General features: G+C 74.2%; 53 protein-coding genes and 2 tRNA genes (1 of these 55 running past the window's edge). 29 read left to right on the forward strand and 26 right to left on the reverse strand.

Going from position 1 to position 57671, the window contains the following annotated elements; genetic code table 11:
* Nucleotides 1–320 precede the first annotated feature (320 nt).
* Nucleotides 321–1799, forward strand: coding sequence for an NAD-dependent succinate-semialdehyde dehydrogenase (locus ACI781_RS06550; protein WP_456565272.1), 1479 nt, complete (start codon nt 321–323; stop codon nt 1797–1799).
* A gap of 133 nt (nt 1800–1932) precedes the next feature.
* Complete coding sequence (locus ACI781_RS06555; RefSeq protein WP_456565273.1) at nt 1933–2409, forward strand: hypothetical protein; 477 nt, start codon at nt 1933–1935, stop codon at nt 2407–2409.
* Nucleotides 2410–2457: 48 nt separating this feature from the next.
* Here the strand turns inward: ACI781_RS06555 and ACI781_RS06560 are convergent, their stop codons facing one another.
* Complete coding sequence (locus tag ACI781_RS06560; RefSeq protein WP_456565274.1) at nt 2458–3648, reverse strand: glycosyltransferase; 1191 nt, start codon at nt 3646–3648, stop codon at nt 2458–2460.
* Between the two features lie 151 nt (nt 3649–3799).
* Between ACI781_RS06560 and ACI781_RS06565 the strand changes: the two genes are divergently transcribed.
* Nucleotides 3800–4213, forward strand: a complete 414-nt coding sequence (locus ACI781_RS06565; RefSeq protein WP_456565275.1) for a PaaI family thioesterase — start codon at nt 3800–3802, stop codon at nt 4211–4213.
* A 51-nt stretch (nt 4214–4264) separates the two neighbouring features.
* Here the strand turns inward: ACI781_RS06565 and ACI781_RS06570 are convergent, their stop codons facing one another.
* A complete protein-coding gene (locus ACI781_RS06570) occupies nt 4265–6493 on the reverse strand; it encodes an MMPL family transporter (RefSeq protein WP_456565276.1) in 2229 nt (742 codons plus the stop codon).
* Nucleotides 6494–6690: 197 nt separating this feature from the next.
* Nucleotides 6691–7122, reverse strand: a complete 432-nt coding sequence (locus tag ACI781_RS06575; RefSeq protein ID WP_456565277.1) for a MarR family winged helix-turn-helix transcriptional regulator — start codon at nt 7120–7122, stop codon at nt 6691–6693.
* Between the two features lie 71 nt (nt 7123–7193).
* On the opposite strand from ACI781_RS06575, the gene ACI781_RS06580 reads away from it, so the two are divergent.
* A complete protein-coding gene (locus ACI781_RS06580; protein WP_456565278.1) occupies nt 7194–7709 on the forward strand; it encodes a DUF2269 family protein in 516 nt (171 codons plus the stop codon).
* Between the two features lie 70 nt (nt 7710–7779).
* Here the strand turns inward: ACI781_RS06580 and ACI781_RS06585 are convergent.
* The 3 genes from ACI781_RS06585 to ACI781_RS06595 all read right to left on the reverse strand — a co-directional run bounded on the left by ACI781_RS06585 (nt 7780) and on the right by ACI781_RS06595 (nt 9258).
* Nucleotides 7780–7852, reverse strand: a tRNA-Arg gene (locus ACI781_RS06585).
* A gap of 20 nt (nt 7853–7872) precedes the next feature.
* Nucleotides 7873–7961: transfer RNA gene (locus ACI781_RS06590), tRNA-Ser, on the reverse strand.
* Between the two features lie 91 nt (nt 7962–8052).
* Nucleotides 8053–9258, reverse strand: a complete 1206-nt coding sequence (locus tag ACI781_RS06595) for an MFS transporter (RefSeq protein WP_456565279.1) — start codon at nt 9256–9258, stop codon at nt 8053–8055.
* 96 nt (nt 9259–9354) lie between these two features.
* Between ACI781_RS06595 and ACI781_RS06600 the strand changes: the two genes are divergently transcribed.
* The 5 genes from ACI781_RS06600 (at nt 9355) to ACI781_RS06620 (ending at nt 13683) form a co-directional block, all read left to right on the forward strand.
* Nucleotides 9355–9885, forward strand: coding sequence for a CGNR zinc finger domain-containing protein (locus tag ACI781_RS06600; protein WP_456565280.1), 531 nt, complete (start codon nt 9355–9357; stop codon nt 9883–9885).
* Nucleotides 9886–9928: 43 nt separating this feature from the next.
* Nucleotides 9929–11365: a phosphatase PAP2 family protein gene (locus ACI781_RS06605; protein WP_456565281.1), complete on the forward strand. Its 1437-nt coding sequence runs from the start codon at nt 9929–9931 to the stop codon at nt 11363–11365.
* A 510-nt stretch (nt 11366–11875) separates the two neighbouring features.
* Nucleotides 11876–12487, forward strand: a complete 612-nt coding sequence (locus tag ACI781_RS06610) for a DUF6318 family protein (RefSeq protein WP_456565282.1) — start codon at nt 11876–11878, stop codon at nt 12485–12487.
* A 295-nt stretch (nt 12488–12782) separates the two neighbouring features.
* Nucleotides 12783–13385 carry a hypothetical protein gene (locus ACI781_RS06615; protein WP_456565283.1) on the forward strand — a complete coding sequence of 201 codons (603 nt, stop codon included), beginning with the start codon at nt 12783–12785 and terminating at the stop codon, nt 13383–13385.
* A gap of 73 nt (nt 13386–13458) precedes the next feature.
* Entirely contained in the window at nt 13459–13683 is a 225-nt protein-coding gene (locus tag ACI781_RS06620; protein ID WP_456565284.1) for a helix-turn-helix domain-containing protein, read from the forward strand.
* A 14-nt stretch (nt 13684–13697) separates the two neighbouring features.
* Here ACI781_RS06620 and ACI781_RS06625 read toward each other — a convergent pair whose 3' ends face one another.
* Entirely contained in the window at nt 13698–13883 is a 186-nt protein-coding gene (locus ACI781_RS06625) for a hypothetical protein (protein ID WP_456565285.1), read from the reverse strand.
* 176 nt (nt 13884–14059) lie between these two features.
* Between ACI781_RS06625 and ACI781_RS06630 the strand changes: the two genes are divergently transcribed.
* Nucleotides 14060–14620 (forward strand): DoxX family protein, encoded by a 561-nt coding sequence (locus ACI781_RS06630; protein WP_456565286.1) that lies wholly within the window; start codon nt 14060–14062, stop codon nt 14618–14620.
* Nucleotides 14617–15663, forward strand: coding sequence for a PHP domain-containing protein (locus ACI781_RS06635; protein ID WP_456565413.1), 1047 nt, complete (start codon nt 14617–14619; stop codon nt 15661–15663). Before ACI781_RS06630 ends, ACI781_RS06635 begins: the two co-directional genes overlap by 4 nt.
* Nucleotides 15664–15706: 43 nt before the next feature.
* Here ACI781_RS06635 and ACI781_RS06640 read toward each other — a convergent pair whose 3' ends face one another.
* Nucleotides 15707–15940, reverse strand: a complete 234-nt coding sequence (locus ACI781_RS06640) for a hypothetical protein (protein ID WP_456565287.1) — start codon at nt 15938–15940, stop codon at nt 15707–15709.
* Between the two features lie 1962 nt (nt 15941–17902).
* On the opposite strand from ACI781_RS06640, the gene ACI781_RS06645 reads away from it, so the two are divergent.
* Together ACI781_RS06645 and ACI781_RS06650 are read left to right on the forward strand one after the other, a co-directional pair.
* Nucleotides 17903–19363 (forward strand): sugar transferase, encoded by a 1461-nt coding sequence (locus tag ACI781_RS06645; protein WP_456565288.1) that lies wholly within the window; start codon nt 17903–17905, stop codon nt 19361–19363.
* A 162-nt stretch (nt 19364–19525) separates the two neighbouring features.
* The gene (locus ACI781_RS06650) at nt 19526–20605 is read left to right on the forward strand and encodes a glycosyltransferase (RefSeq protein WP_456565414.1); all 1080 of its coding nucleotides are present in this window, start codon (nt 19526–19528) and stop codon (nt 20603–20605) included.
* Nucleotides 20606–20653: 48 nt separating this feature from the next.
* Here ACI781_RS06650 and ACI781_RS06655 read toward each other — a convergent pair whose 3' ends face one another.
* The 3 genes from ACI781_RS06655 to ACI781_RS06665 are packed head-to-tail and all read right to left on the reverse strand — an operon-like array spanning nt 20654 to nt 24572.
* A complete protein-coding gene (locus ACI781_RS06655; protein ID WP_456565289.1) occupies nt 20654–21781 on the reverse strand; it encodes an acyltransferase family protein in 1128 nt (375 codons plus the stop codon).
* Nucleotides 21782–21822: 41 nt separating this feature from the next.
* Nucleotides 21823–23385 (reverse strand): hypothetical protein, encoded by a 1563-nt coding sequence (locus ACI781_RS06660; protein WP_456565290.1) that lies wholly within the window; start codon nt 23383–23385, stop codon nt 21823–21825.
* On the reverse strand, nt 23382–24572 hold the full coding sequence (locus ACI781_RS06665) for a hypothetical protein (protein WP_456565291.1): 1191 nt from the start codon (nt 24570–24572) through the stop codon (nt 23382–23384). The genes ACI781_RS06660 and ACI781_RS06665 overlap by 4 nt, the downstream gene beginning before the upstream one ends.
* 346 nt (nt 24573–24918) lie before the next feature.
* On the opposite strand from ACI781_RS06665, the gene ACI781_RS06670 reads away from it, so the two are divergent.
* The 4 genes from ACI781_RS06670 to ACI781_RS06685 all read left to right on the forward strand — a co-directional run bounded on the left by ACI781_RS06670 (nt 24919) and on the right by ACI781_RS06685 (nt 29072).
* On the forward strand, nt 24919–26073 hold the full coding sequence (locus ACI781_RS06670) for a hypothetical protein (RefSeq protein WP_456565292.1): 1155 nt from the start codon (nt 24919–24921) through the stop codon (nt 26071–26073).
* 139 nt (nt 26074–26212) lie between these two features.
* The gene (locus ACI781_RS06675) at nt 26213–27088 is read left to right on the forward strand and encodes a glycosyltransferase family 2 protein (protein WP_456565293.1); all 876 of its coding nucleotides are present in this window, start codon (nt 26213–26215) and stop codon (nt 27086–27088) included.
* A complete protein-coding gene (locus ACI781_RS06680; RefSeq protein ID WP_456565294.1) occupies nt 27085–28026 on the forward strand; it encodes a glycosyltransferase in 942 nt (313 codons plus the stop codon). Before ACI781_RS06675 ends, ACI781_RS06680 begins: the two co-directional genes overlap by 4 nt.
* Nucleotides 28027–28124: 98 nt before the next feature.
* Nucleotides 28125–29072 carry a hypothetical protein gene (locus ACI781_RS06685; protein WP_456565295.1) on the forward strand — a complete coding sequence of 316 codons (948 nt, stop codon included), beginning with the start codon at nt 28125–28127 and terminating at the stop codon, nt 29070–29072.
* An 18-nt stretch (nt 29073–29090) separates the two neighbouring features.
* Here the strand turns inward: ACI781_RS06685 and ACI781_RS06690 are convergent, their stop codons facing one another.
* Nucleotides 29091–30011, reverse strand: a complete 921-nt coding sequence (locus ACI781_RS06690; protein ID WP_456565296.1) for an alpha/beta hydrolase family protein — start codon at nt 30009–30011, stop codon at nt 29091–29093.
* Nucleotides 30012–30092: 81 nt separating this feature from the next.
* Nucleotides 30093–31043, reverse strand: coding sequence for a hypothetical protein (locus ACI781_RS06695; protein WP_456565297.1), 951 nt, complete (start codon nt 31041–31043; stop codon nt 30093–30095).
* Nucleotides 31044–31317: 274 nt separating this feature from the next.
* On the opposite strand from ACI781_RS06695, the gene ACI781_RS06700 reads away from it, so the two are divergent.
* A complete protein-coding gene (locus ACI781_RS06700) occupies nt 31318–32925 on the forward strand; it encodes a lipopolysaccharide biosynthesis protein (RefSeq protein WP_456565298.1) in 1608 nt (535 codons plus the stop codon).
* 118 nt (nt 32926–33043) lie between these two features.
* Here ACI781_RS06700 and ACI781_RS06705 read toward each other — a convergent pair whose 3' ends face one another.
* The 4 genes from ACI781_RS06705 to ACI781_RS06720 all read right to left on the reverse strand — a co-directional run bounded on the left by ACI781_RS06705 (nt 33044) and on the right by ACI781_RS06720 (nt 36903).
* Nucleotides 33044–34375 (reverse strand): NAD(P)H-dependent oxidoreductase, encoded by a 1332-nt coding sequence (locus ACI781_RS06705; protein ID WP_456565299.1) that lies wholly within the window; start codon nt 34373–34375, stop codon nt 33044–33046.
* Entirely contained in the window at nt 34372–34941 is a 570-nt protein-coding gene (locus tag ACI781_RS06710; protein ID WP_456565300.1) for a dTDP-4-dehydrorhamnose 3,5-epimerase family protein, read from the reverse strand. The genes ACI781_RS06705 and ACI781_RS06710 overlap by 4 nt, the downstream gene beginning before the upstream one ends.
* Nucleotides 34938–35963: an NAD-dependent epimerase/dehydratase family protein gene (locus tag ACI781_RS06715; RefSeq protein ID WP_456565301.1), complete on the reverse strand. Its 1026-nt coding sequence runs from the start codon at nt 35961–35963 to the stop codon at nt 34938–34940. The genes ACI781_RS06710 and ACI781_RS06715 overlap by 4 nt, the downstream gene beginning before the upstream one ends.
* A 121-nt stretch (nt 35964–36084) precedes the next feature.
* Nucleotides 36085–36903 carry a sugar phosphate nucleotidyltransferase gene (locus tag ACI781_RS06720; protein WP_456565302.1) on the reverse strand — a complete coding sequence of 273 codons (819 nt, stop codon included), beginning with the start codon at nt 36901–36903 and terminating at the stop codon, nt 36085–36087.
* A 498-nt stretch (nt 36904–37401) separates the two neighbouring features.
* On the opposite strand from ACI781_RS06720, the gene ACI781_RS06725 reads away from it, so the two are divergent.
* Nucleotides 37402–38337: a glycosyltransferase family 2 protein gene (locus tag ACI781_RS06725; protein WP_456565415.1), complete on the forward strand. Its 936-nt coding sequence runs from the start codon at nt 37402–37404 to the stop codon at nt 38335–38337.
* A gap of 25 nt (nt 38338–38362) precedes the next feature.
* Here ACI781_RS06725 and ACI781_RS06730 read toward each other — a convergent pair whose 3' ends face one another.
* Nucleotides 38363–39418, reverse strand: a complete 1056-nt coding sequence (locus ACI781_RS06730) for an alpha-hydroxy acid oxidase (protein WP_456565303.1) — start codon at nt 39416–39418, stop codon at nt 38363–38365.
* Between the two features lie 114 nt (nt 39419–39532).
* Complete coding sequence (locus tag ACI781_RS06735) at nt 39533–40369, reverse strand: LpxL/LpxP family acyltransferase (protein ID WP_456565304.1); 837 nt, start codon at nt 40367–40369, stop codon at nt 39533–39535.
* 286 nt (nt 40370–40655) lie between these two features.
* Between ACI781_RS06735 and ACI781_RS06740 the strand changes: the two genes are divergently transcribed.
* On the forward strand, nt 40656–40814 hold the full coding sequence (locus tag ACI781_RS06740; protein WP_456565305.1) for a hypothetical protein: 159 nt from the start codon (nt 40656–40658) through the stop codon (nt 40812–40814).
* A 23-nt stretch (nt 40815–40837) separates the two neighbouring features.
* Here ACI781_RS06740 and ACI781_RS06745 read toward each other — a convergent pair whose 3' ends face one another.
* From ACI781_RS06745 to ACI781_RS06760, 4 genes are all read right to left on the reverse strand, one after another.
* Nucleotides 40838–42157, reverse strand: a complete 1320-nt coding sequence (locus ACI781_RS06745; RefSeq protein WP_456565306.1) for a UDP-glucose dehydrogenase family protein — start codon at nt 42155–42157, stop codon at nt 40838–40840.
* Nucleotides 42158–42289: 132 nt separating this feature from the next.
* The gene (locus tag ACI781_RS06750; protein WP_456565307.1) at nt 42290–43159 is read right to left on the reverse strand and encodes an SDR family oxidoreductase; all 870 of its coding nucleotides are present in this window, start codon (nt 43157–43159) and stop codon (nt 42290–42292) included.
* Nucleotides 43156–44151, reverse strand: coding sequence for a dTDP-glucose 4,6-dehydratase (rfbB, locus tag ACI781_RS06755; RefSeq protein ID WP_456565308.1), 996 nt, complete (start codon nt 44149–44151; stop codon nt 43156–43158). The genes ACI781_RS06750 and rfbB overlap by 4 nt, the downstream gene beginning before the upstream one ends.
* Before the next feature lie 122 nt (nt 44152–44273).
* Complete coding sequence (locus tag ACI781_RS06760; RefSeq protein ID WP_456565309.1) at nt 44274–45116, reverse strand: hypothetical protein; 843 nt, start codon at nt 45114–45116, stop codon at nt 44274–44276.
* A 258-nt stretch (nt 45117–45374) separates the two neighbouring features.
* Between ACI781_RS06760 and ACI781_RS06765 the strand changes: the two genes are divergently transcribed.
* The 3 genes from ACI781_RS06765 (at nt 45375) to ACI781_RS06775 (ending at nt 47393) form a co-directional block, all read left to right on the forward strand.
* Complete coding sequence (locus tag ACI781_RS06765; protein ID WP_456565310.1) at nt 45375–45548, forward strand: hypothetical protein; 174 nt, start codon at nt 45375–45377, stop codon at nt 45546–45548.
* A gap of 454 nt (nt 45549–46002) precedes the next feature.
* Nucleotides 46003–46191 carry a hypothetical protein gene (locus ACI781_RS06770; RefSeq protein WP_456565311.1) on the forward strand — a complete coding sequence of 63 codons (189 nt, stop codon included), beginning with the start codon at nt 46003–46005 and terminating at the stop codon, nt 46189–46191.
* Nucleotides 46192–46274: 83 nt separating this feature from the next.
* Nucleotides 46275–47393, forward strand: coding sequence for an LCP family protein (locus ACI781_RS06775; protein ID WP_456565312.1), 1119 nt, complete (start codon nt 46275–46277; stop codon nt 47391–47393).
* Between the two features lie 186 nt (nt 47394–47579).
* Here the strand turns inward: ACI781_RS06775 and ACI781_RS06780 are convergent, their stop codons facing one another.
* Both ACI781_RS06780 and ACI781_RS06785 read right to left on the reverse strand, forming a co-directional pair.
* A complete protein-coding gene (locus ACI781_RS06780; RefSeq protein ID WP_456565313.1) occupies nt 47580–48305 on the reverse strand; it encodes a PP2C family protein-serine/threonine phosphatase in 726 nt (241 codons plus the stop codon).
* Nucleotides 48306–48558: 253 nt separating this feature from the next.
* Complete coding sequence (locus ACI781_RS06785; RefSeq protein WP_456565314.1) at nt 48559–50115, reverse strand: streptophobe family protein; 1557 nt, start codon at nt 50113–50115, stop codon at nt 48559–48561.
* Nucleotides 50116–50376: 261 nt separating this feature from the next.
* Between ACI781_RS06785 and ACI781_RS06790 the strand changes: the two genes are divergently transcribed.
* From ACI781_RS06790 to cysN, 5 genes are all read left to right on the forward strand, one after another.
* Nucleotides 50377–50913: a hypothetical protein gene (locus tag ACI781_RS06790; RefSeq protein ID WP_456565315.1), complete on the forward strand. Its 537-nt coding sequence runs from the start codon at nt 50377–50379 to the stop codon at nt 50911–50913.
* A gap of 214 nt (nt 50914–51127) precedes the next feature.
* On the forward strand, nt 51128–52078 hold the full coding sequence (locus ACI781_RS06795) for a sulfite exporter TauE/SafE family protein (protein WP_456565316.1): 951 nt from the start codon (nt 51128–51130) through the stop codon (nt 52076–52078).
* Between the two features lie 124 nt (nt 52079–52202).
* Complete coding sequence (locus ACI781_RS06800) at nt 52203–53000, forward strand: 3'(2'),5'-bisphosphate nucleotidase CysQ (RefSeq protein ID WP_456565317.1); 798 nt, start codon at nt 52203–52205, stop codon at nt 52998–53000.
* Between the two features lie 25 nt (nt 53001–53025).
* Nucleotides 53026–53931, forward strand: coding sequence for a sulfate adenylyltransferase subunit CysD (cysD, locus tag ACI781_RS06805; RefSeq protein WP_456565318.1), 906 nt, complete (start codon nt 53026–53028; stop codon nt 53929–53931).
* The gene (gene cysN, locus ACI781_RS06810; RefSeq protein WP_456565319.1) at nt 53931–55868 is read left to right on the forward strand and encodes a sulfate adenylyltransferase subunit CysN; all 1938 of its coding nucleotides are present in this window, start codon (nt 53931–53933) and stop codon (nt 55866–55868) included. The genes cysD and cysN overlap by 1 nt, the downstream gene beginning before the upstream one ends.
* On the opposite strand, the gene ACI781_RS06815 is transcribed toward cysN, so the two are convergent.
* Complete coding sequence (locus ACI781_RS06815) at nt 55848–57263, reverse strand: SDR family NAD(P)-dependent oxidoreductase (protein WP_456565320.1); 1416 nt, start codon at nt 57261–57263, stop codon at nt 55848–55850. The genes cysN and ACI781_RS06815 overlap by 21 nt on opposite strands.
* 80 nt (nt 57264–57343) lie before the next feature.
* On the opposite strand from ACI781_RS06815, the gene ACI781_RS06820 reads away from it, so the two are divergent.
* Nucleotides 57344–57671, forward strand: the beginning of a protein-coding gene (locus ACI781_RS06820) for a hypothetical protein (RefSeq protein WP_456565321.1). 1121 nt of this gene lie beyond the right edge of the window; only the first 328 of its 1449 coding nucleotides appear in the window; its start codon is at nt 57344–57346; its stop codon lies off the right edge, out of view.

Raw genomic sequence — 57671 nt, forward strand, 5'->3', positions numbered from 1 at the left:
GCGGGACGGCGGGACGGCGGGACGGCGGGACGGCGGGACGGCGGGACGGCGGGACGGCGGGAGGGAGGGAGGGCGGGAGGGCGGGAGGGTGGGAGGCGCGGGAGGGCGACACGCCGCCCGGGGGTTGACCCGGGCTGTGGGCCGAGTCACAGTTGTCGTGGGCGGGGGCAGCCGGGAAACCACTGGCCATCCACCGCTGGATGGACCGACCAACGCGGCCAGACCGCCAGAGCCGGCCCCCCGCCCCACAACCTCTCCCCCAGTGACCGGTCGCCGGCCGCGCGGCGGCGGCGGAACGCCGACAGGCGCAGGATGGGCCCGTGACGAGCAGCGACACCCGCGCGACCATCGAGGGGCTCAGCCGCCCCGTCCCGACCCGGCTGTTCGTCGGCGGCACGTGGCGCGCCGCCGGCGGGGGCGCCGAGTTCGACGTCCACGACCCGGCCGACGGCTCGGTGCTCGCCCGCGTCGCCGACGCCACCCCCGACGACACGCGGGCCGCGATGGACGCCGCCGAGGCCGCCGCGGCGGGCTGGGCCGCGACCCCGCCCCGGCAGCGCGGCGAGGTCCTGCGCCGGACGTTCGAGGCGATGACCGGTCCGCGCGCCGACGACCTGGCCCTGCTGATGGTCCGGGAGAACGGCAAGACGCTGACCGACGCCCGCGGCGAGCTCACCTACGCCGCGGAGTTCTTCCGCTGGTTCAGCGAGGAGGCGGTGCGGATCGACGGCGACTACCGGATCGCTCCGGCCGGCGGCACGCGCACCGTCGTCCTCCGGCAGCCGGTGGGCATCTCGCTGGCGATCACGCCGTGGAACTTCCCGGCGGCCATGCTCACCCGCAAGCTCGGGCCTGCGTTCGCCGCGGGCTGCCCGGTGCTGGTCAAGCCCGCGGCGGAGACGCCGCTGACCGCCCTGGTGCTCGCCGAGATCCTTGCCGAGGCCGGGCTGCCCGACGGCGTGCTCAGCGTGCTGCCGACCACCAGCGCCAAGGACGTCGCCGGCGCGGCGATGGCCGACCCGCGGCTGCGCAAGGTCAGCTTCACCGGCTCCACCGAGGTGGGCCGCGGCCTGCTCAAGCAGGCCGCCGACCAGGTGCTGGTCAGCTCGATGGAGCTGGGCGGCAACGCGCCCTTCATCGTCTGCGCCGACGCCGACCTGGACGCGGCCGTGGACGGCGCGATGGTCGCCAAGCTGCGCAACGGCGGCGAGGCGTGCACCGCGGCCAACCGCTTCTACGTCGAGGACGCGGTCGCCGACGAGTTCGGGCGGAAGCTGGCCGAGCGGATGGGCGCGCTGACCCTCGGCCGCGGGGACGCCGACGGCGTGGGCATCGGCCCCCTGGTCAACGCCGACACCGTGGAGAAGGTCGAGCGGATCGTGCGGGAGACCATGGACGCCGGCGCGCGCGTGGTCGTCGGCGGCGAGCGTCCCGACGGCCCCGGCTACTTCTACCCGCCGACGGTGCTCGTGGACGTCCCGCCGGGCTCCCCGGCCACCGAGGAGGAGATCTTCGGGCCGGTGGCGCCGATCGTCCGGTTCACCTCCGACGAGGAGGTGCTGGCACTGGCCAACGGCACCGAGTACGGCCTGGTGTCCTACGTCTTCACCGGCGACCTGGCGCGCGGCCTGCGACTGGCCGAGGCGCTGGAGTCGGGGATGGTCGGGCTCAACCGCGGCGTCGTCAGCGACCCGGCCGCGCCGTTCGGCGGGGTGAAGCAGAGCGGGATCGGCCGCGAGGGCGGCCACGAGGGGCTGGCCGAGTACCTGCAGGCGAAGTACATCTCCTTCCCGCTCTGACCGGGACCGGCGGGCCGCCGGGCGCTTGCCTGGTGGCCCGCAAGGGCCGCGCAAGCGCGCGCACCGACGCTGCTCGGCGACAGGCGGACGGCCGACCGGCCACCCCGCCGCCCACCCGAGGAGCACCCGAACGATGCGCACCACCGCCCGGACCGCCACCACCCTGATCGCCCTCTCCGCCACCGCCCTCCTCCTGGGTGCCTGCGGCGACGACGAGCCCACCACCGGTGGCGCCGGCGGGGAGGCCGTGGACGCCGGGGCGGCCGGCACCGTCGAGGAGGACTCCGCCTCCCCCGGCGACGCCGACGCCTGCGCGCTGTACCTGGCCGACGGCGCGACCCTGTCGTCGGCCTACGACGAGTACGGCAGCGGCGCGACCAGCGACCCGTCGGGGCTGCTGGACGCGCTGACGGCGCTGGCCGGGGACATCGACGCGGTCGACCGGGACGGCGTCTCCGAGATCGTGCTGGGCACCGCCGAGGAGATCAGCCAGGCCGCGGGCGAGGCCGGCCCGGCGCTCGAGGGCGGGGCCGGCGTGGAGGAGCTGGACGCCACGCTCTCCGGGCTGCAGACCCTCGCCGACACCTGCGCGGAGATCGGCGCTGCTTGACCGCGGCGGATCCCGCCCGGTGCCGTCGACCGGCACCGGGCGGGCCGCTCAGGCCTGCGGGCGCCCGTCCTCGGCCGCGCGCGGCTCGTCGGCCCGGACGCCCTGCAGCGGGGCGATCGCCATGACGTCGATCTCCGCGCGGTCGTCCGCGGTCTCCGCCGGGGAGCGCCGCGGCCGGTAGACGACGGTCGACACGAAGAAGAAGCGCGCGAGGAACGCCACGGCGAGCGTGAGCCCCTGAGCCAGCACCGACGGGAAGGCCAGCACCTCGACCAGGAACGCCAGGACGGGCAGCCGCACCAGCGTGTCCACGTTGTTGTAGAGCAGCGAGTGCAGGAACCGCATCCACCACCGGTGGCGGTTGTCGTTCAGGTCGTTGAAGACCAGGCGCTCCTGCAGCACGAAGTTGTGGGCGATCGCGACCTCGGTGGCGATGACCGCCGCCGGCAGGTAGTGCAGGTCGGTCTCCCGCAGCAGCAGCCACATGAGCAGCAGGTTCACGACCGTGCCGAGCGCGCCGACCGCCGCGAAGCGGGCCATCCGCCCCATCCGCAGGGCCGCCATCTGGTAGAGGAACTGCGCCCCGTTGCGCCACGACGCCTTGCTCTCGCCGTCGTGCCGCTCGCCGAAGGCGAAGGGGACCTCGGCGACGGCCAGGTCGTGCCGCGCCAGGATCTCCAGCAGGATCTTGAACCCGCGGGGCCGCAGCCGGTCCAGGTGCACCGCGCTGCGCCGCACGCAGAAGAAGCCGGTCATCGGGTCGGTGCAGACCCGGCCGACGCGGCGGGGGAAGCAGGAGCGGGCCAGCAGCGTCGAGGTGCTGGACACCGCCCGCCGCCACGACGAGGACAGGCCGGAGGAGTCCCCGGCGCCGACGTAGCGGCTGGCCACGACCATGTCGACCGGCTCGGCGGTGTCGCGCAGCAGCGGCACGAGCTCCGGCGGGTGCTGCAGGTCGCCGTCCATCACGACGACGAACTCGCCCCGGGCGGCCGCGATGCCGGCGGCGACGGCACCGGCCAGCCCGCCGTCGCGGTCGCCGCGCGCGCGGTGCATGAGCCGGACCGGCACGGAGCTGCCCCCGGCCACCCCGCGGACGACGTCGGCGGTGCCGTCGTCGGAGTCGTCGACGAACAGCACCTCCGCGTCTCGGCCGGCGAGCGCCTCGTCCAGCCGGCGCACCAGCTCCGCGACGTTGCCCCGCTCGTTGAAGGTCGGCACCACGACGGTCGTGTCCACGGGCGACTGCCTCCAGGTCGGTCCGGTCGTCGGCGGGCAACGGCCGGCCCATCCGCACCCGAGGGTGCCATGACGACCTGGTCCGCTGCTCGTCTGCCCGCGTCGCGGGCCGTGCCCGTGTCCCCGGAGCGGCCGGGTGCCAGGCTGTGGCGTGCCCGACGACGTGCTCGCCGCCCGTGTCCGTGGAGTGCTGGACGTCCCGCTGCACCGGTGGCTCGGCCTCGAGCTGGCCGACCCGCACGACCCCCGCGCCGGCGTGGTCCTGCCGGTGGGACCGCAGGCGCTGAACAACGCCGCGGTCCTGCACGGCGGCCTGGTCGCCGCGCTGCTCGACGTCACCGCCTACCTGCGCCTGCTGCCGGAGCTGACCGCCGGGGAGAACGCCGTCACCCACGACGCGACGTCGTCCCTGCTGCGTCCGGTGGCCGAGGGCACGCGGGTGCTCCTGCGGGCCGAGCTCGTCCGGCGCGGCCGCACGCTGGCGTTCCTGCGCTCGGAGGCGTCGGTCGACGGGCGGGCGGTCGCCTTCGGCCAGGTCACGAAGTCCGTCGTCGCCACCGCGTGAACGCGCCGACCGCCCGGGGACGCGGTCGTCCCCGGGCGGCCCGCGGCGTCCTCAGTCGCGGGCGACCAGGACCGGCACGTCCTCGGCCGGCCGCGGCGCGGTCGAGGCGGAGGGGACGGCCTCCTCGTGGCGCAGCTGCGGCAGCCAGTGCAGCCACCGCGGCAGGTACCAGTTGCGGTCACCGAGCAGCTGCATGACCGCCGGCACCAGCACGGCGCGGACGACGGTCGCGTCGAGCAGCACCGCGATCGCCAGCCCGAGGCCGATCTGCTTCATCGACGTCATCGACAGCGTGACGAACGTCAGGAAGACGAACACCATGATCACCGCCGCGCTGGTGACCACCCCCGCCGAGGACGTGATCCCGTTGGCGACCGCCGCGCGGGTGGACAGGCCACGGTCGTGGCCCTCGCGGATCCGCCCGAGGATGAAGACGTGGTAGTCCATCGACAGGCCGAACAGGATCACGAAGAGGAACAGCGGGATCCAGTTCACGATGCCGCCGGTGCGGTCCAGGCCGATGAGGTCGGCGCCGACGCCCTCCTGGAAGACCAGCACCATCGCGCCGTAGGCGGCCGCCACGCTGAGCAGGTTGAGCACGATGGCGGTGAGCGCGATCGTCACCGAGCGGAACGACACCAGCAGCAGCCCGAACGCCAGCACGAGGACGAAGGCGAACACCCACGGCGTCCGGTCGGCCATGAGCTCGTCGAAGGCGACGGAGTCCGCGGTCCGGCCGCTCACCGCCGCCGTGACGCCGTCCACCGCGCCGACCGTCGCGGGCACCAGGTCGTCCTCGAGGGTGGCCAGCGCGTCGCGTGAGGCCTGCTCCTCGCCGTCCCCGACCAGCGGGACGCTGACGACGGCGACCGTCCCGGCGTCGTTGGTCTCGACGTCGATGGGGTCGTTCATCTCACCGCTGGCCAGCGCCCGCTCGCGCAGCTCGGCGATGGCCGCCTGCACCGCGGGGGCGTCGACGTCGTCGGCCTCGATCACCACCTGCGCCGGCGAGGGGCCGCCGGGGAACGCCTCGCTGATCCGGTTGTAGGTCTGCATGACGGGCAGGTCCTGCGGCAGGTCGGTGACGCTCTCGGTGCGCAGGTCCATCGACAGCGCCGGGACGGCGAGGGCCACCAGCGCCGAGCCGGCCACCAGCCCCGACACCAGCGGGCGGCGCAGCACCGCGCCGAGGACCGCGGGCCAGAACCGCCCGGGGCGGCCCTCGCGGCGGCGGCGCGCGAACGGCAGCCGGCCCTTCTCCACCCGGTCGCCGAGCCAGGCCATCATCGCCGGCAGCACGGTCAGCGACCCGGCCACGGAGATGGCGACGACGAGGATGGTCGCCGAGGCCACCCCGGTGAAGGCGGAGAAGCCGGTGAGGAACATGCCGGCCATCGCGACGACGACCGTGATGCCCGAGATGAGCACCGAGCGGCCCGAGGTGGCCGCGGCGATGTCCAGCGCGTCGACCGGGCCGGCGCCCCTCGCGCGCTCCTCCCGCTCGCGCTTGAGGTAGAAGAGCGAGTAGTCGACGCCGACGGCCAGGCCGATGAGCAGCATGACGATCTGCGCGCTCTGGTCGACGTGCCACACCTGGCTGGTCAGGCTGAGCAGCCCGAGCGCGCCGACGAAGGCCGTGAGGGCGAAGACCAGCGGCAGGACGGCGGCCACCAGCGCGCCGAACGCCAGCAGCAGCACGGCCAGCGTGATCGGGATGGACAGCAGCTCGGCCCGCTGGAAGTCGGCGTCCATCGTCTCGCCGAGGGCGACGTCGGCGCTGGTGCCGCCGAACTGCTCGACGCGGACGTCGCGGTGGTCGGCGGCGACGCCGGCGACCGCGTCCTGGATGGGCTCGATGCGCTCGTCGGCCGTCTCCGGGTCGCCGGCGACATCGAGGGTGACAAGGGCGGAGCGGCCGTCGGCGGAGGTCAGCGGCGCGCCGTCGAGCGGGCTCACGACATTGGTGGCCTCGGGGGTCGCCCGGAGCGCGGCGACCAGGTCGGCGAGGGCGGCGTCGGCGGCGGACCGCGGCACGTCGGCGTCGCGCTGCACCAGGACCATCTCCGACGCCGGCTCCTCCCAGCCGTTGTCCTCGAGGATCTGCCGGGCCTGGGCGGGGGCGCCGAGGCTCCGCTCGGCGGCGGTGAGCTCGCCCTTGGGCAGCAGCGCGCTGACCGCGAGCGCGGCGAGCACGAAGGCCAGCCAGCCCAGGACCGCCGTCCTGCGGTGCCGGGCGCTCCACCGCCCGACCCGCCCGGCGAGGTTGCCGGATCTCTGCATCGTCGATCTCCTGTCTGGGGTGCGGGTGTCGCCGCCGAATCTGCTGCTCAGGCGCTCGCGGCCCCATCCCGCCAGCTGGCGGAGCGGGTGTCGGGCCAGCCCGACAGGCGCGGACAGAGCGTGGCGGGGCAACCGGCCGCGGCCCATCGGGGAAGCCCCCCATCCGTCCCCGGTCCCGCGGTCCGGGGGTCCCCGGATCAGCCGGCGACGTTGCGGCGCATCCGCTCCAGGACGGCGGTGACCTGGGCGATCTCCTCCGCGCTCAGCCCCTCGCGCAGCAGCGCGTCGTGGGCGACGGCCGCCTCGCGCAGCCGGTCGAACAGCGCCAGGCCGGCGGCGGTGAGCTCCACCCCGCGCACCCGCCGGTTGCCCGGGTCGCCGATCCGCGCCACGAGGCCGGCGGCCTCCATCGCGTCCAGCTGCTGGGTCAGCGTGGCGGCGCGGACGTCGAGCGCCTCGGCCAGCTCGCGCTGGCTGGCGACCGGCCCGGGGCGCAGCGTGAGCAGCACCAGCCAGACCGCCCGCGAGCCCCCGGCGGCGGCCAGCCGGGCGTCGAAGGCGCGGCTGACGGCGCGCGCCACCCGGTCGAGGTGCAGGCCGACAGGGGTGCCGGTCGGGGGTCGGGGCACGACGGCATCCTCCCACAGATCGTCAGGTGCCTGACCTTTCGGTACCTAATGATCAGGCGTACGTTCGGGCCATGGCTCGGATCCACCTCGGCCGGGACACCCGCCGGGTCGTCCTGCTCGTGCACCTGGTGACCGCGCTCGGCTGGCTGGGCACCGACGCCGTGCTGGGCGTCCTGGCCGTCACCGGGTTCACCGCCCACGACCCGGCGCTGATCGCCGCCTGCTACACGGCCCTGCACACCTTCGCCGTCCCGGTGCTGCTGGTCGCGGGCCTCGGCGCCCTGGTCTCCGGCGTGGTGCTGGGCCTGGGCAGCCGGTGGGGCGTCGTCCGCACGCGGTGGGTGCTGGTCAAGCTGGTGATCAACCTGGTGCTGCTCGCGCTCGTGCCGCTGCTGCTGCACCCGCGGCTGGTGGAGGCGGCCCGGCAGGCGCGCGACGTGGACCCGGGCCTGGCCGACCGGCTCGGCCGGATCCCGCTGGACCTGCTGTTCCCCGCCGCGGTGTCGGGGACGGCCCTGGTGATCGCGTCGGTGCTGGCGATCTGGAAGCCGTGGGGCCCGACCCGGCGCCGGCCGGCGGTCTCCTGACCGGCGGGAAGACAGAACGGCACGCCTCCCCCGTCGGGGCGGCGCGCCGTTCCGGTGTCTCAACCAGACGTGCACCCGAAGGGACTCGAACCCCTAACCTTCTGATCCGTAGTCAGATGCTCTATCCGTTGAGCTACGGGTGCGTGTGTTCAGTTGTGGTGCGCGGAGGCTCCGGGATTTGAACCCGGGATGGGGATTAACCCAAACCGCATTAGCAGTGCGGCGCCATAGACCGGACTAGGCGAAGCCTCCCGGGGTCCGAGTCCCCCCGGAACCACCGCGGAAGAGACTACCAGCGCTCACCGACCCCCGACCCGGGGGGTCCCGGGCCGGGGCGCGGCGGTCAGGCGGCCAGCCGCTCGCGGGGCGCGACCGGGACGGCCGGACCGCGGCCGGGCAGCAGGGTCACCGCCACGGCAACGGCGGCACCGGCGGCCGCGAGCATGAGGGCGGCGGGGACGCCGTAGCGACCCTCGATCAGCGCACCGCCCACCGCCGCGCCGACCGCGGAGGCGCCGACGGTGACCGTGGACAGCCAGGTGAAGGCCTCGGTGGTGGCACGCGCCGGGGCGATCGAGCCGACGAGCGAGTTCTGCACGGTGAGCGTCGGGGCGATCGCCGAGCCGCCCAGGAACAGCAGGACGGCGAGCACCCACGGACTGGAGACGGCGGCCAGCGGGGCGAGGCCGATCGTCGTCCCGAGCAGGCCCCACCGGTACTGGCGCGGCAGCGAGACGCTCAGCACCCGGGCGCCGAACCAGAGCCCGCCGACGACCGACCCGAGCGACCAGACGGCGAGCAGGAGACCGGACATCCCCGGCGAGCCGGCGGCGTCGGCGAAGGCGGGGACGGCGACCTCGATCGCGCCGAAGCCGAGCATCAGGGCGGCGCCGCTGACGAGCACCCGGGGCATGCCCGGCGAGAGCACCGTGGACAGCACGCCGCCGGGGGCGCGCTCGCCCGGCTGCCAGGACCGCATCGCCCCGCACGTGGCGATCGACACCGCCCCGGCGACGGCGAGCAGGCCCGCCGTCCCCACGGCGACGGCGGGGGTGGCGAGGACGGCGAGCGCGGCCACGACCGCCGGGCCGGCGACGAAGGCGAGCTCGGTGGTGGTGGCGTCGAGCGCGAAGGCCGCGGGACGCACGCGGGGGTCGACCCGCGTCCACAGCGCCCGCACGGTGCCGCTGATCAGCGGGGTCGCGGCGCCCGCGGCCGCGGAGGCGGCGACGATCACGGCCGCCGGGGCGCCGGCGAGGACGACGCCGACCAGCACGGCCAGCAGCAGCGGGTAGGCGACCGACTGGGCGAGGAGGACCGGCCGCGGGGAGCGGCGGTCGGCGAGCCGGCCCAGGACCGGCGCCATGACCGCCATCGCGACGCCCAGCGTGGCCGAGGCGAGGCCGGCGATCGCGTAGGAGCCGGTCTGCTCCTGCACCATGAGCAGCAGCGCCAGCGGCACCATGGCCGAGGGCAGGCGGCCGGCGAAGCCGCCGACGAGGAGGGCGGGCGCCGAGGGCGACCGCCAGACGGAGACGTACGTGCGCATGGTGGAGCTCGATTCAGTACTACGGGGAATGTGTAGGTGGTCATCAACCGTTGACCGCCTACAGGCCACGGTAGGCAGGGAACGGTAGGGAGTCAAATGAACTACGACACCTACGCCTCGAACGCGGTGGAGCTGGCCATCGACCTCGCCAACGCCGACCGCGACGCCGGGTCGTGGCCGGCGGGCTTCCTCCGCGCGCACGACGAGTGGTTCTCCCCCGGGTCCGCTCGCGACCTGTCCGCGGAGGAGACGCGGCGCGCCGCCGAGATCGCCGACCTGGTGCGGGCCGTGGCCCTCGCCGAGACGCAGGCCGACGTGCTCGACCGGCTGAACGCGCTGCTCTCCCGGGCCCGGCCGCAGCCCTACGCCACCGACCACGACGGCGAGCTGCACCTGCACTACACGGCCGCCGAGGCCCCGGTGCTGGAGCAGCTGACGACCACCGTGGCCATGGGCCTGTCCCAGGTGGTCAGCCAGCACGGCTGGCAGCGGATCGGCGTCTGCTCGGCCGAGGGCTGCGCGGACGTCTACGTCGACACCTCGCGCAACGCCAGCCGCCGCTACTGCTCCAACACGTGCGCCAGCCGCTCGACGGTCGCCGCCTACCGCGCCCGCCGCAAGGCCTGAGCGGGCCGCGGGCTGCGCGTTCGCCCTCCACTACCGTCTCCACGTGAGGTCACCGCGGCACTGGGACGCCCGCCTGCACGCCGCCATCGGGGGGCTGCCCGCCTCGCCCGCCGACCGCTGGCTGCGCCGGCTGTCCACCGCCGCCGACCACAGCCGGCTCTGGTTCGGCATCGGCGCGCTCCTGGCGCTGCGCAAGGGCCCGCTGCGGCGGGGGGCGATCCGCGGGGCCGGGTCGCTGGTCGTCACCAGCACGGTGGTGAACGCCGTGCTCAAGCAGGTCTTCGGCCGTCGCCGTCCCGACCTCTCCGCCCACGGCGAGCACCGGCTGCTGCGCCGCACGCTGACCACGCACTCGTTCCCCAGCGGGCACTCCGCCTCGGCGGCGGCCTTCGCGACCGGCGTGGCGATGGAGAGCCCGCTGGCCGGCGCCGCGCTCGTGCCGCTGGCGCTCGGCGTGGGCTACTCCCGGGTGCACGTGGGCGTGCACTACCCCGGCGACGTGCTCGCCGGCTTCGCCGTGGGGACGGCGGTCGCCACCGCCGGGCGCCGGTGGTGGGCGGTGCGGCCGCGCACCCCCGCCAAGGTCCGCCCGGCATCCTCGGCTCCGGCACTGCCCGACGGCGAGGGACTCGTGGTCGCCGTCAACCCGCGGTCGGGATCGGAGTGGTACGACCCTGCTGCCGGCATCCGCGACCTGCTGCCGAAGGCGGAGGTGCTGGAGATGTCGGAGGGCTGCGGCGTCGCCGAGCTGCTCACCGAGCCGGCGCGGTCCGGGCGGGCCCGGGCGCTGGGCGTCGCCGGGGGCGACGGGTCGGTGGCCGCCGCCGCAGCCGTCGCCCTGGAGCACGGGCTGCCGCTGGCGGTCATCCCCGCCGGGACCCTGAACCACTTCGCCCGGGACGTCGGCGTGGACACCGTCGAGCAGGCCGCCGACGCGGTCGTCTCCGGGGCGGCGGTCCGGGTCGACGTCGCCACCCTCAACGGGACGCCGTTCCTCAACACCGCGGCGATCGGCAGCTACCCGGACATGGTGCGGCGACGCGACCGGCTCGCGGGCCGGATGGGCAAGTGGGCGGCGATGACCGTCGCGGCGGCGCGGACCCTGCGCGTCGGGACGCCGGTGGAGCTCTCGCTGGACGGCCGCCACCTCGAGGTCTGGATCCTCTTCATCGGCAACTGCCTGTACACGCCCCGCGGCCTCGCGCCGGCCTGGCGGCCGCGGCTGGAGGACGGGCTGCTCGACGTCCAGTACCTGCGCGCCGACATCCCGTTCAGCCGCACCCGCGCCGTCCTCGGCACGCTGTTCGGCGTCTCGCACAAGGTGTCGGGCTACGCCGAGACGCAGGGGACGTCGATCCGGGTGCACTCCCTGTCCGGACCGCAGCCGGTGGCCTACGACGGCGAGATGGGCGAGGCCGCGACCGAGTTCGAGTTCCGGAAGAGCGGGTCGCTGACGGTCTACTGCTGCCGGACGACCTGACACCGCTCCCGCTCTGCCCCGACGCCTCTCCCGCCCGGTGACCTCTCGCCCGCGGCGGGCCGGCCGGCGCGGGCGGGCTCGCAGAGTGCGCGCCGGACGAGCGGGCGACGGGCGAGCAGGCGGCGCGCGGGGCCTTCCGCCCACTCCTGCGGTGTTCCGCGTGCTCTTGCGGCGTTGCAGCACCGCAAGAGCACGGGAACGACCGCAAGAGCCACCCATCGCGGGTCTTCCTCGCCCTCTGCGGGTCCCGCCGGGCGGGCGACGCACTCGCCGGGTGCGCGCCGGGTGGCTGCCGCCCACTCCTGCGGTGCTCTGCGCGCTCTCGCGGCGTTGCAGCACCGCAAGAGCACGAGAACGACCGCAAGAGCCACCCATTGCGGGTCTTCCTCGCCCTTTGCGGGTCCTGCACGCCCGCCAACCCGCGAGTTCGACCCGCAATGGGCCCGATCGGGCGGTTGTCCACAGCAAGGGCTGCGCGAACGAGGTGCTCGTGGCTACTCTCCGCTACCCGTGAGGACCGAGAGGCAGCAGCGCACGGCGGTGAGGCTCGCCGGACGCGCGGTCGTGGCGCTCGCGCTGACCGTCGGCGCGGTGAGCGGCTGCTCCGACGAGCAGCAGGCGAGCCAGACGCTGCCGAGCGCGAGCACGTCGCCCAGCAGCTCGGCCGAGGCGCTCCCACCCCTCGGCCCGCCGGACTTCCCGGTGCCCGACGAGGCGCGAGAGCGAACGCCAGAAGGCGCCCTCGAATTCACCCGCTACTACATCTCGTTGCTCGAACACATCGGAAACGGGGACCTGAACCCTCAGCCACTCTTAGACCTAAGTCTCGACTGCTCGTACTGCAATCAGGTGGCGAGTAGTCTCGCAGAAGACCGAGCCGCCGGATACCGGTACGGCGACATTTCGGTCAGCTTCCACCCGTACGGCCCGGGCTTGCTCAACGGCAATGAGGCCGAAGTGGGATTCGTCTATTCGCAGAGTGCATTCACGGTCTACGACGGCAACGGCCAGGTCATCGAGACGCAGTCGGCCTCGGCAACAGGAGATCTGCAGTCGGGAGCACTCCTCGCTTGGCAGGCCGATCTTCATGTATGGCGCGTCACGAGCATGACCATTGGCTGACATGCGGAAGTGGGCAGCCGCTGCTGCTAGTGCGGTGCTTGTGCTGACGGGGGCTGGGCTTGCCCGTGCTGGTGATTGCGCACTTGGAACTTGCCCCGCACCAGACGTTGGAATTGGACACGGCGCGCTCACGGCCGCCTATATGGAGATGACTGCAGCGGGCACTTGGGTAGCAAGCAACGCGCCTCCCGTACCGCAGCCCTACACCTGGCGGTTGGTCCCGCCGTGCGACACGTGGACGAACAACGACTGCCCGGAGGACATGGACCGAGCGTGCGTCGCCGCGCCTGACCGAGTGGTCCGGTTCCTGACCATCCAGCAGAGGCGGCTCGTCCTCCCGGACGGCACCACCGCCGACGGCTTCGTCGTCGATCCCCCGCTACCGCCGGGGACGGCGGTAGGCAACTGGCTGACGTTCAACAACTCGTGCATCGACGTCACCGCGCTGAACCCGGCGCCCTCCCCCGACGAGGTGTTCCGCTACTTCCAGCGACTGCCGCTCCCACAGCTCCCGACCCACCAGCAGCCGCCGGGCGACGCCCTCGTCGGTCTCCCGGTCATCTTCTTCACCGACGGCCCGACCACCCAGACCCACAGCCTCGACATCCGCGGCTTCACCGTCGACATCGTGGCCACGGCCGACTCCTTCACCTGGCACACCGGCGACGGCGCCCACCTCACCACCACCGACCCCGGCGCCCCCTACCCGGCGCACACGATCACGCACGACTACGCGTCGGGCACCTACAGCGCCTCGCTCACGACCACCTGGAGCGGCACGTTCACCGTCGACGGCAGCGCCGCGGCGGCGGTCCCGGGCACGACGACGACGGAGGGACCACCGGTCACCTTCACCGTGGTCGAGGCGCACGCCGTCCTCACGAACCCCTACGACTGACCCGCCGGTGACGGGTCGGCCACACCCGGCCCTGGACGCCCCACGCGCGCACGCCACGTCCTACGGTTGCCGCGTGCAACTCTCCAGCGCGGTGGCCGGCGTCGTCCGGTCACTGCTGGCCGACCGGGGCTGGTCGGGGCGCCAGCTGGCCCGGGAGACCGGCATCAACCAGGCGACCGTCGCGCGGAAGCTGCGCGAGGAGAGCGCCTTCGACCTCGACGACCTCCAGGCCATCTCGCAGGCGCTCAGCGTCGACCTGCTCGACCTCGTGAGCGCGGCGACCCGCCTGCTGGGCTGAGCCCCGCGGGCGCGTCAGGCGCGCCGGCGGCTGGAGCGCCAGGTCAGGATCGCCGCGACCACGGCCACCAGCATCATCCCGAGGCCGATCAGCACGGTCTGCGTCGTCCCCACCAGCACCAGGACGACGCCGACGACCACCACCGCGATCATCTCGACGGCGACCACGAGCAGCAGCAGCCCGAGCAGAGCCTTCCCCATGCGGGTCAGCCTGCCGTCCCGGGCCGCGGGAGGACAACGCGCCTCACCCCTCCGGGACAGACGTCGCTGGAGGAGCGGACCGGCGCGGAGGTCACTACGGTCGCGGGGAGGGTGTCCCGCCTGCTCAGCCCGGGCACGAGGCACCGACACGGTCCCGTCACGGAAGAGGTCTGCCCATGTTGGTCCGCCGGATCGCCCGGCCCCTGCTCGCCGCTCCCTTCATCTACGGGGGCATCAGCACGTTGCGCAAGCCGCAGGACCGCGTGCCGGGCGCGGCTCCCGTGGTGGAGAAGATCGCCGGCGCCGCGGACAAGCAGCTGCCGGTCGAGGTCCCCCGGGACGTCGAGCAGTGGGTCAAGGTCGACGCCGCCGTCAAGGTCGCCGCCGGCACCCTCTTCGTGCTGAACAAGGCGCCCCGCCTGACCGCGCTGGTGCTCTCGGCCTCCATCGTGCCGACCACGCTGGCCGGCCACCGGTTCTGGGAGCACGAGGACCCCGAGGAGCGGTTCGGCCAGATCTCGAACTTCCTCAAGAACACCGGCCTGCTCGGCGGGCTGCTGCTGGCCGCCGTCGACACCGAGGGCCGCCCGTCCGTCGGCTACCGCGCCCGCCGCGCCGCGAAGCTCGCCGCGAAGGCCACCGAGGAGGGCTACGAGAAGGCCTCCAAGCGCGCCGGCAAGGCGCACGCGAAGGCCGAGAAGAAGGCGCGCAAGGCGGCGAAGAAGGCGAAGAGCTGACCGAGCCACTCGCCCCCGCGGCCGCGCTCCGGAGGATCGCCTTCCTCCTGGAGCGCGCCCGCGAGCCCTCGCACCGGGTCGCGGCCTTCCGCACCGCCGCCGCCGTCGTGGACGGGCTGGACGACGCCGAGCTCGACCGGCGCATCCGCACGAGGACGCTCACCGACCTCAAGGGCATCGGCCCCAAGACCGGCACCGCGATCGTGCAGGCCCACGGCGGCGAGGTGCCGGAGTACCTGGCGACGCTGGAGGAGGCCCACGCCGAACTCGTCCCGCTGGCCGACGACGTCGCCGCGTTCCGCGCCCTCCTGCGCGGCGACCTGCACAGCCACTCCGACTGGTCCGACGGCGGCAGCCCCATCCGGGAGATGGCCGAGGCCGCGATCGGCCTCGGCCACGAGTACCTGGCGCTCACCGACCACTCCCCCCGGCTCACCGTCGCCAACGGGCTGACGGCGGCACGGCTGGAGGAGCAGCTGGACGTCGTCGCGGCGCTCAACGAGGAGCTCGCGCCGTTCCGGCTCCTCACCGGCATCGAGTGCGACATCAACGTCGACGGCAGCCTCGACCAGACCGACGAGCTGCTGGCCCGGGTCGACGTCGTGGTCGCCAGCGTGCACTCCGACCTGCGGGCCGAGCGGTCGGCGATGACCGAGCGGATGCTCGCCGCCGTCGCCAACCCGCACACCGACGTCCTCGGGCACTGCACCGGCCGCCTGGTCATCGGACGCCGGCAGCGCAACGGCACCCAGCGGCCGCGACCGGAGAGCCAGTTCGACGCCGAGGCCGTGTTCTCGGCCTGCGTCGAGCACGGGACGGCGGTGGAGATCAACTCCCGCCCCGAACGGCTCGACCCACCGCTGCGGCTGCTGTCCCTCGCCGTGGATCTGGGCTGCGAGTTCGCCATCGACACCGACGCGCACGCGCCGGGTCAGCTGGACTGGCAGGCCAACGGCTGCGAGCGGGCGGTGGAGACCGGCGTGCCGCCCGAGCGCGTCGTCAACACCCGGACCGCCGACGAGCTGCTCGCCTGGACCGGCTGACCGCCCGGCGCGCCGTCCCGGGACGGCGTCCCGGGCCGGGCCCTCACTCGCCGGGGTCCTCGTCGAGCCAGGCGCGCGCCGCCTCGTAGTCCTCGGCCAGGCCGACCACGCGCGCGCCGTCGTGGTCGTGCTGGACGAGCAGCCAGGCGTCGTTGAAGGCCTCGTCGACCGTCTGGTCGGTCCGGTCGGGCAGGCCGAGCGGGAAGCGCGCCGACCGGACCTCCCGGTAGACCCGCGGCGAGAGGCTCGAGGGACGCGGGTGCCGACGGCGCCTCACGAGCGCGGCCCCCCGGTCGACTCGAGCATCGCCGTGACCGCGTGCGCGACGACGTGACCGGCGCTCCCTGCCACCAGCCGGGTCATCGGCGCAGGTTAGCTCCTCTCCGCGTCCCGGGGTCCCGCTCGGCGCACGAGCTCGCGGCAGTCCCCCCTGGTCGCTCTCGAGCCGTCCGACGGCGGCCGCCGTGGAGCTGGGCTGCGAGTTCGCCATCGACACCGACGCCCACGCCCGGGTCAGCTGGACCGGCAGGCCAACGGCTGCGAGCGGGCGGTGGAGACCGGCGTCCCGCCCGAGCGCGTCGTCGACACCCGGACCGCCGACGAGCTGCTCGCCTGGACGGCGCACTGACGCGTACCGCCGCACGGCGACCGCAGGAGACTCCCGCCCGCCGCTCCTCGGCTGCGGCGCAGGCTGATCGGTTCGCCTCGTCCGACCCTCCCATGCCGAGGCGATGATCTCCTCGACACGACCGATGTCCGCCGTCAACGCGCTCACCGATCCCGCCGGCGGCGCCCGCGCCCGCGCGATCGTCGGCACCAGGTCGGCCCCGCCCCCACGGGACCGCTCGGCGCTCGAGACTCGTCCGGTCCACCACCAACTCGTACCGCGGGCGTCACCCTCCGTGACAACGAGCCGAGGTGCGCGGACGAGCGCCCGCGCCGTGAGCCGAAGCGGGCCAACGGGGCGTCAAGTCCTGCGAAGGTCGGGATGCTCGCGACGAGGATCGGCACCGACGAACCGGGCTGACGACGAGGAAGGGGGCGCGCCGCCATCGACGAGACGAGTGCCCTCGCCACGGCCGTACGTCGCCTCCTCCTGCTCCTCGGCCTCGGTGCAGCCGCCTGGCTGCTGCTCACCCTGGCTGCCGGGCACGCGTCCGCCGCCCCGGGAGACGCCGCGGACGCGGGCTCCGTGCCGGCCTCCTCCGCCGATGTCCCCGGCCCACCGGCCCCGGCTCCGACGGCTGGGGCGTCCTCCACCGAGCTGGAGCCGACGCCCGACCAGCCGCAGCAGGAACCGCAGACGCCGCCCGTCACCCCCGACCTCTCGCCCTCCTCCGATCCGGCCGTCCCGACGGCCGGATCGGAGGAGCCGGCCGCGGGTCCGACGGCCGGTCCGCCATCGCCCGAACCTGCCGCGCCCCCACTCGCCGTAGACACGCCCGCCGTAGACACGCCCGCCGTTCCGGCGGTGGAGGCCCCAACCGCGGCGCCCCCTCCAGCCCCGGCCCCGTCCGCCGTGGAGACCCCGGCCGGGTCCCCGTCACCCGAGATCCCCGCCGCAGAGTCCCCGGCTGACGAGGTGACGAGCCTTGACACGCCCGTCGGGGATCCGGGGGCCCAGGGGCCGCCCGCCGTCGGGACCACACCGGCGGACGCCCTCGGGACGTCCGCCCTCGACGGGTCCGCCGGCGTGCCGCCGGCCCTCCTCGGGACGGGGTCCGGGGGCATGACGGTCACGAGAGCGCCCGCCGACGGCACCCGGTCCGCCGTCCCGCCCACGACGCGCGCCGCCGCACCCGCTGCCGACGGAGCTGCCCCACCGGTCCTCGCCGCCGCGGCGCCGGAGTCGGCTCCGCTGTCACCGCCGGCGCCGACACCGGCACCCGCGCCTGCCGTTCCGCCCGCACCCGCGGCGCCCGGCTGCGCGACGGGCGGCAGCAGCACCGGCTCGGGCAGCGGGCAGACGGACGACCACAGCCTGCCGCCGGGCGTGACCGTCGACGAGGTCACCGCCCTCGCCTCAGCGGCGGAGGTCCGCCGGATCGAGCAGGCCGCCGAGCAGGCCGCCGACCGCGCGGGTGAGCACGGGTCGCGACCGGACTGATCCGGCGGCCGCACGTCCAGCCCAGCCCGCTGCGCCGAAGCCCGTCGTCCCGACCCGGGCGCTCCACCACGCCCCCCTTCACGCACCCCGCCGACGACGCGTACACGTCGTCACCCCGGAGGACACCCCGCCATGAGGCCGGTCAAGAGCAAGCCCATCCCCACCATCTCCCCCTCGCAGGTGCGCGGCGCGGGCACCGTCGCGCGCCGCGCCTGGCGCACGGACTACGTCCGCAGGCTGGTCGCCGGTGACGCCGCGTGCGCGCTCGTGGCCGCCGTGCTGACGGCCTGGCTCGGCCCGGGCGCAGGCCCCGGCGTGCAGGGAGTGTCGGTCCCCGTCCTCCCCGTGCTGGTGCCGCTGATCTGGATCGGGGTCATGTCCCTGGCCCGCAGCTACGAGCCGCGCTTCCTGTGGGACGGTCCGGAGGAGTTCCGCCGGGTCTTCTTCGCGACGGCGATGCTGCTCGCGGCCGTCGGCACGGTGTCCTGGGCACTGCGCCTGGAGGTGGCCCGGGGATTCGTCGTCGCGACGGTCCCCCTGGCATGCCTGCTGACGCTCCTCCAGCGCTACGGCCAGCGGAAGTGGCTGCACCGGCAGCGCCGCCTCGGCCGGGCCCTCCAGACGACGCTGCTGGTCGGCCACCGCAACGGCGTCGCCGCGCTGCACGAGCAGCTCCGGCGCGAGGTCTATCACGGCTACCGAGTCGTGGGGTGCTGCTTGCCCGACACCACGGACCGCGCCTTCGACGGCCTCCCCGTGCTCGGCTCGCTCCGCGAGGTCGTGGACGTCGTCGGCTTCTACGAGGTGGACACCGTGGCCGTGCTCCCGACGCCGGAGCTCGACGGCAGCGCCCTCCGCCGGCTCGGCTGGGAACTGGAACGGACGCAGGCGGAGCTCCTGCTGGCACCCGCCGTGACCGAGCTGGCCGGTCCCCGGGTCCGTATCCGGCCCTCGTGCGGACTGCCGCTGCTGCACGTCGAACGCCCCGAGCTCCGCGGCGTCCGCCGGCTCGCCAAGGACGCGTTCGACCGGAGCGCCGCGCTGCTGGGCCTGCTCGTCACCCTGCCGGTGTTCCTCGCGATCGCCGTCGCGGTCCGCGTCACCAGCTCCGGACCGGTGTTCTTCCGCCAGATGCGGGTCGGCCGCGGCGGCGAGCTCTTCCCGATGCTGAAGTTCCGCAGCATGGTCCAGGACGCCGAGCAGATCGTGCTCGACGGCGCGGACGACGGCAACGGCGTCCTGTTCAAGCTGCGCGAGGACCCGCGGGTGACCCGCGTCGGCCGGCTCCTGCGCAAGTACTCCCTCGACGAGCTGCCGCAGTTGATCAACGTCCTCCGCGGCGAGATGTCGCTCGTGGGCCCACGTCCGCCGCTGCCCCGCGAGGTGGAGCGCTACGGCACGGACATGCGGCGCCGCTTCCTGGTCAAGCCCGGGATCACGGGCCTGTGGCAGGTCAGCGGACGGTCGAACCTCTCCTGGGACGACTCCGTGCGGATGGACGTCCGGTACGTGGAGAACTGGTCGTTGACCTACGACCTGATGATCCTCGGCAAGACGCTGCGCGCGGTGGTGCGTGGGGAGGGCGCCTTCTGATCCCCCCGCGGACCGTCGGCGCTCCTCCGGCCCCGGACGCGGGCCCCGGGGGCTTCCCGGGGTCTCGATGACGCCACGCGACCGGTTCGAGGTCCTCCTGGCGGGTGATCGGCGGCACGAGGTGCCGACGGCCTGGCCAGACGGGCCTGTGCGGGCCGAGGAATCCGTTACGTTCGGGCGACGCCCGCCGACCGCGGCGCCGCCCGGTCGTGGAGTCCCGGTGCGGATGGGCGCCCGTGGGAGGAGCAGCACGCGATGGGACGGCGCACGTCGGTCATCACCTGGCAGCGTCACGCCGGCCGGGCCGAGGAGATGGCCGCGGCCCTGGACGGTCGCGTGGTGCACATCCACCCGGGCGGGCTCCGGGGGAGCGTGCCACGGACGCTGGCCCGCTACGCCTTGTCGGCCGTCCTGACCCTCGCCCACTTGCTGCGGGTGCGCCCGCACGCCGTCGTCGTCACCAACCCGCCGATCGTGCCGGGGCTCATCGTGACGGCGTACGCCTGGCTGGCACGGCGGGTGTTCGTCCTCGACAGCCATCCGACGTCGTTCGGCGCCAAGGACCACGCGGTGTCCCAGCGCCTGCTGCCGCTGCACCGCGCGATGGCCCGGCGCGCTGCCGCGGTCATGGTGACCACGGACTCGTGGGCCGACGTCGTCGACGAGTGGGGCGGTCACGGGCTGGTCGTCCACGAGGCGCCGCCCACCCTGGCCGTTCCACCGCGGGAGCCGCACGAGCGCCGGCCGCAGGTGCTCTACGTCGGGGTGTTCGGGGACGACGAGCCGGTCGAGGTCGTGTTCGACGCCGCCCGTCTGCTGCCGGACGTCGACGTGGCCGTGACCGGTGACGCGGCCCGCTGCCCGGCGCACCTGCTCGCCGACCGCTCGTCGAACGTGCACCTGACCGGCTTCCTCGGTCCCGAGGCCTACCGCGACGCCATGGCCGCCGCCGATGTCGTCGTCGTGCTGACGACCGAGCCGACGTCGGTCGTCCGGGCTGGGTACGAGGCGGTCTACGCGCGGCGCGCGCTGGTGCTCACCGACACGGCCGCGCTCCGGCAGTACTTCCCGCAGGCCGTCTTCACCGAGAACGAGGGGGCCTCGCTGGCCGCGGCCGTGCGTTCGGCGGTGGCGATGGCCGGCGACCGCGCACGAGCGGACGCCGCGCACGCGACGCAGACCGCCCGGTGGGAGCAGCAGCGGGCAGCCCTGCGCTCGGCGCTGGAGGCACCGCTCGGCTGATCGGGCGGCCGACCCGCGCGGCTGATCGGGCGGCCACCCGGCGCCGGCTCAGGGCCCGGACGCGGCGGGGTCCCCGCCTGCGGCCGTCGACCTCGGCGACCGGGGGGGCGCGGGCAGCGGCTTCTCGCCGAGCAGGAGGACCCGCACGTACCCGTTGCGCCCGAGGGTGCGCTCGAAGAGCACGGGGAGCAGGATCGCCGCCGCGAACCCGGCCAGGAACAGGACCGGGACGAGGTCCACGCCGAGCAGGCGGAGCGTGATCTTCACGCCGGCGTTCGCGATCGTGTGCAGCAGGTAGATGGTGAACGCGAAGGTGCCGATCCAGGCCAGGACGCGGGAGCGGAACGCACCTCGGACACGGAACAGGCAGACCAGCCCGGCCGTCCCGGTCGCCAGCCCGATCGCGCGCCAGAGCACGGACGGGTGGACCTCCCCGGAGAACAGACCGATCTGCTCCACGGTCGCCGAGCACAGGAACACCGCGACGGCGGCGACGACGACCCTGCGGTCGGTCAGCCACCGGGAGTGCCGGTTCAACGCGTAGCCGAGCAGGAAGAAGGGGAACAGCCGCAGCGCGCTGCCCACGGCCAGCACGTCGTAGCCGTCGGCGACGGGGATGACGACGTACGTCAGCGCGCCGACCGCCCAGGCGACGGCCCACGTCCGTGGACGGGAGAGCACGCCGACGGCGTCGAGGACCCCCGCCGCGAGGAACACCCAGAAGATCGCGTACAGGAACCAGAGGTGGGAGTACCCGAAGACGTAGCCCCACCCGATGTCGGCGATCGAGACGTCACCGCCGCCCCGGTCGGAGACGATCTGCAGGATCGCGACGATCGCCGTCAGCGGGACGAGGGGGACCAGCAGTCTCCGCGACTTCCCCCGGACCAGCCGCGGCAGACCGCTGGTGGCGAGCACCGGCCGCAACGCGTACACGTAGCCGGAGATGACGGTGAACAGCGGCATCCGCAGCGGCTCGATGGAGTTGGTCAGGTGGTGCCAGAAGGTGTCGGCAGGTTGCCGCAGCCCCTCCGAGGGTGACAGACCGTAGACGTGGGACGCGACCAGGAGCACCACGGCGAGGCCGCGGAGGTTCTGGATCGCGACGTCCTTGGTCGTCGCCGGCCCGGGCTGCTCGCCGACGCTCGGCGCCCCCCGTGGACCACGTTCTGTCATGTCTCCGCCTCCTGCGGTGTCGCGTCCCCGTCAGGCCACGGTCAGCGCGCCGCCGGGACGAGGCCGGAGGTGGTGACCGGCGATGCGGCCTGCAGCGGTGGTGCCGAGGGCGCCGGCCCGCGCGCCCGCCGGGGCGCCGGCTCGAGCGCGAGGACCGAGCCGGCGAGCCCGAACAAGAGGTAGGACAGGCCGGCGTTGCTGAGGTACGGCCACACCATGAGAGCGACCGGCATGAAGGCCAGCACGCCGACCAGCCCCTGGACGACGGTGCGGGCGGGCGCCCGCGGGTTCCGCGCGTGCCGCAGGGCTCGGACGGTCAGGGCGCCCAGGGCCAGGAGGGAGACCAGGACCTGGACGAGCCCGCCGCGCAGCAGGTACGTCAGGTACTGGTTCTCCGTGGAGGTGAACAGGACGCTCGGGGGCGAGTCGGTGCCCAGCCCGAGGGCCGCCGCGCGTCCCACCACCGGCAGGTAGTCGCGCTGCCAGACGAGGAAGCGGTACTGCAGGGTCTGCAGGCCCCCGGGCAGCTCCGAGCTCACGGCGGCGGTGTCGTCGGACGCCGCCGTCTGCTGCTCGAGCCGGTCGCCGAGTGCGCTGCCGAAGGCCAGCGCCGCGACGGCCCCGAGCACCACCAGCAGCAGCAGCGCCCGGCGCAGGACCTTGGCCAGGGCTGCGCCGACGAGGATCGCCACGGGCAGCCAGATGAACAGGGTCACCGTGACGGTGAGCACCAGCGCGGAAACGTCGACGGCGAGCACGGCCAGCAGCCACCCGCGGGACAGGACCGAACGGTCCCCGCGCACCAGGAGCAGCGCGGCGATCACCGTCGGCAGGAGGAGGTAGCCGCCCAGCGAGTGCCAGATCGAGAACGGACCGCTGACGCGCAGCGCGGTGTCCACGACCGCTCCGGAGGACTCGAACGCGGCCAGCGCCTGGGCGGCAGCCGCCTGGTCCGCTGCCTGACCGGTGATGCCCTGCAGGACCTCCGCGACACCGAACAGCTGGGAGTACTGCGCGAGCGCGAGCGCCGCCGGCACGACGCTGACCAGCAGGACCCAGCGCACGACGGTCAGCACGTCCGCCCGGCTCGACGTCCCCCGGGACGCCGCCCACCAGCCCAGGAGCAGGAAGGTCGGCTGGACGGCGACCAGCGCCTGGTCCCCGAGGCCGATGTCCCCGCGGGCCAGGTGGTAGGCGGCGAGTGCGAGGGTCCCGCCGGCGAAGACACCGAGCGCCACGTCGACCCCGGTCAGGGCGCGCCAGCGGTTCGGACGGCGGAACAGCAGGACGCCGACCACCAGGATCACCAGGACCTCGGAGATCTTGAGTCCGGGCAGACCCACGCCCCGGCTGAGACCGGCCACGGCCGGCGCCACGGCCGCCACGAGCACGGCCCCCACGACCGGCCGGGCGTAGACGGCCAGCACCAGCAGCGCCCCGACCGCGACGGCCAGCGGGCCGAGGGGCGTGACCACGCTCGACAGGCCTGCGATCGCGGCCACCACGGCGAGCGCCGCGAGGACCGCCGCGGTCGCCGCGGCCGGCCTGGCGTCGAACCGGCTCTGTCGTGCCGCGGCTCTGCGGGAGCCGACGGCCACGGTCACCGCTGCAGCGACCCGGCGCCGGCCTCGGCAGGAGCGACCGGGGTGGCGGGCAGGGCGCCCTCGGCCGGCGGCGCCGCGGGGGCGGGCCGGGTCGCCTGCGACGGCTGCGGGGCGGGGCCAAGGAGCACGATGACCGGGCCGGCGTCGAGGTCGGCCAGCCGGTCGACGGCGGCCGCCGCGGGCTGGGTGGGCGCGTGGCGGGGCAGGACGAGCACCACGGCGTCGGCGTCCTGGACCCGGCGCTCGGCGGTTCCGTCATCGGGGACGCGGCCCGCGTCGTGCCACGTGATCGAGGTGCCCTGCTCGGGCAGCCGGCCGGAGGCGCGCAGGCGCAGCTCGGCCGCCCGCAGCTGGTCCGCGACCGTCGCGCGGTTGCGGGGCGCGAAGCGACCGGCTGAGACGACCGCGACCTCCCGCACGGAGGGCGCGGTCGCCAGCACGCGCAGGACGGCGGTCTCGTAACGGCTGGCGCCGCTGGTGCGGGAGAAGGTGAGGACGGGCCAGGACGTCAGTGCGTGGACGTCGGCGGCGGTGCGCAGCTGCGGGAGGCTGCGCTCGAGGAAGACCGCCGCTCCGAGACCGAGGAGCAGCCCCGCGGCGACGCCGAGCAACGGTGCGAGCGGGGAGACGCCCTCCTGCTCGATGACCTCGGTGGGCAGGCGGAGCGGGACGAGCGTCGTCACCGCGATGTTGGGAGAGATGGCCGTCGGCGCCGACAGCAGGTCACGCAGACCGTCGAAGTAGCCGAGGACCTCGGCCTCGGACTCGCCGGTGTAGGTGATCCGGATGATCGCGGTGCCCGGGAGGTTCACGGGCGCGGCCTCGGTCCGCAGGTCGTCGACCGGGATCTGCGTGCGGTCGGACATGGCCTGCAGCACCGCCGGGTCCTCCACCAGGACGCCCGCGTAGTTCTTCGCCAACCGCTCGGCCTCGTAGGCGTTGGTGGGCCGCGGGTCGGTCGGCACCGAGATCGTGGGGTCCACCGGTTGGGCCTGGGTCACCGCTGGCGCCAGAGGGACCAGGACGGTGCCCTCCGCGACGTAGGACGGTGATGACAGGCGGGACGCCAGCAGCGCGGCACCGAGACCGGCGAGGACGCCGACGACGAGTGCGACCGCACCGAAACGGCGCAGGGCAGTCCACAGCAGGAAGCGCTTGGGAGACGCGTTGGGCACGTTGGTCCTCACTCGACGACGGTCGGGCGCGGAAGGCAGCGTCGACCCCCGCCTGCCCATAGTGACCCGGGAACGGTGCCTTCCGGCAGGTTTGCGCCGCAGTTTCCACCGTCTGCCTGACATCGCGTCGCCTGGACGTGACGCACGGCATCCTCCCGGCGCCCGCCCACCCCGGTGGACGAAGATCACCGCTCGAATGGGTAACGGAGCGGAGTGAACACTTGACGGAGTGACACTTTGCACCTTGTGCGATGGGGTCTCACCCCTGTTGACTGTGCGCGCTCCCCCGTTCACGCTCCGCAAGCGCAGCTGCGCTGGAGCGCTCGGCAGGCCCTTCCCCGGCCGCGAGAGGTGTCCCGTGTCCCGCCATGCCCATCGCCGACGCACGCCCGCTGCCGCTCCGCTGTACCGGCGCCTGCTCCTCGGCTTCCTCGCCTTCCTGACCGCTGCGACGGTCCTCGTCGTCGCGGAGCCGTTCCCAGCCGAGCCGGACAGCGGCGGGGTGGCGACGGAGCCGGCGGGTCGCTGGTCCCACGTCTCGCAGTGGCCCGAGCTGCGTGGGCGGTTGTCCGCCAGCCTGACCCGCCTGGCGCGGACCCGGGCCGCGGCGCCGCCGCCGGCCGCCGCGAGTCCCTCCGCCGGCACCCCGCCGGCCGCCACGCCCCCGCCGACCCGGCCCGAGACGTCGGCCGCTCCGGTTCCTGCCGCCGACACCCCGCCGGCGCCCACCCCGGCGCCGGTCGACGCCCCCAGGGGCGGCGCGCTGAGCTGGGCCCCGCCCCAGCTGCAGTCCCCCGAGACCATCACCCTGTCGTCGTCCCGGACCTCGGTCACGCTCGACGACCGGCGCGACTACGTCATCGACCTCCCCGACACGCCCCTGGACGCCCCCAACGGGGTGTCGGTGACCGGCGGTCGCAACGTCGTCATCATCGGCGGCGAGATCCGCACGTCCGTGCGCGACGGTGAGGCCCGCGGCCTCTACCTGAAGAACCAGCGCGGGACCGTCCACGTCGAGGGACTGCGGCTGAGCGGTGCGCAGGCCATGGAGGGGATCAACCTCGCGCAGCCGTACGGGGCGACCGTCCAGCTGCAGAACATCCGCGTCGACGCGGTGCACGGGTCCAACGGCGGCCACCACGCCGACGTGCTCCAGACCTGGTCCGGCCCGGCACGGCTGCGCATCGACCGGTTGGAGGGCTGGACGACCTACCAGGGCTTCTTCCTCGACCCGCTGAAGTTCGGCGCACCGGCTCCCGAGCTGTTCGACCTGCGCAACGTCGTCCTGCGGGACGTCGGCGGGGTCAGCGCGTACCTGCTGTGGGACTCCGGCACCTACCCGATCACCACCCGGGACGTCACAGTGGTCCCCGCGGGTCGCTCGTTCCCCGGCCAGGTGCTGTGGTCGCAGACCGGCGCCTGGGGCTCGGTGCGCTCGGGCACGTCGGCCACGCCGAGCCCGCTGACCGGGAACCCAGGCGTGGGTTACGTCTCCCCCGGCTACGGCGGCTGACCTCACGGATCCGCACCCCGGGGCGGGGCGGTCACGCGAACAGGTGACCGTCCCGCCCCGCACGGTGGTCGTGCGCTCCGGGCACGGGAGGCGGACCGTAGATTGACGCCCCGGAAGAGCCCATCGACCAGGGAGCCCCATGCCGGAGAGCCCGGACACCGCCGGACCGTCCGTCGCGATCGTGGTGACGCACTACAAGTCGGTGCCCGCCCTGGAGGCCTCCCTCCGGGCCGTCGCCGAGCACGCCGACCTGGCCGCGACCGAGGTGGTCGTCGCCGACTCCGAGGAGCAGCCGGGTACCCGGGAGCTGGTCGCCTCGATCATCCCCTCGGCGCGGTTCGTCGGCTTCGCCGACGACGTCGGCTACGCCGTCTCGGTGCGAGCCGCGCTCGAGGTCACCACGGCGCCCTACCTGCTGGTGCTCAACGCCGACGTCCGGGTGTCGGCGGGGACGATCGAGACGCTCCGCGACGCGCTGGCCCGGGACCCCGGACTCGGCCTGGTCGGTCCGGTCCTCCGGTACGACGACGGCGCCCTGCAGGACTCCGCCTTCCGCTTCTACCGGCCACAGACCATCGCGTACCGGCGCACGCCGCTGGGCACGCGGACGCCGTTCGGACGTCGCGCCCTGGCGCGGTTCAGCGAGCCGTCGCGTGAGGTCGAGCGAGCGCTGGCCGCGGGGAGCGCGGAGGTCGTGGAGGCCGACTGGGTGCTCGGCGCGGCCCTCATGGTCCGTCGGGACGCCGTCGAGCGGGTCGGCCCCCCCGACACCCGGTACTGGATGTACTTCGAGGACGTCGACTGGTGCCTGCGGATGTGGCACGCGGGCCTGCGGGTCGGCGTGGTCACCGGGACGACGGCGCACCACACCTACGGGCGGGCGAGCCGCGCCAAGGGCCCTCTGGCGCTGTACAAGAGCCAGATGGCGCGGGTGCACCTGAAGTCCGGTGTGAAGTTCTTCCGGGCCCACGGGGTGACCCCCACCCGTCGGCCGCGGGGCCGCGCGGCCCGATGACGGTCCTGCTGGTCTGCTCGGGCGGCGGCCACCTCAAGCAGATGCACGAACTCGCACCCCGGCTGGGGCTCGGTGACCGGCCCCGGCTGTGGGTCACCTTCGACGGCGGCCTCAGCCGCAGCCTCCTGGCGGGCGAGGAGGTCCTCTACGCACGGCACGCGGTGCCGCGCGACGCCCGCAACATCCTGCTCAACGCCCTGCACGGGCTGCGCGCGCTGAGGGGGCGCCCGATCGAGCTGGCCGTCAGCACGGGGGCCAGTCCCGCGGTCTCCTACCTGACCCAGACGGCGCTGCGGGGGGTGCCGACCCACTACATCGAGAGCGCCACCCGCGTGGCCGGCCCCTCGCTGACCGGCCGGATCATGCGCCGGGTACCCCGCGTGCACACTTACACGCAGTACGAGAGCTGGGCCCGGGACGGCTGGCGCTACGGCGGGTCGGTGTTCGACGCCTACCGCGCCGAGGGGGACGACCGGCCCCGGGCGGCCGTCCGCCGCGTCGTGGTGAGCCTCGGCACCGCCGAGACGCTCGGCTTCCGTCGCCTGGTCGAGGCACTGGTCCCCCTGCTCCACGGTTGCGAGGTCCTCTGGCAGACCGGGGCCACCGACGTGTCGGGCCTCCCCGTCGACGGCCGCGACAAGGTCCCCTACGCCGAGTTGTCGACCGCCATCGCCGAGGCCGACGTGGTCGTCTCCCACGCGGGCACGGGCGCCGCGCTGACGGCCTTCGAGCACGGCAAGGTGCCGGTCCTGGTACCGCGCCGCGCCAGCCACGGCGAGCACGTCGACGACCACCAGCTGCAGACGGCCGCGGAGCTGTCCCGCCGGGGCCTGGCGGTGTCCCGCGAGGTCGACGACCTCGATGCAGCCGCGCTCGAGACGGCCGCGGCCGGCGTCGTGCACCGGCTGTCCGAGCTGCCGCCGTTCCGGCTCGCCTGATCCCCTCCGAAGGGGTGGAGGGCACGCCCGTTCCCGTCCGGACCGGTGTCGCAGCCCCTAGCCTGACCGCCAGGTTCCGGCAGGTGCGGGAGGTAGCGGTGGACGTGGCGCAGACGACGACGGCGGGGAACGGTCTCCCCGCGTACAAGCAGCCGGTCGAGTGGGACGGCGTGCTCGCGCGGGTGCGGGGCAGCAGCCTGGCCCGGCGTCTCGTGCCCTACCCCGTGGCCCTGTTCATGATCCGGACGGCCACCCGGTTGAAGTTCCGGCTGCGACCCGACCGGCTCGCCGCGGCTCGCGCCACCATGGACGCCATCGTGGGCAACACCCCGCTCGAGTCCCGCCTCGACGAGCTGGCCGCGCGGCACGTCGCCGCGCGGGCCGAGACGATCGAGTACAGCTGGCGGATGTGGCTCGTGCGGCGAGAGCCCGTGGAGGGCGTGGAGAACCTGCAGCGGCGGGCACCGGGCCAGGGGGTGGTGGTGAGCACCACCCACTTCGGCCCGCTCTTCGCCGGCCGGAACATCGGCGCGCACGTCGACCGGTCCGCATACGTGTCGGTGGCCGGGGACTGGGCCTACACCGAGCTGCCGAAGGGCTACCTGGGCTACTGGTTCCGGTACACCAAGCGGCCCGACCCCCTGTGGCCGCGGTCGCTGCTCGCGAGCGGGTCCCGCGCGAGGCTCGAGCAGGTGCTGCGCGACGGCGGCACCGTGTCGATCGCGATGGACCTCCCCGGCAGCCAGGAGACGCGGTTCCTCGGCAAGACGGTGTACATGGCCAGCGGCACCGCCCGGCTCGCAGCCGCCACGGGCAGCCTCGTGGTCCCGTCGTTCCCGACCCCCGTGGGGCGCGGCCGGTGGCGCACCGTGCTGGGCGAGCCGCTCGACCCCGCCGACCACGCCTCGTGGCAGGACCTCCACCAGGCCCTCGCGGACCGGCACACCGCGCACATCCTCACCGCTCCCGAGTACCTCGAGGACCCGGTGCGGGGCGGGGCGTGGGCACAGGCGGACCGCGACGTCTGGCCGAATCCCCGCGGCTGAGCCGGGACCGACCGGGACTCAGAGCCCCTGGGCGCTCCAGCGGGCCAGGGCGTTGGAGTCCTCGACCGACGTCCGGAGGTCCGCCAGCGCCGCCTCGTCGCCGCCGGTGCTGAAGCGGAGGAACTCGCTGCTCACCTCGTCGACCAGGGGGTGGCGCGCGTCGCGCGGCGAGTCGTAGGGCGCCGAGTGGCCACCGCCCAGCAGCTGCAGGAACGCCTTGGGCCCCGTCGCGCCGGCGTAGAGCGCCTCACCGTCGGCGAAGGCGACGACGTTGTCGTCGACGGCATGGATGATGAGCAGCGGCACCGGCGGGTCGGCCAGCACCGTCCCGAACCCCTCGACCGGGACGGCGAAGACCATGGCCGCGGTGACCCGCGGGTCCCGGGCGAGCGGCGTGATCAGGCCGAGCGTCGTGCTCGCCCCGAGCGAGTGCCCGGCCGCCAGCACGTGCGAGGGGTCGACACGCCCCGCCAGGTCGTCCTCGCCGGCGTCCCCGAGCGCGGCCACGGCTCCGATCACGAACGAGATGTCGGCCGGCTGGCTCCGGACGTCGTCGACGACCATCGGCGACCCCTCCGAGGTGAGGGGGAACGCCGGCGCGGCCACCACGAAGCCCTGGGAGGCCCACGACTCCAGCAGCTCGGCGTATGCCTCCGGCGTCGAACCGAAGCCGTGGCTGAACACCACGAGGGGGAACGGGCCGTCCCCGGTGGCGGGGTACCACAGCGTCGTCGGCAGCGCCCTGCCGTCCTGCTCGGGGACCCCGGGGTACGGGCCGGTCGGCCGCGCCGGGTCCCTCAGGTCCAGCACCCGCGACGTGACCTCGACCGTGGCCGCCGAGCTCGGCCCGGGCTCGGACGAGCCCTGCGGCGAGGAGCAGGACGACACGGTCACCAGGGCGGCGACCAACCCGGCGAGGGCACGAAGACGCTGACGCACGCAGGGCATCCTGGCAGCAACCCGCCGCCCGGTGGCAAACACCACCCGCGAGAGGCGGGCGCGCGCGGGGTGCATCTCCCGTCAGCTGCCGACGTAGCCGGGGGACCGGTAGCCCACACCGGGCGTGCCGGCAGGCAGCCGGACGTCGGCGACGTCCCCGACGGTGACGCCGTCCCACTGCCCCCAGAGCACCTGGTCGCGCCTCCGCTCCTCCGCCGTCTGGACCACGACGTCACTGGTGCGGATCCACGGCGCATCGGGCTCGGTCCACAGCAGGTAGGCCGCGTTCTCGTCCCCCCGGATCGCCACGCGTCGGAAGTCCCACTCCACCGGCGGCTCGGCGGGGAACTGGTAGGGGAGCAGGAAGAAGCCCTGATAGCCCGTCGTCCCGCTGAAGCCGTCGATCAGCAGTCGCCCCGGGCCGGCCCAGCTCTGGATCAGGTCAGCGTGGTGGCCGTCCTCCTCACCGGTGACCATGTCGATCGAGATGTTCTGCAGCTGGACGGTGGCGCCGTAGGGCTGCGAGAGGTTGATGCCCTCCTGCAGGCCGTCACCCCCGATCGACAGGCCCTCCACGTGGACCGTGCCACGCTGGTCCACCAGGTACAGGCCGCGCTCCTCCGCCTCGATGCGGCCGCCCACGAGCACCACGTTGCGGCCACCGGAGAGGGTCAGACCACCGGGCGCCACCAGCGGCTCGTCGGGCAGGACGATCTGGTAGTCCCTGTCGGGGTCGAGCTCGAAGCCGGTGTCGGCGGACGAGACGCGGATGGTCTCCGGGGCCTCCAGCTCCGGCGGCGCGAAGGAGAGCTTCTGGGCCGCCACGGACGGGTCCGGGCCCTGCGACCCGTCAGGCTCGTCGTCGCCTCCCGTGACCAGGACGACGGCGACGACGACGAGCAGGGCGACCAGCACGACGGCGACACCCGCCCACAGCGGGGCGTGCGCCAGCCGGTGGACGCGCGACGACTCGTCGTCCTCGGACGCGGAGGATCCGCTGGGACCCCGCCCCGTGCCCACCTCGGTGTCCACACACCCTCCGCAGCCTGCCGTGGGTCCGCTTCAGTGGCGACCCGGCGGAGCCGACCACGACACGCGCGAGACCGGCACTGACGCCGACCTGCGTCCCCTCGCCGGCGCCTCCCAGGGTACGGGTTCGCCGAGGGAGCGGTGACCCCCTTCTCGGTGAACCGTCCCCCGCCGGGACGGGAACGACGGGCAGGGGCGATACATTCGCGCAGTTGCGTGCCCACCGGCCGCCGCGGTCGACGCCGGCCACGGGGTCACCGTCGCCCGAGGAGCCCTCGTGGACCCCGCCCCCACCACGCCCCAGGCCGGGCTGCGGGAGCGCGCCACGACGAGCGTTCTCTGGGCCATCGCCCAGCGCTGGTCGGTCCAGCTGAGCACCCTCGTCGGGTTCATCGTCCTCGGCCGCCTTCTCGATCCGGACGACTTCGGCGTCGTCGCGCTCGCCATGACGTTCGTGGCCGTGCTCACGGCGGTGGCCGACGCGGGTTACGCCGCCTACCTGATCCGCGTCAAGGAGCTGACCGACCGCCTCGCCGCGACGGCCTTCACCATCTCCACCGTCGTCGGCGCCGTCCTGATGCTGGTGGTCATGGCCCTCAGCGGACCGCTGAGCGACGCGCTCGGGGCGCCGAGACTGCACCTGGTCCTGCTGTTCCTGGCCGTCCCGCTCTTCGTGACCGGGCTGTCCAGCGTCCCGGCGGCACTGCTGGAGCGGGACCTGCAGTTCCGGGCCCTGACGATCCGCCAGACGCTGGCCACCGGGGTGTCGATCGTCGTCGCCATCGTGGCCGCCGCCCTCGGTGCGGGCCTGTGGGCGCTGGTCGCCCAGCACCTCACGCGGTCCGTGGTGGCGGCCGTCGCGTTGTGGACGGCCACCACCTTCCGGCCGCGGCGGGAGTTCTCCCGGTCCGAGGCGCGGGAGCTGACCACCTTCGGCCTGAAGTCCATGGGGCTGGCGGTGTCCAGCCAGCTGCGCGACCAGGGCGAGCTGTTCCTCATCGGTGCGCTCGCCGGCACCACGGCGCTGGGCTACTGGACCGTCGCCGGCCGGCTGGTCGACGCGATCTTCGGCCTGACCACGGCCGCCTTCTTCATGGTCGGCGTCCCGCTGTTCGCCAAGCTGCAGGACGACCCCGAGCGGCTCACCCGCGGACTGCGGACCACCATGGCGACCGGCGGCATGGTGCTGGTGCCGCCGCTGGTCTTCCTGGCCCTGACCTCCGGCACGCTCGTCCCGCTCGTCTTCGGGGAGCAGTGGACCGCGTCGGCGGGGATCGCGGCACTGCTGGCCCTGAGGGCGCTGGCCAGCTCCTGCTCGGGCTTCCTGTCCGTCGCGCTCGCCTCGGTCGGCCACCCGGGCACCGAGCTGCTCGTCAGCCTCGGGCTGCTCTCGGTGCAGGTGGGCCTGGTGCTGACCCTGGCCTCGCACGACCTCGAGCTGCTGGCGCTGCTGCTGGCGCTGCTCTCCCTCGTCAGCTGGCCCGTGCGCGCCGTCGTCGTCCGGCGGCTCATGGGCGTCACCTGGCGGGCGTACACCGACGTCCTCGTGGTGCTGCTGTGCGGCGGCCTCGCGGCGGCGGTGGTCTTCGCGCTGCAGGAGCTGACCGGCATCACCGGGTGGGCCGAGCTGATCGTGCTCGGCGCGGTCGGCGGGGTGGTCTACGTGGTCGCGCTGTGGTTCCTCCGGCGCCCGCTGCTCCAGCAGGTGCTCGACGTGGCGCGGCGCCGCGGCAGCACGCCCCGGGTCGAGGACGAGCCGACGCCCGGGGGGACGACCGCGGCCGCGGTGGAGGTCGCCGAGGCGTCGGTCGCCCCGGACTCGCCGGCGCCCCCGGCCGCCGACGGCGTCCCGGTGCGACGCGCGCCCGACCCCACCGGGCGCTGAGCCCGGGTCGTCCCACGGGAGCCCCTCGGGCTCCCCGGAGCGTCACGGCCCGGCGCAGGGGCCCCGGACAGCACGGAGGCCTGGCCCCCTCACGGGGGACCAGGCCTCGGTGCGTCGTTCAGCGAACGGCAGACGCCGCGCCGGCCGAACCCACCGCGGCGGGGTGGCCGAAGAACCGCTCGTCCTGCTCCGCGCGCAGCCGGTCGACCGGCCGGTCGGCGGGGAGCTCCACGTCGGCGTAACCGATGACCTCGTCCTTGGCGACGTCACGCAGGAGGCGGCAGCCCTCTGCCAGGCCCACCGGCAGCAGCCGGTCGGAGTGGGTGACGTCGGCCCGCTCGGCCTCGCCGTAGTAGTGGTACCCACCGGGCCGGTCGAGGACGGTGCCGGCCGCGAGGTCGGTCTTGGCCAGCGTGACGACGTCGACCTGCGGGGCGCCCGCCGGGCGGATGGCCGGGTCCCCGAGGAGGGCGACCCGCGCGACCGTCGTCGGCACCTCGAAGTGGCACAGGTGGTAGGGCGTGTAGAAGCTGTACAGCGGCCCGGTGCCGAGCTTGTACAGCTCCAGGTAGTGCCGCTGCTTCGGGTCGTCGTGCTCGGCCATGACGTACACGCCCGGGCCGGGCTTGGCGCCCACGACGTAGTCGACGACGCCGCCGAGCGAGCGCAGCTCCTCGACGTCGTAGCGGGTCGTGAGCTCGTCGACGTGACCGGTGTGGTCCAGGGCGTACAACCCGCGGCGCGGCACGGTGAGGCCGGCCGCGTTGGCCACCAGGGCCTGCTCGACGCTGACCTTGGTGCCGTCGGCGAAGCTGGTCACCATCCACGGGTCCTGCCCCCACCGCTTCGCGAACCCCTCCTGGGTGGTGGGGTTGCGGTACGGGTCCTGCAGGCCCTTGATGTTGCCCGACACGAGCGGGCGCAGGCCGATCTGCCGGACGAACCGGATCAGGTTCATCTGGACCGCCGGCTGGTCGCCGTCCGCACCCGAGTAGACGACGCCCGCCGCGTCGGCCTTCGTGGCCAGCAGCGGGCCGAGCGTCGCGTCGACCTCGGCGTTGAGCAGCACCAGGTGCTTGCCGCCCGCGAAGCACGCCAGGGCCAGTTCGGCGCCGAAGTCGACCGCGCCCGTGGCGTCGACGACGACGTCGACGACGTCGCTGCCGGCGACCAGGGCGATGTCGTCGGTGACGGCGACGTCCCCGGCGGCCGCGATGCGCTCGACGTCGTGCAGGGACTCGGCTGCGACCGCCGTGCCCCCCGCCTCACCGACGGCGGTGGCGGCCTTGGCCGGCGTGCGGTTGCAGACGACGGTCAGCTGCATGCCGGGGGTGCTGTTGAGGACCTGGTTGACCAGGCCGCGCGCCATGAAGCCGGCGCCGACGAGCCCGAGCCGGACCGGCCGGCCCTCCGTGTGCCGCTGACGCAGCAGGGTGTCGACGGAGATCACGCCGGGACCCCGGCAGCGAAGCGGGCGGCGTTCTCGTCGGCGTCGAAGGCCGGCCAGGAGGCGTCCTTGTCCGAGATGACCTCGACCGACCGCGGCCACTCGATGCCGAAGGCCGGGTCGTCGTACCGGTAGCCGACCTCCGCGCCGGCGGCGTACGGGACGCTGACCATGTACAGCACCTCGGCGTCGTCGGTCAGCGTGATGTAGGCGTGGGCCAGGTGTGCCGGCAGGAACAGGCCGTGCCGGTTCTCGGCGGTGAGCTCGACCTTGACGTGCTCCATGTAGGTCGGCGAGTCCGGGCGCACGTCGACGGCGACGTCGACGATCGCCCCGCGGGTGCAGCGGATGAACTTGGACTCCGGGTGCCCGGGCAGCGAGAGGTGCATCCCCCGCAGCGTGCCGGCGCGGTGGTTCCACGAGACGTTGCACTGCGCCACGGCCGGCTGCATGCCGCGCGCCTCGAACTCCGCGGCGTCGAAGGACCGGGCGAACGCGCCGCGGTCGTCGGTGAACGGCTCCATCTCCACCAGGTGGACGCCGGCCACCCCCAGCTCGGTGTACCTCACGGGGCGGCCCAGTACAGCTGCTCGTCGACCTGCGCGGTCCTCATCAGGTGCTCGATCTGCTTGAGGCGGGTGTGCCCGCGGCCGGTGAAGGTGGCCGCGTCCATGTCGATGGACTGGAAGACCCGGTGCAGCTGGGCGGCGCCGGCCTTGGCGTCCCAGTCCGTGTCGTAGCCGGGCAGGACGGCGCGGATGCGGTCGAAGGCGACGCGGTAGCTGCGGTTGTCCGCGCTCGGGTCGCCGAAGACCAGTTCGCAGCCGGGGAACTCGGCGGCGACGATCTCGGCGATGTCGCGGACGCGGTAGTTGTTGGCCTCGCTGCCGACGTTGAAGACCTCGCCGTGCACCCGCTCGCGGGGGCTCTCGAGGGTCATCCGGATGGCCTTGGCGATGTCCAGCGCGTGCACCAGCGGGCGCCACGGCGACCCGTCGCTGGTCATCTCGATCCTGCCCGTGGTCCAGGCCAGACCGGAGAGGTTGTTCAGCACGATGTCGAAGCGCATCCGCGGGCTGGCGCCGAACGCGGTGGCGTTGCGCAGGAAGGTCGGCGAGAAGTCGTCGGTCGTCATCGCCGAGACGTCGCGCTCGACGAGCGCCTTGCAGCGCGCGTAGGAGGTCTGCGGAGAGACCGGGCTGGACTCGTCGACGGTCCCCTCGGCGACGCCGTACACGCTGCACGAGGACATGTAGACGAACCGGGCGACGCCGGACGCCTTCGCGACCTCGGCCAGGTGCACCGACCCGACGTGGTTGATGTCGTAGGTGACCTCACCGATCAGGTCGCCGATGGGGTCGTTGGAGAGCTCCGCCATGTGGACGACGGCGTCGATCCCCTCGAGGTGCTCGGGACCGAGGCGGCGGATGTCGAGCGCGAGGGTCAGCGGCACCCGGTCGAGGCCGGGGTAGAGCCAGCCGTTCTTGTAGTAGCCGGTGTCGACGCCCACGACGTCGTGACCGGCGCGCAGCAGCTCCTGCGCCGTCAGGCAGCCCAGGTATCCCTCGGTGCCGGTGACCAGAACTCGCACGTGTCGCCTCGCCTTACCGTGTTGGCTTCACCCGGGCGTTGTGCCCGGGCGGTCGTTCGATGCTGGGCCGGGTCGGCCCGCGGAGGAGACCACGCGAGGGGTCCTCCGCGACGTGGGGAGGTCAGTCCTCCCAGACCTTCCACTCCGCCTTGCCGTCGTCCCAGAGCCCGTTGAGCTCCTTCCAGTCGCGGAAGGTGTCCATGCCCATCCAGAAGCCCTCGTGCCGGGCGACGCCGAGCTTCCCGTCGCGCGCCAGTCGCTGCAGCGGTGCGTGCTCGAGCATCTCCTCGGTGGCCTCGGCGTCGAGGTACTCGTCGACGAACGCGCGCTCGAAGAAGAAGAAGCCACCGTTCACGTAGCCGGTCTGCGGCTGCTTCTCGTTGAAGGCCACGACGTCGTCCCCGTCGATGACCATCTCGCCGTAGCGGCCGCTCGGGTGCACGCCGGTCAGGGTGCCGAGCTTGCCGGACTCCACGTGGGCACGCAGGGTCGCCGGCAGGTCGACCGCGCCGATGCCGTCGCCGTAGGTCAGCGCGAACCGGGGAGCGTCCAGGTACTGCTCGACGCGGGCGATGCGGGCGCCGGTCGCGGTGGTGAGCCCGGTCTCGGCGAAGGTGATCTCCCAGTCCTCGTCGGCGAGGTTGGTGTGGTACTCGATCTCGTGCTCGCCGCGCAGGTGCAGGGTGAAGTCGTTCATGCGCGCCCGGTGCTCGAGGAAGTAGTCCTTGATCATGTCGCCCTTGTAGCCGAGGCACAGCACGAAGCGGCGGAAGCCGTAGTGGCTGTAGGTCTTCATGATGTGCCAGAGCACCGGTCGGCCACCGATGTCGACCAGGCCCTTGGGCAGCGACTCGCTCGCCTCCCGGAGCCGGGTCCCCATCCCCCCGCAGAGGATGACGACCGGGATGTCGCTGGTCGGCACGTCCTGGATCTCGCGCAAGTACCTCTCCTGCCGCTCGTCCCCGGCAGCTGCCGGTGCGGGAGAGGACACGGTGCCACGGCGCCGAAGCCGGCCTCCGGGCATGCCACTCCCCCTGCTCGTGGTCAATCCTGCTGTGGTCCCCCCTGCGCGCCCGGCCGGAGGAGGAACCCCCGTGCCCTGCCGCGTCGCAGGAGTCGCCCGTCCGCGAATCGAGGAGAACGGTATCGAGCACGGACAGTGAGCCGGTACGACTTTCACCCTGCAGGCCCAGGATCACCCCCGTGGAGGGACGACCGGCCCGCAGAGTTCACTCTTGCGCCACCGGACGATCACTGACCGTCAGCAGCCGGATAGCCCGACCGGGTTACCTCACTGCCCGCGGTCACCCGGTTGCTGCCCGGCGACGGACGCAGCGACCGGGGGCTCCGCGGGAGATGGCGTACGGTCCGCACCCGAGCACGACGGGTACCGGACGGAGGGGTGGGCGTGGGGGGCGCAGTGACCGTGGGTGTCGTGATGCCCACGTACAACCGGCGCGATCGGCTCCGGGAGGTCCTGGGGCCGCTGCTCGCCGACGACGCGGTCAGCGAACTCGTCGTCGTGGTCGACGGATCCGGCGACGGCTCGCTGGAGCTCCTCCGGGAGCTCGCGAGCAGGCACCCGCGGCTGGTCCCGGTCTGGCGGGAGAACGGTGGGGAGAACCGCGCTCGGCAGACGGGGCTGGAGCGGCTGACCACCGACGTCGCGCTCTTCCTCGACGACGACGTGCTGGCCGGTCCCGGCCTCGCCGCCGGGCACGCGGCCCACCACGAGCGGGCCGAGGACCTCGTCGTGCTGGGGTCGATGCCCACGCGGCTGCCGCAGCCGCGGCGCCCCGGACAGTTCGCCACCCACCTGTACGCCCGCGAGTACGAGGGGATGTGCCGGAACTACGAGAGCGGCGACGTCGCCGTCCTCGACCGGTTCTGGGCCGGCAACTTCTCGGTGCGGCGCACGGCCGCCCTGCGGGTCGGCTTCGTCGCCGACGAGTTCTCCGGCCGTTACCACGCCGACAACGACCTGGGCCGGCGCTTCGCCCAGGCCGGTCTCACCGGTGTCTTCGACCGTGCCCTGCACGCTCAGCACACCCACGCCCGGCCGCTCGAGGCGTTCGTGCGCGACGCGCGGGCCCAGGGTGCCGGACGGGTCCTGCTGGAGCAGCGGTACGGCACCACGACCCTGGCCGCGGACGAGACGGCGCTGCTGCGGCCGCTGCCCCCGGCGCTGGCACGCCGGGTGCTCGGGCGCCCGGGCCTGCTGACCGGCGTGGCGGCAGCGGCCCGGTGGGGGGTGCGTGGAGCCGGCGCGCTGCACCTGTGGCCGGTCGAGGACGCGGCGGCGAAGCTGCTGCGCCGCGTGGAGCAGGTCCGGGGCGCGCAGGAGCAGCGCGCCGAGGCGGCTCCGGCCTCCTGAGCCACCGGCCGGCAGGGCGACCGCCTCAGCCGCCCACCGGCCCGGTCACCATGGTCGCGTCCAGGTCGGCCAGCCGCGCCGCGCCCACGAGTGCCATCACGTGCGCGAGGTCCTCGGTCAGGCCGGTGAGCGCCGCCTGCACCGCGTCGGCACCGCCGGCAGCCAGGGCCCACAGCAGCGGCCGGCCGACGAGCACGGCGCGCGCGCCCAGCGCCAGCGCGACCAGGGCGTCCAGACCGCTGCGGATGCCGCCGTCGACCAGCACGGGGACCCGGCCGGCCACGCCGGCCAGCACGTCGGGCAGCGCGAACGGCGCGGCGAGCGCCCGGTCCAGCTGCCGGCCGCCGTGGTTGGAGACGATCACGGCGGCGGCACCGGCGTCCACGCAGCGCGCGGCCTCGTCGCCGCGCAGCACGCCCTTGACCACCACGGGCAAGCCGCTGTCCTCGGCCAGCCGGGCGATGACGTCGGGCGTCATCGAGGGGTCCTGCTCGGCGGACTCGCGGCCGCTGCTGCCCGGCAGCAGGTGCTGCGCCAGGTTGACGAGGTACTCGTCGTCGGGGACGGCGATCCGGACCCCGCTCACCTTGTTCTTGCGGCCGACGTAGGGGGTGTCCACGGTCAGGACGACGGCCCGGGCGCCGAGGGCGGCGGCCCGCTGGACCAGCGCCGTGGTCAGCCCCCGGTCGCGCATCAGGTAGGCCTGGAACCACCACGGCCCGCCGGCCGCCGGGCCGATGTCCTCCAGCCGCCGGGAGGCTCGGGTGGAGACCACCGGCAGGCTCCCGGCACGGGCGGCGCCCGCCACGGTGGCGCACTCCCCGTCGGGGTGGGCGAGGGCGTGGAACGCCATCGGCGCGACGAGGAACGGCGAAGCGACCGGCGTGCCGAGCAGGTCGAGGGAGAGGTCGACGGCCGAGACGTCTCGCAGCACCCGCGGCCGCAGCCGGTGCGCCCGCCAGGCGGCCTCGGACTCACCGAGGGTCGTCTCCTCCCCCGAACCGGCCGAGTAGTAGTCGAGCACCTCGGGCGGGAGGGCGGCGCGGGCCGTCTCGTACTGGGCGGCGAGCAGGGGCAGCACGGCGAGCGCTGTTCCTTCCGGTCGGTGGCGCGGTCGATCGAGCCTAGGGCGCCGCGTGGCAGGGCGGTGTCCCCCGCACGGGCGGCGGTCGGCTACCGGTCCCGCATGCCCGAGTCAGGAGGCGACAGGTGCAACGGCCCGCGACCAGCCCTCCGGAGTGGCCCGGGCCCACGCCCCGGACCGCCCCGGGTCCTCGAGGTACTCGGGGCTGGCGAGCACGGCGTCGCTGTGCCAGTCCGCCAGCGCCTGGTGCAGTTCCTGCCACGTGTCCCACTCGGCCGGGTCCATGGGCTGCCCCAGGCGGATCCGCCACCGGTGCCCGCCGTCGTGGACCATCGCGACGGGCACGACGGCAGCCCCGGTCTCGGCCGCCAGCCGCGCCGTGCCGCTCGCCATCTCCACGGGCTTGCCGAGGAACCGGGTGACCGTGGAGCCCGGCATGTCGAGGGCGAGCTGGACAGCACCCCCGCTGCGCAACACCTCGGCGAGCAGCGGTCGCGAGCCCGGAGCCGGCACCGGCACCAGCCCGAAGTCCCGCACCAGGCGCCTCGTCTGCTCGAACCGGTACCCGAGGTACCCGGCACGAGGGGGCTCGGAGAACCACTCCCCCACGACGAGGTGGATGCCGGGCAGCTCACGGCCCAACCGGAACCGGCTGTTGGGCGGGCCGTGGTGGACGTGGCTCAGCAGCACCCCGCGCCCGGCGGCGCGAGCAGCCCGCAGGTGCTCGAGGCCCTCGACGGGCACCTCACCGATCCGCCACGGACGCCACTGGAGCTCGGCGGCCCCGTGGAGAGCGCCGGGGCGGATCGAGGCCAGCTCGTCGATCCGGGCCTCGACCGGGGTCCCGCCGACGATCGCCGCCAGCTCGGCCCGCGATCGCTCGAGACGGCCGCTGCGGGCGGTGCGGCGGCGGAAGGCCGCCTGCAGCGCGCGGACCGCGACAGGCATGGGCACGAGCCGGCGCAGGGCCGACCTCGCGCGCAGCCACGGCACGACCCCGTCCCATGGCACCGGTCGGGGGCCCGGCACCCGACCGAGCACGACCCCAGCGCCCACACAGCCTCCGCCCGTCGTCCCGGCCCGCCCGGGGGACGGACGAGAACTGCACCGGCACGTCAGCGGCCGGTGCACCGCACGACAGTCTGCGCCGCCCGCGTGTACGCCGCTTGATCAGGTGACGAATGACGGGCAACATCACCCGGGCAGGTGACCGCAGGGGGAGCAGAGGAGATCCATGCCGTCGCACCCCGGAGTGTCCGTCGACCCCGCCCTCCGGGCGCTGGGCCGGCTGCGGCGCCTCCACCTCCACCGCTACCGCTGGCTGCGGGACGACGCCTTCAGCGGGTCGAGCCTGTACGGCTGCCGCTGCGGCTCGGTGCGGCCGGGCTACTGACCCGGCCCGCACCGGCCGGGTGATCAGCCCGCCCGGCGGCCCAGCGCGCGGTAGGTCCAGCCGGCGTCGGTCCAGGCCGTGCGGGACAGGGCGTTGCGCCCGTCCAGCACCCGCTTCTGGGCGACCACCTCGCCGAAGGCGACCGGGTCGAGCTCGCGGTACTGCTTCCACTCGGTGAGCACGAGCACGGCGTCGGCGCGCTCGGCCGCCTCCTCGGGGGTGTCGACCACGTCGAGCTGGGCCCAGGTCCGCTTGATGTTCTCCCCCGCCGCCGGGTCGGTCACCCGCACGACGGCGCCCTGCAGCTGCAGCTGCGCAGCCACGTTGAGCGCGGGGGAGTCGCGGATGTCGTCGGAGTCGGGCTTGAACGCCGCTCCGAGCACGGCCACCCGCTTGCCCAGCAGGGAACCGTCGCACACCTCACGGGCCAGCTCCACCATGCGGATGCGGCGCCGCATGTTGATGTTGTCCACCTCGCGCAGGAACGTGAGCGCCTGGTCAGCGCCCAGCTCACCGGCGCGGGCCATGAACGCCCGGATGTCCTTGGGCAGACAACCACCACCGAAACCGAGGCCGGCGTTGAGGAACTTCCGGCCGATCCGGTCGTCGTAGCCGATCGCATCGGCCAGCTGCTTCACATCGGCACCGGTGGCCTCGCACAGCTCGGCCATCGCGTTGATGAAGGAGATCTTCGTGGCGAGGAAGGAGTTCGCCGCCGTCTTCACCATCTCCGCGGTCGCGTAGTCGGTGACCACCTTCGGCGTCCCGCGCGCCACGATGGGCGCGTACACCTCGTCCAGCATCCGCTCGGCGGTCTGCCCGTCGTCCCCGGCGGGCAGGCCGTAGACCAGCCGGTCCGGGTACAGGGTGTCCTGCACGGCGAAGCCCTCGCGCAGGAACTCCGGGTTCCACGCCAGCAGCGCACCGGGGACCTTCTCGGCGACCAGGTCCGACAGCCGCGCCGCCGTGCCCACCGGGACCGTGGACTTGCCCACCACCAGCTCGCCGGGCTGCAGGACCTGCAGCAACGCCTCGGTCGCCGCCTCGACGTAGCGCAGGTCCGCGGCGTACTCCCCGCGCTTCTGCGGCGTCCCCACGCACACGAAGTGCAACTGGGCCCCGGCCGCGTCGGCGATGTCGGTGGAGAACGTCAACCGGCCGGTGCCCAGGGTCTGCTGCAGCAGCTCGCCGAAGCCGGGCTCGTGGAAGGGCGCCCGGCCCTCACGAAGAGCCGAGATCTTCGGCTCGTCGACATCGATCCCGACCACCTCGTGACCCAACTCCGCCATCGACGCGGCGTGCACCGCACCCAGATAGCCACAGCCGATGACCGAGATCCGCATGCCCGTCCCCACTCATGTCCCGATGTACCTGCGCGAGACCGTACGGGGGTGGCCACGGGCCGGGCCAGAGAGCAGGGCAGATCCCCCGCCACGGGGTGACACGGGTCCCCGTCCGGACCGCCCCGACCGCGGTCAGCCGCCGGTCGGCGGGGGCAGTGCGGCGAGCTGGTCACGGAGGGCGTCGCGCCAGTCCCGGGGCCGGTAGCCCGCCGCCGTGATCCGCGTCAGGTCCAGCAGGCTGTTGAGGGGACGCGGCGCCGCGTCCGGCGCGCCGGCGAAGTACTCGGCCGTGCTCACCCGCCGCACCGCCGAAGCCGGGCGGCCGCGCGCGGTGAACACCAGCTCGGCGACGTCGGCCCAGGTCGTCGGTGGCCCGTCACAGGTCACGTTGTAGGTCCCGAAGGGGGCACCGCTGGTGACCAGGTGCTCGACGGCGGCGGCGAGCTCGCCGGCGGACGTCAGCCGGCCCACCTGGTCGGACACGACGGCCGGCTCGACGCCGCGATCGGCCAGAGCGGCCATGGTGCGGACGAAGTTGTGCCCCTCGCCCACCACCCAACTGGTGCGCAGCAGGAAGTGCCGGGCCACGGCGCGGGCCGCCCGGTCGCCGTCGGCCTTGCTCTGGCCGTACACGCTCAGCGGCGAGACCGGCAGGTCCTCGGGCATGGGCCCGGGGTGCGTGCCGTCGAAGACGTACTCGCTGGAGAAGTGGACGAGCGTCGCGCCGATCCGGCCGGCCACCTCGGCCAGGTTGCGCACGGCGTCCACGTTGGCTGCGCGCACCGCCGCGAGGTTGGCCGGGTCCTGCGCGGCGTCCACCTTCGTGTGGGCGGCGGCGTTGACCACCAGGCCGACGCCGGACCAGTCGCGGGCTCCCACGGCGGCCGGGTCGGCGGCATCCAGCGCGGCGTGGTCGAGCAGCTCCGCGTCGGGGAAGCGGCGGGCCAGGGCCCGGCCGACCTGCCCGCCGGCCCCGACGACGACGGTGCGTGCGCCGCTCACTGACCGCGGGCCTCGTAGGAGGCCTCGACCTGCTCCTTGAGCGGCCGCCACCAGTCCTCGTTGGCCCTGTACCACTCGACGGTCGCGGCGAGCCCGGCGCGGAAGTCGGTGTATCGCGGCTCCCAGCCCAGCTCGGCGCGCAGCTTGGTGGCGTCGATGGCGTAGCGCAGATCGTGCCCGGCCCTGTCGGTGACGTGGTCGAAGGCGTCGGCGGGCTGGCCGAGCAGCTCGAGCACCGCCGCGAGGACGTCCCTGTTGCTCACCTCGCCGTCGGCGCCGATGAGGTAGGTCTCCCCCGGCCTCCCCTTCTCCAGGATCAGGTGGACGGCCGCGTTGTGGTCCTCGACGTGGATCCAGTCGCGCACGTTCTGCCCGGCCCCGTACAGCTTGGGACGGCGCCCGGTCAGCACGTTGGTGACCTGCCGCGGGATGAACTTCTCCACGTGCTGGTACGGGCCGTAGTTGTTGGAGCAGTTGGAGATGGTGGCGTGCACGCCGAACGACCGGACCCACGCGCGCACCAGGAGGTCCGAGGACGCCTTGGTCGAGGAGTAGGGGCTCGAGGGGTCGTACGGCGTCTGGGGCGTGAACTTCGCCGGGTCGTCGAGCTCCAGGTCGCCGTAGACCTCGTCGGTGGAGATGTGGTGCAGCCGCACCCCGTGCCGGCGCACCGCCTCCAGCAGCGTGAACGTGCCGATCACGTTGGTGTCGAGGAACGGGCGCGGGTCGGCGAGGGAGTTGTCGTTGTGGCTCTCGGCGGCGAAGTGGACGACGGCGTCGGCCTCGGCGACGAGCCCGTCGACCAGGCCGGCGTCGCTGACCGAGCCCCGCACGAACCGGATCCGGTCCCGCACGGCGGCGAGGGACGCCTCGTTGCCGGCGTAGGTCAGCGCGTCGAGCACCGTGACGTCGTACCCCGGGTGCTCACGGATGGTCTGGTGGACGAAGTTGGCACCGATGAAGCCGGCGCCACCGGTCACGAGCAGCCGCATCCGGCCAGACTGCCACGGTGACCCCGGGCTGCCGCTGCGACACCGGGCGCCCTCCCCCGGAGTGGGCGGGACCCCGGCGGCAGGCCCGGCACCGCGGGCCGGTCCGCCCGGCCCCGGCTCGCTCAGGTGCGCCGGGGGTCGGCCGCCGGGTCGCGGGCGACCTCGACGGTGAGCGCGTCGGCGTCGCGGCGCAGCGCCCAGCTGGCGGGGAGCACCAGCCGCGGCGCCACGCCGACGAGCACGGCGACGAGGAAGGTCACCGCGGCGAGCGCCTCTCCCGACTCCTCGAGGAAGGTCGCGGTCGCGGCGAACTGCTCGGGCACGACGGCCGAGACCGCCGACAGGCCGACGGCCGCGCCGGCGTAGGCGACGAGTGCGAGGAGCACCCGGCGACGGTCGCGCCGCTCGGCCCGGCTGACGAAGGCGAGGACACCGACGACCGCGGCGGCGGCGGCGGCGCTCAGCACGACCGCCTGGGCCTCGCCGATGGCGGCGGCCAGCTCGCGCATGGCGGTTGCGTGGACGGTGCTGCCGGTCTTGACCGCGGCGATGACGGCGGCGACGAGCCCGACGCCCGCCCACCACGCCCGTCGGCCCGGGATGCGGGCCGAGCCGGCGAGCGCGGCGACGGCCGCCACGGCGAACACGGCGGCGACGAGCAGCCGGGGCGCCGAGAAGGGGGCGTCCATCGACAGGGCGCGCGCAGTGGGCCCTGTCGCGCCGGTCAGGCGGAGGACCAGGCCGACGGCCTCGAGCGCGACGGCGGTCGCGGCGAGCACGATCCCGACCGGCGGCAGGGGGATGACCCGCCGGCGGGCCGCCGGCGCAGGGCGGACGTGAGTGGCGTCGGCGCCGACCTCGGGCGAGCGCTGGTCGGCCAGGCGGATGCCCCGGCCCAGCACGACGGCGACGAGGGCGGCGAGCAGCACCCAGGCGACGAGCCCGACGGCGATCCATAACCACACGCCCTGCTCATCGGCAGGCGGGCGGTCGGGCTTGACCGCCCGCGGGTCGCCGGGCGTGACCGGTGGCGCCGAGGTGGAGGCGGACGGCGGTGGACCGAGGGCTGCGCGTGACGGACCGGTCCCCCTGGAGGGGCGCGTGTGACGAGTGCTGCGGACGGGGCGCCGCGCACTCGTTCCACCGGATGTCGACCGGGCGTTCGGCACGAATCGCCAGTCATTTCGAGTGGAGGGCACAGGTCTCGCCCGTAGGAAGGAGGTGTGTCCCTCTTCGTGTTCATCGGGCTGGCCTGGCTGCTCACCGCTCCCGCCGTGGCGGTGCTGCTCGGGAAGGTCTTCGCCGCTGCCGAGCGCCGCGCCTGCGAGGACTCGTTGTTCGCCTCCCTGGAGGCCGACCTCGAAGGGGACCTGCGCCCCGCCCACGGCCGGTACTGACGCGGTCGGTCCCTCCCTCCCGGGGGGGCGACCGTGGTGGCCGTCGGCGGGATGCAGGAGACCGACGACCCGGCCGTGCCTCCTCTCGTCCGCACCGACGCCACCAGCCGATCCCCGGTCCCCGGTCGCCGGTCGCCGGTCGCCGGTCGCCGGTCGCCGGTCGCCGGCCGGGTCGCGCCCCCGCTGGCCGGCACCCCCGCAGGGCCGCCGCGTAGGACCGGCTCAGGCGACCGGTCTGGGGACGCCGGCCCCTCCTCCCCGCCGCCAGTGTGTCCCGGCTGCCGCGGACGACCGCGTCCCCCGTCCCGACGCCGGAGGCCCACGACCGGTTCCCGACGCGGGACACGTCGATGCGCACGCAGTCCCGCTCGTTTGACCGCCGACACGGGAGGGGACAGATCCGGAACTCGTGCCCGGTGGTCAGGGCACACCGGGCCTCTCGAGAGGAGCGGGGATGACCTGGCTGTGGGCCCTCGCCACCGGCTGGCTGGTGCTGTCGCTCGCGACCGCGCTCGTGATCGGCCGCGGCGTGCGCACGGCCGACCAGCGGCGCGGGGCCGAGCGGGGCGTCGGCGCCGGGTCGGCCGTCCGGCCTCCCCCCGTGGTGCGACTCCCGCGGTCGGGGCGCTCGCACGCCTCCTGACTCCGGTGCCTCGCTTCACCCGCCAGAGGGAGCAGCGGGTGTCGCCCCCGTGGCCGGCCTCCTAGTCTCGGGACCCACCACTGGTGGACGGGGGACCCATGGGCACGGACGGGCCGCGGCACGCCGCTGCTGTCGATCAGGACGACGACCGGGAGGACGACAGCGGTAGCGAGGGCGATGCCCTCCCGGCGGGAGGACCGACCCGCGTCCGTCGGGCGCTGGCCGGTGCCGGCGTGCTCGCCGTCGTCCTCGCCGTCCTGCTCGGCGGTGGCGTCTGGTTCCTCGCGGACCGCTACGCCGGCAACATCGACCGCGTCGCCGACGTGTTCGACGCCCTGGACGAGGAGTCCCGCCCCGCTCCTCCGACACCGGAGCAGCCCACTGCCGAGGACCCGGTCACGTTCCTCCTCGTGGGAACGGACACGCGCGGGACCGCGGACGAGGGCATCGCCGCCGGAGGCCGGTCGGACGCCATCATGATCGCGCGGATCGGAGGCGACCGTCAGCACGCCCAGCTGGTCTCGATCCCCCGGGACTCGTGGGTGGACATCCCCGGGCACGGCAAGAACAAGATCAACGCTGCGTACGCGTTCGGCGGCCCGACACTGCTCATCCAGACCGTCGAGCAGCTCACCGGCGTACGGATCGACCACTACGTCTCGATCGACTTCGAGGGGATCATCCAGGTGACCGACGACCTGGGTGGGGTCGACGTGGTCGTGGCCCAGGCGACCAGCAACGGCCCGTACACCTTCCCGGCCGGCGTGAACCACCTCGACGGGGACCAGGCTCGCTGGTACCTCGCTCAGCGCTACGGCCTCGAGGGCGGCGACTTCGACCGAGTGCGACGCCAGCAGCAGTTCCTCGAGGCCCTGTTCACCAAGCTCTTCAGCAGCGACACCTTCACCGACCCGGGCAAGCTCGACGCCGCACTCCGCGCCGTGACGTCTGCCGTGGCCGTTGACGACTCCCTGAGCAACACGGACCTGCTGTCCATGGCGTACTCGCTGCGCGGGCTCCGGCCCGAGAACGTCGAGTCCTTCACCGCGCCCGTCCTCGGCACGGGTCGCGAAGGTGCTTCCAGCGTCGTCTACCTCGACACCGTCACCGGGCAGCGCATGTGGACCTACCTGCGCAGGGACTCCCTCTCGTCGAATGCCGCGGAGTTCTCGGAGGAGGCGCTGCCCGGGGTACCACGATGAGCGAGGCCGCCACACCGTGACGCCATCGCGCTCACAGGGCATGCGCGGGGTCGCGCACGCCTCCCCGCGGAGTCCTGGAGCCGGCGCCCCTCGGCGGGCGCATGCGCAGCCCGAGACGACGCCGGCGCGACTCCCTCCCGAGGACGCGCACCGGGGACACGACGTCGGGACGACCTGGTCCGACGTTCAGATGCCCACGAGGACGACCACCGTGGCGATGTTGTCGCGACCTCCGAGTCCCACCGCCTCGTCGACGAGCCCTGTGGCGATCGTGGCGGCATCGTCCGAGTCACCCAGGAAGCCGGCGACGTCCTCGGGAGCGATCTCGTTGGAGAGTCCGTCGGAGCACACCAGGAAGCGCTGACCATCCGCGAGCGGCAGCAGCGTCACGTCAGCATCGCCACCGGTGCCGACACCGAGTGCCCGGGTGACGATGTTGCGCTGTGGGTGCGTGGCGGCGGCCTCCGGGGCCACGTGCCCGGTGTCCACCAGCACCTGGACGAGCGAGTGGTCCACCGTCACCTGGCGCCACGACGTGGGCGTCCACTCGTAGACCCGCGAGTCACCGACGTGGAACACAGCCCACTGCAGCTCGCCGGCCTCCTCGACGAGGGCGACGCCGGCGACGGTGGTCCCGGCCCCCACCAGCGAGGGATCGGCCTCACCGAGCGCCCGGATGCGTGCGTCGGCCGCGCGGAGCGCCTCCTGCAGCGCCGCCACCGTCAGCGAGGGCCTACCGATCGTCGCGGACAAGCAGTCGATCGCAGCCTGCGCCGCCTCGGCCCCCGCGGCATGGCCCCCCATGCCGTCTGCGACGGCGAACACCGGAGGCACGGCGAGGAGCCTGTCCTGGTTCTCCTCACGCTGTCCGATGTGGGTCGCACTCCCCCACGACAGCTGCACCTGCGGCATCGCTCTCCGTCCTCGACACGGCGGTTGCCCGTGCGTCATCCCCGTGGGCCGGTGAGCCTATTGGCCGTCGCGGCCTCCGGCGGCACCGGCCGTCGTCCTTCCACGACATGTCCGCTGGTCGTGCCGACCACGCCGCGGTGGCACTCCTCCCGCCACGAGATGGTCACCGGCTCGCCCGCTCGGGCGACGCGAGGCAACGGCACCACACTGCACCCACCCTCGACCGAGCGGCGCCCCCATCCCCGCGCCAGGGTCATCCCCACTGATGCGGCGGCGCCGGCGGGGCCACGGGCGGCGGTGCGAGTGGCATGGCGGGCGGCGGGGCCATGCCGTACCGCCGGCGCACCGCCTGCACCAGGCCCGGCGGCAGGGCGGCTGCGACCACCGGCGCGAGCAAGCCGGTCACCGCACCCCACAGCGCCAGCACGAACGCCGCGAGGAACGGGTTGAAGGTCGTCGTCGCCGTGGCCGACGCCCCGAGGCCGTCGCCGCCGGCCGACGACGCGACCGAGATCCGCAGCAGCAGCGCAGCCGCGAAGGCGACCGCCCCGAGGGCCGCGGCGAAGCGCAGGCCCTCCAGCCGGGCCCCGAGCACCGTGTGCTGGCGCAGCACGACCACGACGGCCACGGACAGCATCACGACGAACAGCACCACCGGCGCCAGCCAGAAGGCACCGCTGTGGTCGGTGAAGGTCAGCAGGCTGACCGAGTCGCGGCCGGTGCTGGTGAACTCCCCCGCCAGGCCGCCCTCGCCGGTCAGCGACACGCCGGCCGTCCACAGCACCGCGGCGAGCACGCCGTTGCCGAACGCGAGCAGCGAGATGCCGAGGAACTGCGGGACCCCCTCCTGCCCGGCGTTCTCCGCCAGCGCCCAGATGACGACGACGACCGCGGCGACGATGCCCGCGGCGAACACGACCAGGGCGCCCGTCAGAGCCGGGGCCACGCGGGCACGGAAGCGGCCCAGCAGCGGGTCGGAGCGGCGCAGCAACGCCACCAGGCCGGTCGTCGCGAACGCGAACAGCAGCGCACCGGACAGCGAGGACCACACCCCGACGCCGAACGTGCCGTCCAGGTCGACGAGGTCGGCGAGCTCGTCCTCGCCCGTGGTGCTCGCCGTGTACCGCGTCAGCAGGGACAACGGCAGGAACACCAGGGCGAACAGGACCGAGGTCCGCACCATCTGCAGGACGACGTCCCGCCCACGGGCCACCGGACGCCGGCGCAGGCGGCGGGCGAACGAGGCGCCCAGGACCACCATGCCGACCAGGGTGACCGTCAGCGGCAGCACCCCGATGCTCGCCGTCGCGGCCGTGGACTCGAAGTCGAACGCGTCACCGCGGGCCTCGGCGAAGATGTCGCCGCCGACGGCGAGGCAGGCCCCACCGAGGACGAGCACGAACGTCTCGTGGGACCCCAGCTCGCCGGCCGCGAGCAGGAGCATGCCCACCAGCGAGACGCCGAGCATGGTGAGCACCGCGAGGCCGGCGGCGCGCGCCGCACCCGCCCAGTCGCCGGTCAGCAGGGCCTCCACAGCCCGCGCGCCACCCGCCGGTCGCTGCGGCGGCCCGTACGGGCCGGACCCCTCGCCGTACGTCGCGCCGTAGACGGCCCCGTGTCCAGGCGCGGGTCCGGGGAACGGCATCGGCGCGGGAGGCTGCACGCCCGGGACGGGCTGGGCCCACTGCGGGGACGTGGGGGCACTGCCGGGCGGCAGCGCCACCGTCGGCAGGCCGCAGTGGGCGCACGCGGCCGCCCCGTAGGGCACCCCGGCGCCACAGTTGCCGCAGAAGCCCTGCGTCGTCGTCATGCGTCCCCCGTGTGCGAGTCCCGTGCCGCGGACAGCGCGGCGCCCCCGGACCGTAGGCCCGTCGCTGCGCCGCGACGCGCTCTCGTGACCGTGTCGCCGTCCCATATCGGAACCAGAACGCCTCAGACGCTTCCTCCGTCACGGAGGTCGCGGACCCGGACGAGCACCCCGATGGGGTGATCCACGGCCGAGATCGCTCAAGGCCCGTGGTGAACGCGTCGACACGGTCGGTGACCACCCCGCCGACGAAGGACCGACAGCATGGATCAGCCCCAGGAGACGCGCCCGCTGCGGCGGCGCGTCGGACGAGCGACGGCGGCCCTCGCCGTCACGGCGGCGGTGGCCCTCACCCCCGGGGCCGCGCAGGCCGCGCCGAACCGCTCGGGCCCGCCGGACGTCGTCCCGCTCGTGGACTGCGTCCGCGTCAACCCCGACGGCACGTGGACGGCGATCTTCGGCTACGACAACCGCACCGGCGGTGAGGTCACCATCCCGGCCGGCCCCGCCAACCAGGTCACCCCGCGCGGCTACGGGACGCCGCAGCCGACGACCTTCGCCCCCGGGGTGCAGCACGGCGCCTTCTCCGTGACCGTCGTCCGCGGCGGCGGCCCCATGTGGCACCTGGGCGCCACCAACCTGCCGGCCCGCCGGGGCGACACGAGCTGCGGGCCGAGCAGCCAGCTCCCCGCCGACGGCAACGGTCTCGGCGGCGCCATGGTGCTGGGCGCGGCCGGCGTCGCCGGGGCCCTCCTGCTGGGCCGCGTCCGGCGCGGGAAGGCCACCACCGGCGGGGCCTGAGGTCGCGCGTTCCCGCGGGACGCCGTCCGGCGCGGACCTCCCGGGCGACCCGCGCGACCGGTCCCCGGTCGTCGCGGGCGCCGGCCGGGTGGCCCCCGGGTCACACCGGCCCGGCAGCCCCGGAGGTCTACCGGGAGCACCGCGAAGCTGCTGAGATGCGTGCCTCAGGGCCGGCAGGAGCAGCGCGGCGGCGATCTCCCCCCGAGGAGGCCGGATGGACTGGTGGGATCCGGCGATCGCCGTGAGCGGCCTGCTCGTGGGTGTCGTCGTGGGGCTCACGGGCATGGGCGGCGGCGCCCTGATGACACCGATCCTCGTCTTCTTCTTCGGCGTCTCCCCCCTGGCCGCGGTCTCCAGCGACGTCGTGGCCAGCTTCTTCATGAAGCCCATCGGTGGCCTCGTCCACATGCGCCAGGGCACGGTCCACTTCGGCCTGGTCCGGTTGCTCTGCCTGGGGTCGGTCCCCGGCGCCTTCGCCGGCGTGCTCCTGCTGCGGGCGCTCGCCTCCGGTGAGCGCCTCTCGGAGATCCTCCTGGTCGCGCTCGGCGCCGTCCTCGTCCTCGCGTCCTTCGCGCTCGCCGCGAAGGCCTACCTGAGGCTCCGCGAGCGCGAGCGCACCCGTGCGACCGGTGACCCGCTGGGCGGCGGGACCGCGATCACCACCGTCCCGGTCCGGCGGCTGGCCACGGTCCTCGTCGGTCTCGGCGGCGGCCTGGTGGTCGGCATGACGTCGGTCGGCGCGGGATCGCTCATGATCGTCGCGCTGCTCCTGCTGTACCCGGCGCTGACCGCCCGGCAGCTGGTCGGGACCGACCTCGTGCAGGCCGTGCCCCTCGTCGCCTCGGCCTCGCTGGGGCACCTGCTGTTCGGCGACTTCACCCTCGGGCTGACCGGCAGCGTCCTGGTCGGCGCCATCCCCGGCGTCTGGCTCGGCGCCCGGGTCTCCTCCCACACGCCCGGCAGCCTCGTCCGGCGCGCCCTCGCCGTGGTCCTGCTCGCCTCCGGCGTGAAGCTGCTCGGCGCACCGATCGCCGCCGTCCTCGTCGTCGTGCTCGTCGCCGTCGTGGGCGGCGCGACCGTGTGGGCCGTGATCCGGGTGCGGCACGGCGAGGCTCCCCTGGTGCTCCAGGAGCGCCGCCGCAACGAGGTCCGCCAGTCCACCTGAGGCGACCGGGCGGCCCGCACGGGCCGACGGGTTCCGCTGCGCCGCACCGGCGTGCAAGATGGCGGCCCACGCACCAGTCCACCGGCCCCTCACCGCGGGGACGCACGGGGAAGCGAGGACGGCGATGGTCGACGGAGCGGGTCGGGGGCCGTCGGCGCAGGCCGCCCCCGCGTCTGCCGACCTCGACGACGCCGCCCTCGCCGCCGCACTCGCCCGCGCGGCCGGCGAACGCCTGCGCGCGCTGCGCGAGGAGGCGCCGCACCTGCCCACGGCCGAGCTGAAGGACCGCGGCGACGCCGCCGCGCAGGCGCTGCTGGCAGAGAGGTTGTCCGCGGCACGCCCCGCGGACGCCGTCCTCTCCGAGGAGGCGGCCGACCGGACCTCGCGGACGGCCGCCCGGCGGGTGTGGATCGTCGATCCCCTCGACGGCACCCGGGAGTTCGCCGAGGGCCGGCACGACTGGGCCGTGCACGTGGCTCTCTGGGAGGCCGGGACGCTGACCGCCGGCGCCGTCGCCCTGCCCGGACTGGGGCTCGTCCTCGACACCGCACACCCGCCCACCGTTCCGTCACGGGACGGAACCGCGCGGCTACGCGTCGCGGTGAGCCGGAGCCGGCCGCCCGCCGTCGTGAGCGCGGTGGCCGAGGCCCTGGACGCCGACCTGGTGCCCATGGGCTCGGCCGGCTTCAAGGTGGCCGCGGTCGTCCGCGGGGAGGTGGACGTCTACGTCCACGGCGGCGGCCAGTACGAGTGGGACTCTGCCGCACCCGTCGCTGTCGCGCGGGCCGCGGGCCTGCACGCCTCCCGGCTCGACGGCGCGCCGCTGCTCTACAACCAGCCCGACCCCTACCTCCCCGACCTCGTCGTGTGCCGGCCGGAACTGGCGCACCGCGTCCTGGAGGTCCTGGCCGCACACGCCTGACGGCGCCCGACCACCGAGGTGAGGCATGACGGATCCGCTGACGCACCTGCAGCGCCTGGAGGCCGAGAGCATCCACGTCCTGCGCGAGGCCGCCGCCGAGAGCGAACGCCCGGTGATGCTCTACTCCATCGGCAAGGACAGCTCGGTGATGCTGCACCTGGCGCGGAAGGCGTTCTTCCCCGCGCCGCCGCCCTTCCCGCTGCTGCACGTCGACACCACCTGGAAGTTCCGGGAGATGTACGACTTCCGCGACAAGACGGCCGCCGAGCTCGGGCTCGACCTGCTGGTGCACCAGAACCCCGACTGCATCCGGATGGGCATCAACCCGTTCACCCACGGCTCGGCCGTGCACACCGACCTGTGGAAGACGCAGGGGCTCAAGCAGGCGCTGGACGCCGGGCGGTTCGACCTCGCCTTCGGCGGGGCCCGGCGCGACGAGGAGAAGTCCCGCGCCAAGGAGCGCATCTTCTCCGTGCGCTCCCCCCAGCACCGCTGGGACCCCAAGCAGCAGCGCCCCGAGCTGTGGCGGACCTACAACGTGCGCCACAGCCTCGGCAACACCCTCCGCGTGTTCCCGCTGTCCAACTGGACCGAGCTCGACGTCTGGCAGTACGTCCACCTCGAGGGGATACCGATCGTCCCCCTCTACCTCGCCGCGCCGCGGCCGGTGGTCGAGCGCGACGGCGCCCTGATCATGGTCGACGACGACCGGATGCCGCTCTTCCCCGGCGAGCAGCCCCAGATGCGGTCGGTCCGCTTCCGCACCCTGGGCTGCTACCCGCTCAGCGGCGCGGTCGAGAGCAGCGCGGACAGCGTGCCGGCGATCATCCAGGAGATGCTGCTGACGACGACGTCGGAACGGCAGGGCCGGGTCATCGACCACGACTCCACCGGGTCGATGGAGAAGAAGAAGCAGGAGGGCTACTTCTGATGACCGGGCCCTCGCCGCTCATCGCCGAGGACATCGAGTCCTACCTCGAGGCCCACCAGCGCAAGGACATGCTCCGCTTCATCACCTGCGGCAGCGTCGACGACGGGAAGTCGACGCTGATCGGCCGGCTGCTCTACGAGTCCCACCTCGTGTTCGAGGACCACCTCGCCGCGCTGGAGGCCGACTCGCGGAAGGTGGGCACCCAGGGCGGCGACCTCGACTTCGCCCTGCTCGTCGACGGGTTGACCGCCGAACGGGAGCAGGGGATCACGATCGACGTGGCCTACCGCTTCTTCACCACCGAGCGGCGCAAGTTCATCGTCGCCGACACCCCCGGTCACGAGCAGTACACCCGCAACATGGTGACCGGCGCGTCCACGGCCGAGCTCGCCGTCATCCTGGTCGACGCCCGCAAGGGCGTCCTCACCCAGACCCGCCGGCACAGCTACCTCGTCTCGCTGCTCGGCATCCGCACGATCGTCGTCGCCGTCAACAAGCTCGACCTCGTCGGCTACTCCCACGACGTCTTCGCCGCGATCGAGGCCGACTACCGCGACTTCGCCCGGCGGCTGGGCATCGACGACGTCACCTGCATCCCCGTGTCCGCGCTCCGCGGGGACAACGTCACCGAGCCGAGCCCGCACACGCCCTGGTACCACGGGCCCACCCTGCTCGCCCACCTGGAGACGGTGCCGGTCGGCGGGCCGTCCGCCGACGGGCCCTTCCGGATGCCGGTCCAGTGGGTGAACCGGCCGGGTCAGGACTTCCGCGGCTTCTCCGGGCTCGTCGTGGGCGGGCGGGTGCGGGTGGGCGACCGGGTCCGCGTCGTGCCCTCCGGGCAGGAGAGCTCCGTGGCGCGCATCGTCACCATGGACGGCGACCTCGACGCGGCGGTCGCCGACCAGTCGGTCACGGTGACGCTGGCCGACGAGATCGACGTCAGCCGCGGCGACGTGCTCTGCGCCGCCACCGCGCCGGCCGGCGCCGCCGACCAGTTCGAGGCCCACGTCGTCTGGATGGCCGAGCAGGAGATGCTGCCCGGCCGGCCCTACCTCCTCAAGATCGGCACCACGACGGTGCCGGCCTCCGTCAGCCGGCCCAAGTACCGGGTCGACGTGAACACCCTGGCCCACACCGCCGCCACCACCCTCGCCCTCAACGAGATCGGGGTCTGCAACCTCCACCTCGACCGGCCGGTCCCGTTCGACCCCTACACGGAGAACCGGGACATGGGCGGGTTCGTGCTGATCGACCGCCTCACCGACGCGACCGTCGGCGCCGGCATGCTGCACTTCGCGCTGCGCCGCGCGCAGAACATCCACTGGCAGGCGCTGGAGATCGACAAGGCCGCGCACTCCGAGCTCACGGGCCACCGGCCGTGCGTCGTGTGGTTCACCGGCATCTCCGGCGCCGGGAAGTCGGCCATCGCCAACCTGGTGGAGAAGCGGCTGCACGTGCTCGGCGTCCACACCACGCTGCTCGACGGCGACAACGTGCGGCACGGCCTGAACCGCGACCTCGGCTTCACCGAGGCCGACCGGGTCGAGAACATCCGCCGGGTCGGCGAGGTCGCCCGGCTCATGGTGCAGGCCGGGCTGGTCGTCCTGGTCTCCTTCATCTCGCCCTTCCGCGCGGAGCGGCGGATGGCCCGGGGGCTCGTCGAGGACGGCGAGTTCTGCGAGGTCTTCGTCGACACGCCCGTCGAGGTCGCCGAGCAGCGCGACGTCAAGGGCCTCTACGCCAAGGCCCGGCGTGGCGAGCTCACGAACTTCACCGGGATCGACTCCCCCTACGAGCCGCCGGAGGCGCCCGAACTGCGGATCGACACCACCACCACGAGCCAGGAGGAGGCCGCGCACCTCGTGGTCGACGTGCTGCGCCGCATCGGGGTGCTCACGCCGGACGCCGACCCCGGCTCACCCCTCACCGGTGGGTGAGCCCGCCGTGTCCTCCCGCCGGGCGTCCACGACGTTGCCCGTCCACCCCGAGGTCACCACGTCGACGGCGATCTCCGCCACCGTCCGGGACGACAGCAGCGTGTCCGGCGGCTCGACGCCGAAGGCCATGGACCGCATGGGGGTCGCCGTCCGCTCGGGGTTCATGCAGTTGACCCGGATCCGGTCGACGGCCCACTCGTCCGCCAGGGCCTGCGTCAGGTTCACCACGGCCGCCTTTGCCGAGGAGTACAGGCTGTACCCGCCCCGCCCCCGCGTGTGCGAGCTCGAGGTGAACAGCAGGAGCGAGCCCTGGGTGCGGCGCAGGAGGGGGTGGAAGGTCTGCGCGATGTAGATGGGCGCCAGGTAGTTGATCTCGGCCGAGGAGAGGACGAGGTCCTCGCTCGCCTCCACCAGGGGTCCCCGCGTCAGGACGCCGGCCGCGTTCACCACGAAGTCGACCCCGCCGGCCTCCGCCACGACCCGCTTGCAGGCCTCCGCGACGTCCTCCCGTCGCTCGACGCGGGTCCCGGTCGTGGACCGGCTGAAGGAGAACACGCGGGCGCCGTGCTCCTGGACGACCTCGACGACGTCCCGGCCGATGCCGTAGGCGCCGCCGAAGACCACCATCGTCCGGCCGGCCAGCGCCGCCCGGCGTTGCGCCGGGGAGCGGTGCATCGGGCCCTCGTGGCTCTGCACCTGGAACAGCCGGTCGGCGAGGTAGACGTCGATCGGCTCGGTGATCTTGAGGTTCCGCTCCTCGCCGCGCACGACGACGATGGGCACCCCCGGGAGGTGACGGAGCACCACCGTGCAGTCGTCCGTCGCCTGCAGGTCCCCGTGCCGGTCGGCGAGCTCGTAGGCGCGACGGAGGACGGACAGCCGGAAGCCCTGGGGGGTCTGCCCCCGCCGCAGCCGGGCCCGCGACGGGATGTCCTCGATGGTGCCCCCGGTCCGCTCGTCCACCCGGATGACCGTGTCGGCCGACGGGATGGCGGTGTCCACCGCCTCGTGCTCGTGCAGCGCGGCGACGCAGTCGGCGATGATCCGCTGGCTGACCAGGGGGCGGACGGCGTCGTGCAGCAGGACGTTGCACTCCTCGCGGCCGAGTGCCCGCAGGGCCAGACGCGTGGTCTCGCTGCGGGTCTCCCCGCCCTCCAGCACCTGGCTCACCTTGCCGTAGGCACCGCCGCGCAGCAGCTGCCGGACGGCGTCGAGGTGCCCCGTCGCCATCATCACGACGATCTCGTCGACGTGCGGCGAGAGGTTGAGCGCGGCGATGGTGTGCTCGATGATCGGCTTGCCGGCGACCTTGAGCAGCTGCTTCGGCGTCGACAGGCCGACCCGTCTCCCCGTCCCCCCGGCGAGGACCACGGCGACGGTGCGGAGACGCCCCACCGCGCCACCATAGAGCCGGGGCGCGGCGCGCACGAGCGCCCGATCCGCGCCGTTCCGGGACCGCCGGCGGGGGTGCGCCCGTGACGCTGCGCGCCGCCGACCTCCGCTTCCTCCTGCCGCACCCGGTGGAGACGGCCCTCGTCGTCGGGGACGGACGCCTGCCCGGGATGTCCGCGCTGGCCGCCGGCCTGCGCGAGGCGGGGGTGCAGGTGCACCACCGGGCACCGCGGGCGCCGCTCGACCTGGTGGTCGCCCCCGGCGGCGACGGCGCGGCGGGCCTGCGCACGCCCGCCCGCACGCACGTGCTCCTGGGGCGGGGAGGCATCCGGGCCGCGGACGGTCGCCGGCCGGGCCGGCCGTACCTCCTCCGGGGGACCGCCGCGGCTCCCCGGCTGCTGCTGCCCCTGC

The sequence above is a fragment of the Blastococcus sp. SYSU D00695 genome (genome assembly GCF_054050555.1).

Excerpts from the sequence above, each read along its gene's own strand:
- ACI781_RS06555 (WP_456565273.1), top strand. The coding sequence starts at position 1,933 with ATGCGCACCACCGCCCGGACCGCCACCACCCTGATCGCCCTCTCCGCC.
- ACI781_RS06570 (WP_456565276.1), bottom strand. The coding sequence starts at position 6,493 with ATGCAGAGATCCGGCAACCTCGCCGGGCGGGTCGGGCGGTGGAGCGCC.
- ACI781_RS06580 (WP_456565278.1), top strand. The coding sequence starts at position 7,194 with ATGGCTCGGATCCACCTCGGCCGGGACACCCGCCGGGTCGTCCTGCTC.
- ACI781_RS06595 (WP_456565279.1), bottom strand. The coding sequence starts at position 9,258 with ATGCGCACGTACGTCTCCGTCTGGCGGTCGCCCTCGGCGCCCGCCCTC.
- ACI781_RS06600 (WP_456565280.1), top strand. The coding sequence starts at position 9,355 with ATGAACTACGACACCTACGCCTCGAACGCGGTGGAGCTGGCCATCGAC.
- ACI781_RS06625 (WP_456565285.1), bottom strand. The coding sequence starts at position 13,883 with ATGGGGAAGGCTCTGCTCGGGCTGCTGCTGCTCGTGGTCGCCGTCGAG.
- ACI781_RS06630 (WP_456565286.1), top strand. The coding sequence starts at position 14,060 with ATGTTGGTCCGCCGGATCGCCCGGCCCCTGCTCGCCGCTCCCTTCATC.
- ACI781_RS06645 (WP_456565288.1), top strand. The coding sequence starts at position 17,903 with ATGAGGCCGGTCAAGAGCAAGCCCATCCCCACCATCTCCCCCTCGCAG.
- ACI781_RS06655 (WP_456565289.1), bottom strand. The coding sequence starts at position 21,781 with ATGACAGAACGTGGTCCACGGGGGGCGCCGAGCGTCGGCGAGCAGCCC.
- ACI781_RS06675 (WP_456565293.1), top strand. The coding sequence starts at position 26,213 with ATGCCGGAGAGCCCGGACACCGCCGGACCGTCCGTCGCGATCGTGGTG.
- ACI781_RS06680 (WP_456565294.1), top strand. The coding sequence starts at position 27,085 with ATGACGGTCCTGCTGGTCTGCTCGGGCGGCGGCCACCTCAAGCAGATG.
- ACI781_RS06725 (WP_456565415.1), top strand. The coding sequence starts at position 37,402 with ATGCCCACGTACAACCGGCGCGATCGGCTCCGGGAGGTCCTGGGGCCG.
- ACI781_RS06735 (WP_456565304.1), bottom strand. The coding sequence starts at position 40,369 with ATGCCTGTCGCGGTCCGCGCGCTGCAGGCGGCCTTCCGCCGCCGCACC.
- ACI781_RS06740 (WP_456565305.1), top strand. The coding sequence starts at position 40,656 with ATGCCGTCGCACCCCGGAGTGTCCGTCGACCCCGCCCTCCGGGCGCTG.
- ACI781_RS06745 (WP_456565306.1), bottom strand. The coding sequence starts at position 42,157 with ATGCGGATCTCGGTCATCGGCTGTGGCTATCTGGGTGCGGTGCACGCC.
- rfbB (WP_456565308.1), bottom strand. The coding sequence starts at position 44,151 with ATGCGGCTGCTCGTGACCGGTGGCGCCGGCTTCATCGGTGCCAACTTC.
- ACI781_RS06770 (WP_456565311.1), top strand. The coding sequence starts at position 46,003 with ATGACCTGGCTGTGGGCCCTCGCCACCGGCTGGCTGGTGCTGTCGCTC.
- ACI781_RS06780 (WP_456565313.1), bottom strand. The coding sequence starts at position 48,305 with ATGCCGCAGGTGCAGCTGTCGTGGGGGAGTGCGACCCACATCGGACAG.
- ACI781_RS06785 (WP_456565314.1), bottom strand. The coding sequence starts at position 50,115 with ATGACGACGACGCAGGGCTTCTGCGGCAACTGTGGCGCCGGGGTGCCC.
- ACI781_RS06790 (WP_456565315.1), top strand. The coding sequence starts at position 50,377 with ATGGATCAGCCCCAGGAGACGCGCCCGCTGCGGCGGCGCGTCGGACGA.
- ACI781_RS06795 (WP_456565316.1), top strand. The coding sequence starts at position 51,128 with ATGGACTGGTGGGATCCGGCGATCGCCGTGAGCGGCCTGCTCGTGGGT.
- ACI781_RS06800 (WP_456565317.1), top strand. The coding sequence starts at position 52,203 with ATGGTCGACGGAGCGGGTCGGGGGCCGTCGGCGCAGGCCGCCCCCGCG.
- cysD (WP_456565318.1), top strand. The coding sequence starts at position 53,026 with ATGACGGATCCGCTGACGCACCTGCAGCGCCTGGAGGCCGAGAGCATC.
- cysN (WP_456565319.1), top strand. The coding sequence starts at position 53,931 with ATGACCGGGCCCTCGCCGCTCATCGCCGAGGACATCGAGTCCTACCTC.